57 protein-coding genes and 1 tRNA gene (1 of these 58 cut by a window edge) are annotated in these 56667 nt (G+C 61.3%); 23 read left to right on the forward strand and 35 right to left on the reverse strand.

What is annotated here, in order from left to right:
- Positions 1 to 139 precede the first annotated feature (139 nt).
- The 4 genes from PB2503_RS01355 (at position 140) to PB2503_RS01370 (ending at position 4639) form a co-directional block, all read left to right on the forward strand.
- Entirely contained in the window at positions 140 to 1291 is a 1152-nt protein-coding gene (locus PB2503_RS01355; RefSeq protein WP_148235150.1) for a phosphoserine transaminase, read from the forward strand.
- Between the two features lie 117 nt (positions 1292 to 1408).
- On the forward strand, positions 1409 to 2992 hold the full coding sequence (serA, locus tag PB2503_RS01360) for a phosphoglycerate dehydrogenase (protein ID WP_013299418.1): 1584 nt from the start codon (positions 1409 to 1411) through the stop codon (positions 2990 to 2992).
- 2 nt (positions 2993 to 2994) lie between these two features.
- Entirely contained in the window at positions 2995 to 3858 is an 864-nt protein-coding gene (gene serB / locus PB2503_RS01365) for a phosphoserine phosphatase SerB (RefSeq protein WP_013299419.1), read from the forward strand.
- 199 nt (positions 3859 to 4057) lie between these two features.
- Positions 4058 to 4639: a hypothetical protein gene (locus PB2503_RS01370; protein WP_013299420.1), complete on the forward strand. Its 582-nt coding sequence runs from the start codon at positions 4058 to 4060 to the stop codon at positions 4637 to 4639.
- Between the two features lie 101 nt (positions 4640 to 4740).
- Here PB2503_RS01370 and nuoG read toward each other — a convergent pair whose 3' ends face one another.
- Positions 4741 to 6858 carry an NADH-quinone oxidoreductase subunit NuoG gene (gene nuoG, locus PB2503_RS01375; protein ID WP_013299421.1) on the reverse strand — a complete coding sequence of 706 codons (2118 nt, stop codon included), beginning with the start codon at positions 6856 to 6858 and terminating at the stop codon, positions 4741 to 4743.
- 284 nt (positions 6859 to 7142) lie between these two features.
- Here nuoG and PB2503_RS01380 point away from each other — a divergent pair, with 284 nt between their 5' ends.
- Positions 7143 to 8807 carry an FAD-dependent oxidoreductase gene (locus tag PB2503_RS01380; protein WP_013299422.1) on the forward strand — a complete coding sequence of 555 codons (1665 nt, stop codon included), beginning with the start codon at positions 7143 to 7145 and terminating at the stop codon, positions 8805 to 8807.
- A gap of 36 nt (positions 8808 to 8843) precedes the next feature.
- Here PB2503_RS01380 and PB2503_RS01385 read toward each other — a convergent pair whose 3' ends face one another.
- The 8 genes from PB2503_RS01385 to PB2503_RS01420 form a co-directional block, all read right to left on the reverse strand.
- Entirely contained in the window at positions 8844 to 9188 is a 345-nt protein-coding gene (locus PB2503_RS01385; RefSeq protein WP_013299423.1) for an Mpo1-like protein, read from the reverse strand.
- Between the two features lie 16 nt (positions 9189 to 9204).
- Positions 9205 to 10044 carry a tRNA 2-thiocytidine(32) synthetase TtcA gene (gene ttcA / locus PB2503_RS01390; protein WP_041535105.1) on the reverse strand — a complete coding sequence of 280 codons (840 nt, stop codon included), beginning with the start codon at positions 10042 to 10044 and terminating at the stop codon, positions 9205 to 9207.
- A gap of 36 nt (positions 10045 to 10080) precedes the next feature.
- Positions 10081 to 10629: a GNAT family N-acetyltransferase gene (locus PB2503_RS01395; RefSeq protein WP_013299425.1), complete on the reverse strand. Its 549-nt coding sequence runs from the start codon at positions 10627 to 10629 to the stop codon at positions 10081 to 10083.
- A gap of 43 nt (positions 10630 to 10672) precedes the next feature.
- Positions 10673 to 11971: an NADH-quinone oxidoreductase subunit NuoF gene (gene nuoF / locus PB2503_RS01400; RefSeq protein WP_041535107.1), complete on the reverse strand. Its 1299-nt coding sequence runs from the start codon at positions 11969 to 11971 to the stop codon at positions 10673 to 10675.
- A gap of 93 nt (positions 11972 to 12064) precedes the next feature.
- Entirely contained in the window at positions 12065 to 12268 is a 204-nt protein-coding gene (locus PB2503_RS01405; RefSeq protein ID WP_013299427.1) for a hypothetical protein, read from the reverse strand.
- A gap of 68 nt (positions 12269 to 12336) precedes the next feature.
- Positions 12337 to 12570 carry a hypothetical protein gene (locus tag PB2503_RS01410; RefSeq protein ID WP_013299428.1) on the reverse strand — a complete coding sequence of 78 codons (234 nt, stop codon included), beginning with the start codon at positions 12568 to 12570 and terminating at the stop codon, positions 12337 to 12339.
- Positions 12571 to 12577: 7 nt separating this feature from the next.
- Positions 12578 to 13243 carry an NADH-quinone oxidoreductase subunit NuoE gene (gene nuoE, locus PB2503_RS01415; RefSeq protein ID WP_013299429.1) on the reverse strand — a complete coding sequence of 222 codons (666 nt, stop codon included), beginning with the start codon at positions 13241 to 13243 and terminating at the stop codon, positions 12578 to 12580.
- Positions 13244 to 13392: 149 nt separating this feature from the next.
- Entirely contained in the window at positions 13393 to 13704 is a 312-nt protein-coding gene (locus PB2503_RS01420) for a cupredoxin domain-containing protein (protein ID WP_013299430.1), read from the reverse strand.
- A 77-nt stretch (positions 13705 to 13781) separates the two neighbouring features.
- Between PB2503_RS01420 and PB2503_RS01425 the strand changes: the two genes are divergently transcribed.
- From PB2503_RS01425 to PB2503_RS01460, 8 genes are all read left to right on the forward strand, one after another.
- On the forward strand, positions 13782 to 15572 hold the full coding sequence (locus PB2503_RS01425) for a sensor histidine kinase (protein WP_083810925.1): 1791 nt from the start codon (positions 13782 to 13784) through the stop codon (positions 15570 to 15572).
- Positions 15569 to 16429, forward strand: a complete 861-nt coding sequence (locus PB2503_RS01430; RefSeq protein WP_013299432.1) for a DUF3034 family protein — start codon at positions 15569 to 15571, stop codon at positions 16427 to 16429. Before PB2503_RS01425 ends, PB2503_RS01430 begins: the two co-directional genes overlap by 4 nt.
- The gene (locus PB2503_RS01435) at positions 16429 to 16863 is read left to right on the forward strand and encodes a group I truncated hemoglobin (RefSeq protein ID WP_013299433.1); all 435 of its coding nucleotides are present in this window, start codon (positions 16429 to 16431) and stop codon (positions 16861 to 16863) included. The genes PB2503_RS01430 and PB2503_RS01435 overlap by 1 nt, the downstream gene beginning before the upstream one ends.
- Before the next feature lie 42 nt (positions 16864 to 16905).
- The gene (gene ubiA / locus PB2503_RS01440) at positions 16906 to 17835 is read left to right on the forward strand and encodes a 4-hydroxybenzoate octaprenyltransferase (RefSeq protein WP_013299434.1); all 930 of its coding nucleotides are present in this window, start codon (positions 16906 to 16908) and stop codon (positions 17833 to 17835) included.
- A gap of 66 nt (positions 17836 to 17901) precedes the next feature.
- Positions 17902 to 18252, forward strand: a complete 351-nt coding sequence (locus tag PB2503_RS01445) for a DUF423 domain-containing protein (RefSeq protein WP_013299435.1) — start codon at positions 17902 to 17904, stop codon at positions 18250 to 18252.
- A 14-nt stretch (positions 18253 to 18266) separates the two neighbouring features.
- Positions 18267 to 18806, forward strand: a complete 540-nt coding sequence (gene msrB, locus PB2503_RS01450; protein WP_013299436.1) for a peptide-methionine (R)-S-oxide reductase MsrB — start codon at positions 18267 to 18269, stop codon at positions 18804 to 18806.
- Positions 18807 to 18810: 4 nt separating this feature from the next.
- Positions 18811 to 19827 carry a ligase-associated DNA damage response exonuclease gene (locus PB2503_RS01455; protein WP_013299437.1) on the forward strand — a complete coding sequence of 339 codons (1017 nt, stop codon included), beginning with the start codon at positions 18811 to 18813 and terminating at the stop codon, positions 19825 to 19827.
- A gap of 36 nt (positions 19828 to 19863) precedes the next feature.
- The gene (locus tag PB2503_RS01460; protein WP_013299438.1) at positions 19864 to 21477 is read left to right on the forward strand and encodes a cisplatin damage response ATP-dependent DNA ligase; all 1614 of its coding nucleotides are present in this window, start codon (positions 19864 to 19866) and stop codon (positions 21475 to 21477) included.
- On the opposite strand, the gene PB2503_RS01465 is transcribed toward PB2503_RS01460, so the two are convergent.
- From PB2503_RS01465 to PB2503_RS01485, 5 genes are all read right to left on the reverse strand, one after another.
- Positions 21478 to 22422 carry an AEC family transporter gene (locus PB2503_RS01465; protein WP_013299439.1) on the reverse strand — a complete coding sequence of 315 codons (945 nt, stop codon included), beginning with the start codon at positions 22420 to 22422 and terminating at the stop codon, positions 21478 to 21480.
- Positions 22423 to 22544: 122 nt separating this feature from the next.
- Positions 22545 to 23726, reverse strand: coding sequence for a hypothetical protein (locus PB2503_RS01470; protein WP_148235152.1), 1182 nt, complete (start codon positions 23724 to 23726; stop codon positions 22545 to 22547).
- A 143-nt stretch (positions 23727 to 23869) separates the two neighbouring features.
- On the reverse strand, positions 23870 to 25981 hold the full coding sequence (gene uvrB, locus PB2503_RS01475) for an excinuclease ABC subunit UvrB (protein WP_420798266.1): 2112 nt from the start codon (positions 25979 to 25981) through the stop codon (positions 23870 to 23872).
- Between the two features lie 180 nt (positions 25982 to 26161).
- Positions 26162 to 26704 (reverse strand): RNA polymerase sigma factor, encoded by a 543-nt coding sequence (locus tag PB2503_RS01480; protein ID WP_013299442.1) that lies wholly within the window; start codon positions 26702 to 26704, stop codon positions 26162 to 26164.
- Between the two features lie 251 nt (positions 26705 to 26955).
- On the reverse strand, positions 26956 to 27162 hold the full coding sequence (locus PB2503_RS01485) for a hypothetical protein (RefSeq protein WP_013299443.1): 207 nt from the start codon (positions 27160 to 27162) through the stop codon (positions 26956 to 26958).
- Positions 27163 to 27436: 274 nt separating this feature from the next.
- Here PB2503_RS01485 and cysD point away from each other — a divergent pair, with 274 nt between their 5' ends.
- Entirely contained in the window at positions 27437 to 28333 is an 897-nt protein-coding gene (cysD, locus tag PB2503_RS01490; RefSeq protein ID WP_013299444.1) for a sulfate adenylyltransferase subunit CysD, read from the forward strand.
- Complete coding sequence (cysN, locus tag PB2503_RS01495; RefSeq protein ID WP_013299445.1) at positions 28333 to 30246, forward strand: sulfate adenylyltransferase subunit CysN; 1914 nt, start codon at positions 28333 to 28335, stop codon at positions 30244 to 30246. The genes cysD and cysN overlap by 1 nt, the downstream gene beginning before the upstream one ends.
- Before the next feature lie 163 nt (positions 30247 to 30409).
- Here cysN and PB2503_RS01500 read toward each other — a convergent pair whose 3' ends face one another.
- From PB2503_RS01500 to hisG, 14 genes are all read right to left on the reverse strand, one after another.
- Positions 30410 to 31849, reverse strand: a complete 1440-nt coding sequence (locus PB2503_RS01500; protein WP_013299446.1) for a sensor histidine kinase — start codon at positions 31847 to 31849, stop codon at positions 30410 to 30412.
- Positions 31846 to 32562 (reverse strand): response regulator, encoded by a 717-nt coding sequence (locus tag PB2503_RS01505; protein WP_013299447.1) that lies wholly within the window; start codon positions 32560 to 32562, stop codon positions 31846 to 31848. The genes PB2503_RS01500 and PB2503_RS01505 overlap by 4 nt, the downstream gene beginning before the upstream one ends.
- Positions 32559 to 32726: a DNA gyrase inhibitor YacG gene (locus PB2503_RS14215; protein WP_083810928.1), complete on the reverse strand. Its 168-nt coding sequence runs from the start codon at positions 32724 to 32726 to the stop codon at positions 32559 to 32561. The genes PB2503_RS01505 and PB2503_RS14215 overlap by 4 nt, the downstream gene beginning before the upstream one ends.
- On the reverse strand, positions 32713 to 33906 hold the full coding sequence (locus tag PB2503_RS01510; RefSeq protein ID WP_158305811.1) for a hypothetical protein: 1194 nt from the start codon (positions 33904 to 33906) through the stop codon (positions 32713 to 32715). Before PB2503_RS01510 ends, PB2503_RS14215 begins: the two co-directional genes overlap by 14 nt.
- 53 nt (positions 33907 to 33959) lie before the next feature.
- Positions 33960 to 34592, reverse strand: a complete 633-nt coding sequence (locus PB2503_RS01515; protein WP_013299449.1) for a Maf family protein — start codon at positions 34590 to 34592, stop codon at positions 33960 to 33962.
- 23 nt (positions 34593 to 34615) lie between these two features.
- Positions 34616 to 34834 carry a translation initiation factor IF-1 gene (infA, locus tag PB2503_RS01520; protein ID WP_013299450.1) on the reverse strand — a complete coding sequence of 73 codons (219 nt, stop codon included), beginning with the start codon at positions 34832 to 34834 and terminating at the stop codon, positions 34616 to 34618.
- A 52-nt stretch (positions 34835 to 34886) separates the two neighbouring features.
- Complete coding sequence (locus PB2503_RS01525) at positions 34887 to 35324, reverse strand: arsenate-mycothiol transferase ArsC (RefSeq protein WP_013299451.1); 438 nt, start codon at positions 35322 to 35324, stop codon at positions 34887 to 34889.
- A 2-nt stretch (positions 35325 to 35326) separates the two neighbouring features.
- A complete protein-coding gene (locus PB2503_RS01530; RefSeq protein ID WP_013299452.1) occupies positions 35327 to 35815 on the reverse strand; it encodes a UPF0262 family protein in 489 nt (162 codons plus the stop codon).
- Positions 35816 to 35892: 77 nt separating this feature from the next.
- Positions 35893 to 37191 carry a histidinol dehydrogenase gene (gene hisD / locus PB2503_RS01535; protein ID WP_013299453.1) on the reverse strand — a complete coding sequence of 433 codons (1299 nt, stop codon included), beginning with the start codon at positions 37189 to 37191 and terminating at the stop codon, positions 35893 to 35895.
- Positions 37192 to 37641, reverse strand: coding sequence for a DUF2948 family protein (locus PB2503_RS01540; protein WP_013299454.1), 450 nt, complete (start codon positions 37639 to 37641; stop codon positions 37192 to 37194).
- A gap of 69 nt (positions 37642 to 37710) precedes the next feature.
- Positions 37711 to 38976 (reverse strand): UDP-N-acetylglucosamine 1-carboxyvinyltransferase, encoded by a 1266-nt coding sequence (gene murA / locus PB2503_RS01545; protein WP_013299455.1) that lies wholly within the window; start codon positions 38974 to 38976, stop codon positions 37711 to 37713.
- Positions 38977 to 39363: 387 nt separating this feature from the next.
- Positions 39364 to 39438: transfer RNA gene (locus tag PB2503_RS01555), tRNA-Thr, on the reverse strand.
- Positions 39439 to 39663: 225 nt separating this feature from the next.
- Positions 39664 to 40428: a DUF2306 domain-containing protein gene (locus PB2503_RS01560; protein WP_041534853.1), complete on the reverse strand. Its 765-nt coding sequence runs from the start codon at positions 40426 to 40428 to the stop codon at positions 39664 to 39666.
- Between the two features lie 134 nt (positions 40429 to 40562).
- The gene (gene hisG, locus PB2503_RS01565) at positions 40563 to 41474 is read right to left on the reverse strand and encodes an ATP phosphoribosyltransferase (protein WP_013299458.1); all 912 of its coding nucleotides are present in this window, start codon (positions 41472 to 41474) and stop codon (positions 40563 to 40565) included.
- Positions 41475 to 41584: 110 nt separating this feature from the next.
- On the opposite strand from hisG, the gene PB2503_RS01570 reads away from it, so the two are divergent.
- Positions 41585 to 43750: a M13 family metallopeptidase gene (locus tag PB2503_RS01570; RefSeq protein ID WP_013299459.1), complete on the forward strand. Its 2166-nt coding sequence runs from the start codon at positions 41585 to 41587 to the stop codon at positions 43748 to 43750.
- A 115-nt stretch (positions 43751 to 43865) separates the two neighbouring features.
- Positions 43866 to 44309, forward strand: coding sequence for a DUF2147 domain-containing protein (locus tag PB2503_RS01575; protein ID WP_013299460.1), 444 nt, complete (start codon positions 43866 to 43868; stop codon positions 44307 to 44309).
- A 113-nt stretch (positions 44310 to 44422) separates the two neighbouring features.
- On the opposite strand, the gene PB2503_RS01580 is transcribed toward PB2503_RS01575, so the two are convergent.
- The 4 genes from PB2503_RS01580 to PB2503_RS01595 form a co-directional block, all read right to left on the reverse strand.
- Positions 44423 to 45622, reverse strand: coding sequence for an acetyl-CoA C-acyltransferase (locus PB2503_RS01580; protein ID WP_013299461.1), 1200 nt, complete (start codon positions 45620 to 45622; stop codon positions 44423 to 44425).
- Between the two features lie 122 nt (positions 45623 to 45744).
- The gene (rcdA, locus tag PB2503_RS01585) at positions 45745 to 46287 is read right to left on the reverse strand and encodes a protease adaptor protein RcdA (RefSeq protein WP_013299462.1); all 543 of its coding nucleotides are present in this window, start codon (positions 46285 to 46287) and stop codon (positions 45745 to 45747) included.
- A 145-nt stretch (positions 46288 to 46432) separates the two neighbouring features.
- Positions 46433 to 47452 (reverse strand): PstS family phosphate ABC transporter substrate-binding protein, encoded by a 1020-nt coding sequence (locus PB2503_RS01590; RefSeq protein WP_013299463.1) that lies wholly within the window; start codon positions 47450 to 47452, stop codon positions 46433 to 46435.
- Positions 47449 to 49320: an ATP-binding protein gene (locus PB2503_RS01595; RefSeq protein ID WP_013299464.1), complete on the reverse strand. Its 1872-nt coding sequence runs from the start codon at positions 49318 to 49320 to the stop codon at positions 47449 to 47451. Before PB2503_RS01595 ends, PB2503_RS01590 begins: the two co-directional genes overlap by 4 nt.
- 132 nt (positions 49321 to 49452) lie before the next feature.
- On the opposite strand from PB2503_RS01595, the gene PB2503_RS01600 reads away from it, so the two are divergent.
- The 3 genes from PB2503_RS01600 to PB2503_RS01610 all read left to right on the forward strand — a co-directional run bounded on the left by PB2503_RS01600 (position 49453) and on the right by PB2503_RS01610 (position 52220).
- A complete protein-coding gene (locus tag PB2503_RS01600) occupies positions 49453 to 50436 on the forward strand; it encodes an NAD(P)H-quinone oxidoreductase (RefSeq protein WP_013299465.1) in 984 nt (327 codons plus the stop codon).
- 179 nt (positions 50437 to 50615) lie between these two features.
- Positions 50616 to 51302, forward strand: a complete 687-nt coding sequence (locus PB2503_RS01605; protein ID WP_013299466.1) for a DUF1013 domain-containing protein — start codon at positions 50616 to 50618, stop codon at positions 51300 to 51302.
- 99 nt (positions 51303 to 51401) lie between these two features.
- On the forward strand, positions 51402 to 52220 hold the full coding sequence (locus tag PB2503_RS01610) for a DUF547 domain-containing protein (RefSeq protein WP_013299467.1): 819 nt from the start codon (positions 51402 to 51404) through the stop codon (positions 52218 to 52220).
- Here PB2503_RS01610 and PB2503_RS01615 read toward each other — a convergent pair.
- Complete coding sequence (locus tag PB2503_RS01615) at positions 52171 to 52824, reverse strand: TIGR04282 family arsenosugar biosynthesis glycosyltransferase (RefSeq protein ID WP_238525796.1); 654 nt, start codon at positions 52822 to 52824, stop codon at positions 52171 to 52173. The genes PB2503_RS01610 and PB2503_RS01615 overlap by 50 nt on opposite strands.
- Entirely contained in the window at positions 52814 to 53578 is a 765-nt protein-coding gene (locus PB2503_RS01620) for a TIGR04283 family arsenosugar biosynthesis glycosyltransferase (RefSeq protein WP_083811098.1), read from the reverse strand. The genes PB2503_RS01615 and PB2503_RS01620 overlap by 11 nt, the downstream gene beginning before the upstream one ends.
- A gap of 93 nt (positions 53579 to 53671) precedes the next feature.
- Between PB2503_RS01620 and PB2503_RS01625 the strand changes: the two genes are divergently transcribed.
- From PB2503_RS01625 to PB2503_RS01635, 3 genes are all read left to right on the forward strand, one after another.
- The gene (locus tag PB2503_RS01625) at positions 53672 to 54769 is read left to right on the forward strand and encodes a PA0069 family radical SAM protein (protein WP_049782022.1); all 1098 of its coding nucleotides are present in this window, start codon (positions 53672 to 53674) and stop codon (positions 54767 to 54769) included.
- A 78-nt stretch (positions 54770 to 54847) separates the two neighbouring features.
- A complete protein-coding gene (locus tag PB2503_RS01630) occupies positions 54848 to 55477 on the forward strand; it encodes a ribonuclease HII (RefSeq protein WP_013299471.1) in 630 nt (209 codons plus the stop codon).
- Between the two features lie 69 nt (positions 55478 to 55546).
- Entirely contained in the window at positions 55547 to 56662 is a 1116-nt protein-coding gene (locus tag PB2503_RS01635; protein WP_041534854.1) for a site-specific DNA-methyltransferase, read from the forward strand.
- Here the strand turns inward: PB2503_RS01635 and PB2503_RS01640 are convergent.
- Positions 56657 to 56667: the 3' portion of an A/G-specific adenine glycosylase gene (locus PB2503_RS01640; RefSeq protein WP_013299473.1), read on the reverse strand. 1048 nt of this gene lie beyond the right edge of the window; 11 of the gene's 1059 nt are visible here — the last part of the coding sequence; the start codon falls outside the window, past its right edge — the gene reads right to left on this strand; its stop codon occupies positions 56657 to 56659. The genes PB2503_RS01635 and PB2503_RS01640 overlap by 6 nt on opposite strands.

Below are 56667 nucleotides of genomic sequence, written 5' to 3' on the forward strand. Positions count from 1 at the left end.
GGGGGAAGTGGGCACAATGCGCAATTTGCGACCACCCCGCCCTCTGCCATGAGCCTTTTCGGCCCGATCGACGCTTTGCCGGCCCCGATCTGATGAAACCCCCTCGCCAGATGGCGCGCTCGCGCCTATGGGGCCGCGCATGAGCATGCCTGATACCAAACCCGCCAACCCCTCCTTCTCCTCGGGACCTTGTGCCAAACGGCCCGGATGGGACATCGCCGCCCTGCGCACCGATGCGCTTGGTCGGTCGCACCGATCCTCGCTTGGAAAGGCGCGCCTGAAAGAAGCGATCGAGCTGACCCGCGACATCCTCGGCGTGCCGGACTCGCATCTGATCGGGATCGTCCCGGCCTCCGATACCGGCGCCTATGAGATGGCGATGTGGACGCTTCTTGGCGCCCGACCTGTGACCGCTCTCGCCTGGGAGAGCTTTGGCCAGGGCTGGGTCACCGATGCCGTCAAGCAGCTCAAGCTCGATGCTGAAATCGTGACCGCCGATTATGGATCCCTGCCGGACCTATCGCGGATCGATATGAAGACGGATATTTTATTCACCTGGAACGGCACGACCAGCGGTGTGCGCGTGCCCAATGGCGACTGGATCCGCGATGACCGCGAAGGGCTGACCCTCTGCGATGCGACCTCGGCGGCCTTCGCGCAGGACCTCCCCTTCGAAAAGCTCGATGTGGTCACCTATTCCTGGCAGAAAGTCCTCGGCGGTGAAGCGCAGCACGGGATCTTGATCCTCGGCCCACGGGCGGTCGAGCGGCTCGAAACGCATCAACCGTCCTGGCCTCTGCCGAAAATCTTTCGTCTGACGAAAGGCGGCAAATTGATCTCCGGGATCTTTCAGGGGGAGACGATCAACACCCCCTCCATGCTGTGCAATGAAGATTATATCGACGCCCTCAAATGGGGTCAGTCTCTCGGCGGCCTTGAGGGACTTAAAGCGCGGGCGAATGAAAATGCCGGCACGTTGAGCGCATGGGTGGATCGGACCGCTTGGGTCGACCACCTCGCCGCCGATCCCGCCAGCCGCTCCAACACCTCCGTCTGCCTTAAAATCGTCGACCCCAAGGTCACGGCGATGAGCGAGGACGATCAACGGGCGTTTCAAAAGAAACTTGAAAAGCGTCTCGCCGCAGAAGACGCCGCCTATGATATCGGCGCTTATCGTGACGCCCCTCCCGGTCTTCGCATCTGGTGCGGCGCAACGGTCGAAACCAAGGATATCAGTTTGCTGACCGAATGGCTCGACTGGGCCTTCGGCGAGGAAGTCGCTTCTCTCTAACCTTTCTTGCGGCTGCGCCCGGCGCGGCCCCCACCCCCTTCGCCGCCCCCCCTCAAGCAGGGCTTTCGGGCGGCGGAGGCCCAGCCAGAGCGCCCCTTGGCGCAAAAAAGCTCGCCCATGAAACGCGTACTCATCTCCGACAAACTCTCCGAAGACGCCGTTGAGGTCCTCAAAACCCGCGGCATTGAGGTCACCTTCGAGCCCGGTCTTGGGAAAGACCCCGAAAAGCTGAAGGCCGCCCTCCCCGGCCACCACGGGATCGCCATCCGGTCGGCCACCAAAATGACGGCCGAGATGATCGAGGCCGGCACCGACCTGAAAGTGATCGGTCGGGCCGGGATCGGCGTCGACAATGTCGATATCGACGCCGCAACGGCAACCGGCATTGCGGTGATGAACACCCCCTTCGGCAATGCCACCACCACCGCCGAGCACGCCATCGCCATGATGCTGTCCCTCGCCCGGCAAATTCCGCAGGCAAATGAAAGCACCCATCAGGGAAAATGGGAAAAGTCGCGGTTCATGGGCCGCGAGATTACCGGCAAGACCCTCGGCCTCATCGGGTGCGGGAATATTGGATCGATCGTCGCCGATCGCGCCCAAGGCTTGCATATGAAGGTCGTGGCGTTTGATCCGTTTCTGACCGAAGCGCGGGCCATCGACCTGGGGGTCGAGCGGGTTGAGCTCGACGACCTGCTCAAGCGCGCCGATTTCATCACCTTGCACACGCCGTTGACGGATCAAACCCGCAACATTCTGAGCAAGCAAGCACTTGCCAAGACGAAAAAGGGCGTGCGGATCATCAATTGCGCCCGCGGCGGTCTGGTCGACGAAGAGGCCCTCTATGACGGTCTTGAGAGCGGGCATATCGCCGGTGCCGCCCTCGATGTGTTCGAGAAAGAGCCCGCAACCGAGCACAAATTGTTCGGCCGCGACGATGTCATCTGTACCCCTCATTTGGGCGCAGCGACCACCGAGGCCCAGGAGAATGTGGCGATCCAGATCGCCGAGCAAATCGCTGACTACCTGCTGACCGGGGCCGTCACCAACGCCCTGAACATGCCGTCGGTCAGTGCCGAGGAAGCCCCCAAATTGCGTCCCTATATCGACCTTGCGGGGCGCCTTGGCGGACTTGCCGGGCAATTGGCGCCCGGCGCCGTCACAGGGGTTGAGATGGCGTTTGCAGGGACCGCGGCGAGCCTGAACCCTGCGCCGATGACGGCGGCCGCGCTGACGGCTGTCCTTCGCCCGGCCATGCGAGAGGCGGTGAACAGCGTCAATGCGGGGCAATTGGCCAAGCAGCGGGGCATTCAGGTATCGGAGACCCGTACCGAGACCTCACCGAATTTTGGCTCGACCGTGAGCGTAAAGCTGACCACCGACAAAGGCGAGTTGAGCGTCACCGGTGCCCTGTTCGGTGGCGAGCCGCGCGCGGTGCGGATCGGTAATGTCCGGCTCGAATCGAACTTTGCGCCGCATATGCTCTACGTTCAGAACAAGGACAAACCGGGCTTTATCGGCAATCTCGGCAAACTGCTGTCGAGCAAGGACATCAATATCGCGACGTTCAATCTGGGCCGTGCCGCGCCGGGGGGAACCGCCTACGCCCTTTTGGCGGTTGATCAGCCCTTGGACGATGACACCCTTAAGGCCCTGAGTGATCTGCCCCAGATCGACGAAGCCCGTATGCTGAGCTTTTAAGCGTGGCGTCCCCTGCGGTTTGCTTTATCGGCGTTGGGGCCCTCGACCGCGCTGAGGCCCTGTCGGCCGTCGGCCCCAATGCGCCTGTAACAGACCTTGGCGGGGCCGCGCTGGTCAACATGCCGGTCGGCGAAGCGGTGAAAGACGCCATGGCCGCAGCGCGGGCCGACGGCCTCGATGCGGCGTATCTGCCCCATGGGGCCCGCCCGGTCCGACTTCTCCTGGCGGACATGGACTCAACGGTGATCGGCCAGGAGTGCCTTGACGAGCTGGCCGACAAGGCCGGCCATGGGGAGGCGGTGAAGGCGATCACCGAGCAGGCCATGCGTGGCGAGCTCAATTTCGAAGAGGCCCTCAGGGACCGTGTTGCGACCCTCAAAGACCTGCCGGCGAGCGTTGTCGATGAGGTGTTGGCCGAGCGAATTACCCTCGACCCGGGGGTCCAGATCCTGACCGCCACCCTGCGGCGATTAGGGGCCAAAACCGTCCTGGTCTCAGGGGGCTTCACGGTCTTTACAGGCCCGATTGCCGCGCGGGCGGGATTCGACGCCCATTTCAGTAACCGCCTCGAGATCGAGGACGATCGCTTCACCGGTGAGGTCCTGCCGCCGATTCTCGGGCGGGAGGCCAAAAAAGAACGGCTCATGGCGGAACTCTCCGCCCTCGGTCTGTCCACCGCGGATGCCCTATGCGTCGGGGATGGCGCGAATGATCTCGCCATGGTGACGGCGGTGCCCCACGGCGTCGCCTACCATGCCAAACCGGTTGTCGCCGAAGCCGCGCCGGTCAGGATCGACCACCACGATCTCTCCGCCCTCCTCTACCTCCAGGGCATTGCGCGATCCGACTGGGCCGATCCTCGCTAGAGGCTGCCTCTTCCCCCAATTGCAGGCGGGTCTCATCGAACGGGATGGCGGTGCCCCCATCCGAAGACGGATTGCCCCCAAAATGCCCCGCCCCTCTCCAATCACGCCCCCAATGACGAAGCGGTAAGGTCATGGTTTCGCCCGGTTCTCGCCCGATTTGGCGCGTTCAGTACGGTTAACGAGAACAAAGGATAGTGCCATGTCCGTCCCCCTCAATATCTGTGCAGTCCTTGCTGCGGGGCTCTTCACCGCCTCAGCCGGATTGAGTGCCGTCCAGGCCCAACCCGCCAAGCCAGGTGCCCAAGCCGTCGGCTATTTGAAAGGCGTTGCGGCGGCCAAGGGCCACCCCGTTCCCCGTCCCTTTGCCAATGCCCGCTATCCTGGGGCGCAGGCTGTGGGATATGCCAAGGGATTCGCCGCGGCCAAGGGGTACCGCCCCGCCCCGGCACCGCGCATCGTCTATGCCCCGCCCCGCGCCTATAGCCCGTCCTATGTGCCGCCGCGGCCGGTTCACCCCGGGGCCCGGGCCATCGGCTACGCCAAGGGCTATGCCGATGCCAGCCGCGCCGCGCAGCCCCCTGCGGCCTATCCCGCCCCCCCGGCCTATGCCGCTCCGGTCTATGCGCCGGCGCCGGCCTATGGGGCGCCCGCTTACGGCTATGCGCCTTATGCGGCGGCACCGCAGCCCTATGCGTATACGGATAAACCGTTCAAGGCCGCCGCGGCAGACGCCCTGCGTCAGGTCGTCCAAGCAGAGATCTATCAGGCATATTACGATTGATCAGGCGGCCGCCCGACCTGTTGGGACAATGCGCTCTCTCCGGCGTTGGGCGAGAGAAAAGGGCACCCGAAGAGGGGGGCGGCGTGGACGCCCCCCCTTTTTTATTCCGCTGCCAGGAGCCCTTGGGGGGCCACAAAGGTCTGGTGACATTCCCGCATGGTCTCACTCGCCCGGGCAATCGGATTGGTCAGCCAATAGCTCGTGAAAGGGGGGACAAAGGCGGCGTCCCCATCCGCCGCCCCTTGGTAGAGGGTCTGGTCGAGCGCCGCGACCGGGGATACCGTCCCGATGGCGCCGAACACCTCATTGTCCTCAATCATCGCCTGCCGCACTGCAAAGAGGTCGTCATAGGGCAAGGTCTGTCCCAGGACCTGGCTCAATGCCCGCAGGATCGCCCAATTGGCCTTGGCCTCACCGAAGGGGTGATAGGCCTGGTTGGTGAGTTGCACACGGCCTTCTGTATTCACAAAGGTGCCGGATTCTTCTGTATACGCCGCCCCGGGCAGGATGACATCGGCGACCCGCGCGCCCGCATCCCCATGGTGGCCCTGATAGATGACAAAGGCGTTCTTCAGCAGATCGGTATCGAACTCGTCCGCCCCCAAATTGTAGACGACATCGATATCGCCGGACTCTGCCCCTGAAATGATATCGGAGAAGCCTTTGCCGCCTTCGCCCGGCAAAAAGCCGATATCGAGGCCGCCCACACGGGCCGCCGCGCTGTGCAACACATTGAGCCCGTTCCAGTCGCCTTGCTCTGCGCCGAGGGCCCCGATCTGCGCGGCGAGGGTGAGGAGACTGTTCATCGTCCCCGCCCCGCCGCGGACAAAGGCCCCTGCCCCGGCAATGATCATCGGTTTTTTCGCCTTGCTCAGACGATCAAGGAACGCCGGCTCTATATCGCCGATGACCGACGGATCGTGCCCCAGATGACGAGTCTCATAACTCAGATCGACCTTCGGTCCGATCACCCCGATCTCGACCGACAGATCTTGCAGATACCGCTTACGAATACGCGCATTCAGGACCGGCGCCTCGATTCGGGGGTTGGTCCCCACAAGGAGGATCATATCCGCCTCGTCGATGGCCGCGATTGAGGCGCCGAAGATATAGGAACCGCGCGGCGCCCGCTCCCCATTCGGGAGGACGCCGAGCATGCTCCCCTCCTGGCGGCAATCCCGGTGCGGCGTGCCCCATTTATCGGTCAGGTCCTTGAGGGCCTTCAGGGCCTCCACCGGCACCAAATCCCCGGCAATCGCCGCGATTTTCTCCGAAGGAACAGCTTTGACCTTGGCGGCGATAGCATCGAACGCCTCCGGCCAGCTCACCGGCTGAAGCTTACCGTCTTTACGCACATAGGGACGGTCGAGGCGGCGCTTGCGCAGTCCGTCCCAGATGAAGCGGGACTTATCGCCGATCCATTCCTCATTGATGCCATTATGGATCCGCGGCAGGATTCGCAGCACCTCCCGTCCACGGGCGTCCACCCGGATGGCACTGCCCAGCGCATCCATCACGTCGACCGTCTCCGTCTTGATCAATTCCCACGGCCGCGCGGTGAAGGCATAGGGTTTGGAGGTGAGCGCCCCCACGGGACAGATGTCGATCAGGTTCCCCGACAACTCCGTATCGACGGCCTTTTCGAGATAGGGGGTGATTTCCGCATTCTCGCCGCGATTGACGAGGCCGAGATCATTGACCCCCGCCACCTCCGTCGCGAAGCGCACACAACGGGTACACTGAATGCACCGCGTCATGACGGTTTTGATCAGCGGCCCCATATGCTTCTCTTCGACCGCACGCTTGTTCTCAAGGAAGCGGCTTTCGCCCGCGCCATAGGCGATCGCCTGATCCTGAAGGTCACATTCCCCGCCCTGGTCGCAGATCGGGCAGTCGAGGGGGTGATTGATGAGCAAGAATTCCATCACCCCTTCACGCGCCTTTTTCACCATCGGGGTATTTGTGAACAGCTCCGGCGGCGCGCCTTCAGGGCCGGGACGCAGATCGCGAACATTCTGGGCGCAGGAGGCCACGGGCTTAGGCGGGCCGCCTTTGACCTCGATCAGGCACATCCGGCAGTTCCCCGCCACCGACAGCCGCTCATGGTAGCAAAACCGCGGAATTTCCTCTCCGGCGAGTTCGCAAGCCTGGAGAAGGGTCAGATTGGGATCGACGTCGATTTCTTCGCCATTGACCTTGATCGTGCGGGTATCGGCCATTTGCGGGGGTCTCCTTGATGCATCAGGGCAGCGCAGCCGGGGACAAGACGCCGCCTCATAAAGCGTTCCCCCCCTTTACGCCAAACCGCGCCCGACGAAAGGGGCGAAGCGTCCCCTTCCCCCCATGGCGCGGGCGCCAAGCCAGGACCGGCGGGCGGCCAGACAGAACGACGGCCCCCGCCGGCAACCCCGCTTTCATGCGCCGCGCGCCCGGCTTCAGTCACCTATTCCCCATCGGTGCGGCGATGGCGTAGCGTATTCCCGACCGTTTCAGGATCCAGCCCATGTCCAGCACCCCTCAAGACGTCAATCACACCTTTGACGATGACGACCTGTCCATTCTCACGACCTATGGCACCGTCAAAGCCCATGAGGCGGGCGAGATTCTCGTCCCCTCGGGCACATCGAAGGCCGATTGTCTCGTGACTCTTTCGGGGCAGACCCACATTTTCGTGATCTCGGGCCAAGAGGAAAGCCGGGTCGGCTATATGGAACGGGGCCAGTTCGCCGGCGACCTCTCCGTGCTGACCGGCGGGGTGACCTTCGCCCGGACGGTGATGGGCGAAGCGGGGGAGGTCCTGCACATTCCCCATGATCGTTTCAAACGGCTTCTGGTGGAACGCTCCGCCCTGTCGGATGTCTTCGTCAGGGTTTTGACCGCGCGGCGGGAATTCGGGAAAAGTCGCGCCAACCGCTCGATCATCCTCATCGGGCCCGGACGCCAGAGGGAGACCTTTGCCCTGCGCCGCCTGCTTGAACGGCAGAGCGTCCCCCACACCCTTGTCGACCCCACCCTCGATGAAGAAGCCGGCGAAGGCGTGATGCGAGTCCACGGCCTCGGCCCAGAGGATCTCCCCGCCGTCCTCCTCGGTGAGAAGGAGCCGATGCGGGCGCCGACCCCGTCGGCCTTGGCGGAGGCCCTGGGCCTTGACCTCGTCGCCGATGGCACCACCACCGATGTGCTCGTCATCGGTGCAGGACCGGCTGGCCTCGCCGCGTCAGTCTATGCCGGGTCGGAAGGGCTATCGGTCTTGACCCTCGACGGGGACGCCCCCGGCGGACAGGCGGGGACCTCCTCCAAGATCGAAAACTATCTGGGATTCCCGACAGGCATCTCAGGTCAGGAACTGGCCGACCGCGCCTCAGTCCAGGCTCAAAAGTTCGGTGTGCAGATGGCCGCGCCTGCCGAAGTGGCCTCATTGCAGGTCGAGGATAAACTCTACCGGGTGGCCCTTGAAGACGGACGCGAAGTTGCTGCCCGTTCGGTGGTCATCGCAACGGGGGCCCGATACCGCCGCCTCGATATCGATCACCTCGAGGACTTCGAAGGGCGCGGCATCTATTACGGGGCCACCCCCATGGAAGCGCAGCTTTGTGGCGGCCGAGAGGTGGCGATCGTCGGGGCGGGGAACTCCGCCGGCCAGGGGGCGGTCTTCTTGTCGCACACCGCAAAGGCCGTTCACGTCGTCTATCGCCGCGCCGATATCCGAGAGACGATGTCGGAATACCTCGTTCGGCGCCTGGAAGAGACCCCGAATATCATTCTCCACCCTGAACGAGAGGTCGTTGCCCTCTACGGTGACAATGATGGCCTCCTGGAAAAGGTGGATTTCATCAACCACGCCACCGGCTCTACCGAAACCTGTGACTGCGGCTTCCTGTTTTTGTTCATTGGGGCGCGTCCGTGCACCGATTGGTTGCAGGGCAGACTTGCCACAGACGATCGGGGCTTTTTGAAAACCGGCGCGGATCTGACGAATATGGAACTGGTCAAGGCGCAATGGTCTATGGACCGCATGCCGACGAAATACGAGACAAGCCTGCCGCGGGTCTACGCCGTCGGCGACGTGCGGACGGGGTCGATCAAGCGGGTGGCCAGCGCCGTCGGCGAAGGTTCGGTCGTGGTCAGCGATATCCACCGCGCCCTGGGGGAGCTGGCGGCGTCGTAAAGCGCGCCACCGAAGCGGCGGAGAATTGTTTCTCTCTTACGGAGAGGAAAGCGAGGGGCCGACCCCGGCCCGCTCCAGCTCCGCATCCAGTCGTCCGCTGACCCAAAGGACGGACATCCAGATATCGCCGCGGAGTGACCAGAGGGGATAGGTAAGGGTGGCGGGTTTATTGCGCTCGATAAACGCATGGGAGATCCAGGCAGGTCCATAGCCCGCAAGGGGGGCGGCCAGCAGCAACCAAGGCAAATCCAACACCAACACCGTCAAAAACGTCAGCACCGTCAGCCCAACACCGGCAATGTGGAAGAAGCGCGTTCGCGGCCGCGCATGCTGTCGCAAATAGAAGGGAAAAAATTCTGCGAAGGTCTGATACTCTCTCATAATGTGTCCCTATCTTTTATTTATTGCTCTTCGGTTCACAACTAAAACTAGAAAAGTCGAAATGACTGTCGTCCAGCAAATGGCTAGGCCTGATCGTGCCCAATGCCCTTAGGATCGTGTCGGATCGACCAGGATGCGCCAAGTCCCAAGAGGCGATCATCGCCTTCATGGTTTGCCGCGCCATCCCGTCCTGGCTGCCGCACAGCGTGCAGGGGATAATCGGATAGGCCATGTCCTCGGCAAATCGGACGATGTCCGCCTCCCGCACGAGGGTGAGGGGGCGGACGACCTGCACATCGCCCTCATCGTTCATCAGATTGGGCGACATTGCCTCCAACCGACCGCCGTGAAAAAGGTTGAGGAAGAAGGTCTCTAGAATATCGTCAGCATGGTGACCAAGGGCGATGGCATCGCACCCTTCCTCCCGCGCCATGCGATAAAGATGCCCCCGGCGCAGACGGGAGCAGAGGGTACACAAGGTCTGGCCCGGCGCGGTTTTCTCGATAACGGTGCTATAGGTGTCGCGTCGGTCGATACGGTGGGCGAGCCCAAGGCCCTCAAGATAGTGCGGCAGAACCTCGGTGGGAAAGCCTGGCTGCGCCTGGTCGAGATTGGCGGCGACGAGGTCAACATCGAGTCGCCCTTGCGCCTTCAGATCCATCAGCAGGGTCAAGAGAGTGTAGCTATCCTTGCCGCCGGAAAGACAAACGAGCCACCGGGCACCGGGTTTTGAGACCATCGCATAGCGGCTGATCGCCTCCTCGGTCAGGCGGACAAGTCGCTTACGCCGCTTGCGAAACGCGGTCGTATCGGGGGCCGTGTCATAAAGGCGGGAGAGATCGGTCGTCGCCATCATACCTTCTCCCCCCACCATGACCGCCCCTTTGCGACGTCAGGCGCTTTTTTCTTTCTGGCGGGGCACGCCAACGCCAAACGGCGCAGGAAATTCGACGTGCCCCCCGGTGATCTCACACAGGACGCCGGCTGGATCGGAGAGCATAAACGCGTCCCCCGCCTCGGGAAATGGCGAGATGAGATGCCGCTCGGCCAAGGACGCCGAAAAGCCCAAGCGCCGATAGAAGGGGGGATGACCAAGAACGATCACGGCCCCATTGCCGTTCTCCTGCCAGGCTGAAATCAGCGTTTGGGCGAGGGCAAACCCAATCCCCTCCCGCTGAACGCTTGGGCTGACCGCGAGGGGGGCAAGGGCCGCAATAGCCACCTCTTTATTGTCCCCATAGCGTATAATGGCCCGGCTGAGGGCGCCATATCCGACGACCCCCCGCGCCTGAAGGACAACTCGCTCATCGAGCATATACGCCCCATCACGCAGGTCATGGGTCAGCTGTGCTTCGACCATATGGCCGAAAGCGGCCTTCATCACGTCGTCGGCGCCGGAAATCGTTTCGTCGCTGACCTCAACAATGTCACCTACTGGCATAGGAACCTCCCTGTTATGATCTCAGGGGTCCTGTTGCCCCCGTTTATTCCGCGGCCATGACCGGTATGTGGGGCTTATTGGCGCGGTAAGCCGTAATCTTTTCCTCAATTTCATGGCGGAAATGCTGAATAAGACCTTGCACCGGCCAGGCTGCCGCATCGCCAAGGGCGCAGATCGTATGACCTTCGACTTGACCGGCGACGTCCAGCAATTTGTCGATTTCCCACATTTCCGCTTCGCCGCGGCTCATCCGAACGAGGACCCGCCACATCCAGCCTGTTCCCTCCCTGCAGGGGGTACACTGGCCACAACTCTCATGTTTGTAGAAATGCGCGATACGCGCAATCGCTTTGACCATGTCGGTGGACTTGTCCATGACGATCACCGCCGCCGTCCCAAGCCCTGATTTGTGTTCCCGCAAGGCGTCGAAATCCATCAAGACATCGTCGCAGATCGACTTTGGCAGGCATCGGACGGAGGAGCCGCCCGGGATAACGGCCTTGAGATTGTCCCAGCCGCCCCGGACCCCGCCGCAATGGGTATCGATCAAGGTCTTGAGCGGGATCGACATCTCCTCCTCGACATTGCACGGCTTGTTCACATGGCCGGAAATGCAGAACACTTTCGTGCCGTGATTGTTCTCGCGCCCAAAGCGCTTGAACCAATCCGCCCCGCGCCGAATGATCGTCGGCACGACGGCGATTGATTCCACATTGTTCACCGTGGTCGGACAGCCATAGAGCCCCGCGCCCGCCGGGAAAGGCGGCTTCAAGCGGGGCTGACCCTTTTTGCCCTCAAGGCTTTCAAGGAGGGCGGTTTCCTCACCGCAAATATACGCCCCGGCGCCGTGGGAGAGATAAAGGTCGAAATCGTAGCCGTGAACATTGTCCTTGCCGATCAGCTTGGCGGCATAGGCCTCGTCGATGGCCTTTTGCAGCTGCTCGCGCTCGAAAATGTACTCCCCCCGAATATAGATGTAGCAGGCATGGGCGCGCATCGCGAAGCTGGCGATCAGACATCCCTCGATCAGGGTATGCGGGTCGTGCCGCATGATCTCGCGATCCTTACAGGTTCCCGGCTCGGACTCATCGGCATTGACCACGAGGTAATGGGGCCGTTCCCCCACCTCCTTCGGCATGAAGGACCATTTAAGACCGGTGGGAAAGCCCGCCCCCCCGCGGCCCCGCAAGCCGCTATCCTTCACCTGCTGGATCACCCAATCGATCCCCATATCGAGGATGTCCTTTGTGCCGTTCCAGGCGCCCCGGTCCTTGGCCCCCTCGAGGAAGGGGTCCTTTAATCCATAGAGATTGGTGAAGATGCGGTCTTTATCTTGGAGCATGAGGGAAAAGCTGTCCCATTCGATTTCTGATGTGGTGGTAAGGCTTTCGGCGCAGCCTGCCAAGGCGGCATGATGCCCAAAGCCCTTCTCCTATTATGGCGATGAGCGCCCTTTGCGCCGGAGAACGGAAAATCCAATCACGGCGCCGACGATGACGGCAAAGATCAAGACCCCTCCCAACGCCACTTGGAAGCCCGCCGCCTCGCCGATCAGCCAAAAGACAAAGGCAAAAGGCAACGCCGACACGGCGACGATCTGCAACAGTGCACGGGTGCGGGAGGGGGATGAGTTGGCCATGGACGGTTCCTAAAGCGGCGGTTGCTGATGCGTTCAGGGCACCTCGCCCGTCTGGTCTTCCTGCGATCCTATTCCTGTGATCGCCGCGCGGAGAGAATACGCGGGAGGAGAAAGGTCGAACTGACGAGGGAGATCACCACGATCGAGCCGATCAACAGCGGCACACTCTCATGCATCAAGAAATAGGCCGCCACAGCGAGGATCAAAAAGCTCCCCTCCAAAAGGGCGAAGATGACATAGAAGCGGGACTCACCGCTCCCTGACGCCTTCGCCGCCGCCCCTTCTTGATCGCGCCGATCCATAGGACGCTCAGCCTTGCTCCGCCGGCGCTGAATTGGGCAGGCGGTCGATCGGCTTCGCCGCCGATCCGTCATAGAGGCTCTCATCGGTAAGGGTCGTGTTGTCCCCCTCAGGGTCTGATGTGTGCCGCGCGGGATTAAAGACCCCCGGCGCGACCGCCTCGCCCTTATCCAAGGTCAAGAGGATCTCCTCGAACTTCTCAGGGGTCAGATCTTGGTAATAATAGTCGTTGATCTGCGCCATTGGCGCGTTGCAACAGGCGCCGAGACATTCGACCTCGAGCCAGGACAGATGGCCGCTCTCGGTGATCGCTCCTTGCGGCCCGATCACCCGCTCGCAAACCTCGATCAGGGATTCAGACCCCCGCAGCATGCACGGCGTCGTGCCGCACACCTGAACGAAATAGGTGCCGACGGGCTTGAGGTTGAACATGGTGTAGAAGGTCGCAACCTCATAGACGCGAATATAGGGCATGCCGAGCTGCGTCGCGATCGCCTCCATCGCGGGGATCGACACCCACCCTTCCTGCTTTTGCGCGCGCCACAGGAAAGGGATCACCGCAGAGGCCTGACGCCCCTCGGGAAACTTGGTGATTTCCTTCTCACACCAGGCCTTATTGTCCTCGGTCCATTGAAAGCTGTCGGGCTGCTGTCGAGCGGGGGAGCGATCGGCCATGGGTCCTCTCCTCAGAAGGCGGAAATAGGGCGCTCTTCGTCCCGCTCCCCACGGATGTCCAGCCGTCGCGGCGGGGGCGCCGAGGCAATGCTCTAAGCCACCGAGCCGCGATCCTCAAGCGGCGCGCCCCCCAATCAAGGGCCGACTGTTTAGTCCACCGCCACCTTAAGGGACATTTTCGGATGGATCGCACAGGTCAGCTCGTAAATACCCTGTTTGGCAAAGGCGATCTCGATATACTCACCCGGCCTCTGAATACCCGAATCGACCTTCAGATTGCGATGCTTGGACTGAACGTGATGCACGAAGCGATCGTCGTTTATCACCTTCACGGTCTGCCCCGCCGAAATCGACAGCGCCCCCGGAGCGAAGGACCGATCCATTTGCGAGACCGTCAGCGCATCGTCTTGCCCATGCGTAAACATCAAGACCGACGAGATCAGGAGAAATGAGCTTTTCATAAGAAAAACATGCCCAGAAGACGTTTCGGAATACTCAAAATAACATTCAATTGACGAGTTTTTCGTAAGCCAGCCCCATGCTAGGCTTCCGTCTGAAACGACTGACACGCGCGCCGTTGAGCAGCGCCATGCATGCAGGCTTCGGGCTGATGACGCTCCTGACCGTGAGCTATGCGGTATGGTCGATCCATGCCCTCGACCGGTCAAGCCGCATTGTGCGTCAGACCTATGACCATTCCTTGATGGCCATTAACTATGCGCGAGCGGCGGAGGCCAATACGGCCCGCTTCCTCCTCAGCGATCGACATGATGACGAGATGCTGATGACGGTGGTCTCTGATCTCGCCATCGTGGTCGACCGCAGCGAGGGCCCGTCACGGGACGAAGCGTCAGCGATCCGCGATACCATTGCCGGTTGGCGGGAAGGGAACACCCCCGACAATGCCGCCGATTGGAGCGAACAGGCGTTCGATCTGTTAACCGAACTTCTGGCAGCGGACAGCTTCATCGAACGGGAAAAGGCGATCGCCGCCGCGGATCGATCGACCCGGCTCGCCATGATCGGCATGGTTCTGGTCGCCCTTCTCTCCCTCCTCCTCGCAGCAGGGCTAAACCGCCTGATCGTCACCCCGCTTAAAGCGCTGGAAGTCGCCGCCCGAAAGATTGCCGCCGGCGCATACGATTCGTCTCTGCCCAAGGTGGTCGGCATCGAGCTGATCGCGCTGGTCACCTCCATGCGGGTGATGCAGCGCAAGATTGCTCGCCGTATCGCCGAGGAACTCGAAGGGCGTCAGCGCGCCGAAACCCGCCTTGAGGCGATCATCCGAGAAGCGGCGGATGCCATCTTGATCCTCGATAAGGCCGGACGGATCCAGATGGTCAACGATGCCGCACAGGCACTGTTACCGGAGGCGTCAATGGGCCGGGGCGAGCGCCTGACGGATCTGCTTGCCGCGACAAGTATCGACCCGAATATTATTCTTACCCTGAACGAAGGAGGGGAAACCCGTTTGCCCAACGGGGTCTGGGTCAATGCCGCAGCCCCCCACACCAATGATGAGGGACGCATTCTGGTCTGGTCCGACATCACGGCCATCAAAGCGCGCGAAGAGGATTTGAGCGCCGCCAATGAGGCCAAGACCCGGTTCATGGCGGTGACGACCCACGAACTCCGCACCCCGCTCAATGCCGTCATCGGCTTTTCCCAATTGATGCGAGACGAAGCCTTTGGGCCCTTAGGGGACGAGAGTTATCAACAGTTCGCCCGCGAAATTTTTGAAGCAGGAAACACGCTGCTTGGCCTTGTCGACGACATTCTCAGATTTTCCGACGCTCAAAATACGGATTACTATGCCGACCTTGAGCTGGTCGCGCCGGCCCCGCTGTTCCATGCCCTGTGCGAGGGCGTCAGATACGACGAACATTACACCTCCCTGACCCTTGAAACGATCATTGACGACACGCTGCAAGAGATCCGCGCGAAGCCTTCTCATCTCACCTCGGCGTTACGCCATCTCCTGATCAATGCGGGCCAATTCTCCGACGAAGGCGGACTTGTCTCGTTCATCGCGAAGGATTGCGGTGACACCGTCGTCGTGACGATCAAAGATCGGGGCAAGGGGATGAGCGCCGAGGCCTTGGAGCGCGCGCTCGAACTGTTCGGGCAGGCGGATAACAGCCGTACCCGTCACCATGAGGGAATGGGCCTTGGCCTGCCTCTGGCGCGGACAATCGTCCTCTCCCATCGCGGGACCTTCGATATCGAAAGTCTCGCCGGAGAAGGGACCACAATCACCATCATCCTGCCCTATGCCGAGGGCGAGATGGCGGAAGACACACCTCTCACCAGGAGCCTCGCCAGCGCATGATCCGCTTCATGTTCATGGCCGCTTTGGCCACAATGATCGTCAGTCCCCCCGCCGCCGCTCAATGGGCCCCCGATCGGGGACGCCTGTTGATGACGGGCGGGGTGAGCCAGATTGAAGGCCAGGGGGGGAGCGGTCTTGTCCCTTGGGCGCTCATCACCGGCTACGGGTCGGAGCTGAGCTGGGGCGCCTCAGCCTTTGTCACCGATGTTCAACTCTCCGATTTCTCCATCTCCAGCCATGGTCTGGCCGTGGGCGTGAGGAACCGGCTTGAGCTGAGTTATGCGCGCCAGGCCTTCGACACCGAGGAACTCGGCGGCGCTCTCGGGCTGGGGGAAGGGTTTGAATTCGACCAAGAGGTCTTCGGCGCCAAGCTGCGGCTCGCGGGCGATGTCGTCACCGACCAGGATACGTGGCTGCCCCAGATCAGCGTCGGCATTCAGGTGAAGAAGAATAAGGACGGCGATATCGTCCGTGCCGTCGGGGCGGATGACGACGAGGGCGTGGATTATTATCTGTCCGCCACGAAACTATTGCTCGCCCAGAGCCTCCTCCTTGGGGGAACCATTCGGTCGACAGAGGCCAATCAACTCGGCTTTTTGGGCTTCAGCTCGACACGGACGATCCAGGTCGAAGCCACCGCTGCGGCTCTTTTGACGAAACGCTTAGCCCTGGGGGGCGAGGTCCGAACCAAGCCCGACAACCTGGCCTTCGCCGAGGAGGAGGATGCGGCCACCGCCTATCTCGCCTATTTCCCGAGCAAATATCTGTCGCTCACCGCCGCCTATGCCGATCTTGGAACCATTGCGGGGCTTGACGATCAGACCGGCTCATACCTATCAGTTCAAGGATCATTCTGATGCGCGCCCTGATTGCTTGCCTTTCGCTTGTCGTCGCCACAGCCATGGCCCCGCAACCGGCTGCGGCCTTAAGCGACGATGCCCTTTATCGTGCCTTGGGCGAAAAAGCGGGGATCGAGCGGGTGATCGAAACCCTCCTCCACCGCAGCCTTGCCGATCCGCGTATCGCCGACACCTTCGAAGGCGCGAATTTCGAGCGCCTTGAGGAGAAGCTGGTCCTTCAGATCTGTGAGCTGGCAGGGGGCCCATGCGTTTATGACGGCCTGTCGATGGCCGACAGCCATATGGGGCAGGAGCTGACCACGGCGCATTTCAATGCGCTCGTTGAGAATTTGCGCGCCGCGATGGCGGCCGAAGGCGTGGGGTTCCGTGCCCAGAACCGCCTTCTCGCCCTTCTCGCCCCGATGCATCGCGATGTCGTGACCAAGCCCTAAGGCCCCCTTCCGCCTGCGGGTCCGGGGGTGTACCGGCGGGGCATGTCCTCGCCCTCCCCTTCCGCCGGTGCCGATCGCAAAACCCCCGACGCCGCCCCCCGTAGTTTCGTCGACCGCCTGCCTGCGGGAATGCGTCCCTATTTCCGGCTGATGCGGGCCGATCGGCCGGTGGGACTCTGGCTGTTATTCTGGCCGTGCCTGTGGGGCACGCTGATCGGGCGCCCCGACGACATGACAGCGCCGGAGATCTATCGCCTTTGGGCCCTGTTCCTGATCGGATCGGTGGCGATGCGGTCGGCGGGATGCATTTATAACGATATTGTCGACCGGGACATCGACGCCCAGGTCGCCCGCACGGCGAGCCGCCCCTTGCCCAGCGGCCAGGTCCGGGTAAGCGAGGCCTGGGTCCTGCTCGTCGCCCTGTGTCTGGTGGGGCTGACGGTTCTTCTCTCCCTCCCCCTTCCGGCGATCCTGATCGGATTGTGCGCGCTTGTTCTGGTGGCAGCCTATCCCTTTATGAAGCGCATTACCTGGTGGCCCCAGGCCTGGCTTGGCCTGACCTTCAATTGGGGCGTCCTGGTCGGCGGGGCGGCGGTGGCCGGGGGTCTGTCGGGGCCGATCCTTTGTGCGTATGCGGCGGGGCTGTTCTGGACCCTCGGCTATGACACGATCTACGCCCTCCAGGATGTGGAAGACGATGCCCTGATCGGGGTCAAATCAAGCGCCCGAGCCTTAGGTGACAGTGCCGTAACCGGCGTTGCGGTCTTTTATGGCCTTTGCGTGATCCTCATGGCCTTTGCCCTGTTGAGCCAAAGCGCCCTTTGGGGCCTTTTGCTCCTGCTGCCCGCCGCGGGGCACCTGACGTGGCAGGTCAGAAGTCTCGACCTCAGCGACGGCGACCGCGCCTTACGCCTCTTTAAGGCCAATGTGTGGACCGGGCTTCTCCTGGCCCTGCCGGGCCTTGCGGCCTAATTCTCCCCCAAGGGCTGCGGGAGCCTTCATAAGGGCCCGAATAACCGAATAAGGAAAGTGAGCTCGATGGATAAGTTGATCGTCGCCGCCGCGGCCTTGCTAGGTTTTGCAGGGGTCGGTCTCGGCGCTTTCGGGGCCCACGGCCTTGCCGACAGACTCACCGGCCCCGCCCTTGGCTGGTGGGAGACGGCGACCCTCTATTTGCTGTTGCACGCGGTGGCGGCCCTCTGTGTCGGTGCCACCGGTCTGTCGTCGATTGGCGGCGGCTGTTTCGTCGCCGGGGCGCTGATCTTCTCCGGCACCCTCTACGCCATGGCCTTGGGCGCGCCGACTTTTCTGGGCGCGGTCACGCCGATCGGCGGCCTATTGCTCCTTGGCGGATGGGCCGCAACCTTTTTGGCGGTCATCACGAAGTAACTCCCTAAATAGGGATGATGATCATGAACCAACTCACACGACGGTCGGTCCTCCTTGGGGGCAGCGCCGCCCTGACGGTGGCCTGTACCGGACGCGACAGCAAAGCACAGGAGGCCGCAATGAGCCCATCCTCACCCTCAGAGATCAACGACGACACCGATTGGGCCGAGCTCAGCGAAGCGGCCTGGAAAGATCGGCTGACCGCCGAGGAATTCCGTGTCCTCCGCAAAGAAGGGACGGAGCGGGCCGGCACCTCCCCGCTGAACGCGGAAAAGCGCGAAGGCACCTATGTGTGCGCGGGCTGCGCCCTGCCGCTCTTCCTCTCCTCCCATAAATTCGAAAGCGGCACCGGCTGGCCCTCCTTTTTCGATGTCATTGACGGCGCCGTCGACACCAAGACCGATTTCAAATTGATCGTGCCGCGGACCGAATATCATTGCAGCCGGTGCGGCGGCCATCAGGGCCATGTCTTCAAGGACGGGCCGCAGCCGACGGGCCTACGCTATTGCAATAACGGTGTTGCCCTTGATTTCGTCCCGGCGGAGTCGGCCTAACGCCGTGACCCCCGAGGCCCTGCTGCACCCGACCCCGGCGGGCCTCTATTGTGCGCCGGGAGATTTTTACATCGATCCCGTGGCGCCCGTCGATCGGGCGGTGATTACCCACGGTCATGCCGATCACGCCCGTTCAGGCCACGGATCGGTCATCGCGACCGAAGAGACCCTGGCGATCATGGCCGTTCGCTATGGCGAGGAATTCACCGCTCGGCGCACAGCCCTCGCCTATGGCGAGACGACGAACGTCAATGGGGTTGGTCTTTGGCTGGCCCCCGCCGGCCATGTGCTCGGCTCCGCCCAGGCGGTGATCGAATTCGGCGGCCTGCGGATGGTGGTAACCGGCGATTATAAGCGACGACGCGACCCGACCTGTCCGGCCTTCGAGGTGGTGTCGTGTCACATCTTCATTTCCGAGGCGACCTTTGCCCTGCCGGTGTTCCACCATCCGGATACAGGCGGAGAAGTGCGCAAGCTTCTGGCGTCGCAGCAGCAATTTCCCGAGCGGACCCACCTGGTCGGCGCCTACGCCCTTGGGAAAGCGCAGCGGGTGATCCGCCATTTGCGTGAAGAAGGATATGATCGCCCGATCTTTATCCATGGCGCCCTGGACCGTCTTTGTACGCTCTATGAATCCTTCGGGGTCAATCTTAGTCCCCTTCTCCCGGCGACCTTGAAGGATTCATCTGGAGAGAAGACAGATTTTTCCGGCGAAATCGTCATCTGTCCTCCGGCGGCGATCCAGTCGACCTGGGCCCGCCGGTTCCCCGATCCTGTTCCGTGCTTTGCCAGTGGCTGGATGCGGATCCGCCAACGCGCCAAGCAGCGCGGGGTCGAATTGCCGCTGATCATCTCAGATCATGCCGATTGGGGGGAGCTGACCGACACCGTCGAGGCGGTGGACCCAGATGAACTGTGGGTTACCCATGGGCGTGAGGACGCCCTCATCCGGTGGGCGGAATTACGCGGACGGGTCGCGCGTCCCCTGCACCTGATCGGCTATGAGGATGACCATGATTAAGATCATTCAACGGGCGGGGGCGAAGGGGGCGGCAACGTGAATCGCTTTGCCGCCCTGCTTGAGAGTTTGATTTATACGCCGTCGCGGAACGGCAAAATCCGTCTTTTGACGGAATATTTCGCATCGACCCCCGATCCCGATCGGGGCTGGGCGGTGGCGGCCATGACCCGCGACCTCGATATCAAATCGGTGAAGCCGGCCATGATCAAAACCTTGGTCGAGGAGCGGGTGGACCCGGTCCTGTTCGGTCTCTCCTACGATTATGTCGGTGATCTGGCGGAGACCGTGTCGCTGATCTGGCCCGGGCAGGAACAGCGAAACTACATCCCCACCCTGACCGATATTGTTGAGACCCTGGGCGAGATTTCCCGTCAAGAGGCCCCAAGCGTTGTTGCCGACTGGTTCGATGCCCTCTCGCCGCCGGCACGCTGGGCACTGATCAAATTGATTACCGGCGGACTGCGAATCGGCGTGGCCGCACGGCTCGTCAAGTTGGCCCTGGCTGAGTTCGGCGGCCAACCGGTGCAGGACATAGAGGAGCTGTGGCACGGGCTTGAGGCCCCCTATAGGGACCTTTTCGCCTGGCTTGAGGGGCGCAGCCCCCGTCCCGCCCAGGCCGCAAAGGCACCGTTCAGGCCGGTGATGTTGGCCCATCCGGTGGAAGAGAAAGACCAGCCGAAAATCGACCTCACAGAGATGATGGCCGAATGGAAATGGGACGGCATCCGGGTGCAGACGGTCGTGGAGGACGGGGTCAAGCGGCTATATACCCGGACGGGGGACGATATTTCGGGGACCTTTCCCGACCTCCTGGCCAGCCTCAACGAGGAGGTCGCCATCGACGGTGAGCTCCTGATCTTCGACCCTGCTATAACCGACCGGTTTGTGGTCAGACCGTTCAACGACCTCCAGCAACGCCTCAACCGAAAGGTCGTCTCCAAGAAGCTATTGGAGGAGAGCCCCGCCTTCATCCGCGCCTATGACCTCCTATGGGCGAGAGGGGAGGATCTCCGTCCCCTGCCCTTTAGCGCGCGGCGCGCCCATCTCGAAGAGATCAGTCAGCAGGGGGCGTTCCCGCGGCTGGATTTGTCGCCGGTGATTCCGCTGAGCAGCTGGGAGGCCCTTGCCGATTTGCGCGCAAACCCGCCGGAGGACGCCATTGAGGGCGTGATGTTAAAACGCGCCGATGCCCCCTATGTCCCCGGCCGGCCGAAAGGGCAGTGGTGGAAATGGAAGCGCGAGCCCTTCCTCGTCGACGCGGTCCTGATGTACGCGCAAAGGGGGCACGGCAAGCGCTCGAGCTTTTATTCCGACTATACCTTCGGTGTATGGCGGACGGGGAAGGACGGCGAAGAATTGGTCCCGGTGGGGAAAGCCTATCACGGCTTTACGGACCTGGAACTCAAGAAGATCGACAAATTCGTTCGGGATCATACGATTGACCGTTTCGGGCCGGTTCGGGCGGTGCGGGCCACACGGGAGGAAGGGCTCGTCTTCGAAGTGGCCTTTGAGGGGCTACAGCGGTCAAGCCGCCACAAATCGGGGATCGCCATGCGTTTTCCCCGCATCAATCGGCTGCGCTGGGACAAACCCACCGCCGAGGCAGATCGGCTGGAAACACTGGAGGCGATGCTTCCCGCGACGGCCTGATCAGCCCAAGACAGTATTGAGGAGCATGATCCATAAAGGGATCGTCAGAACGGAGAGCAAAGTCGCGAGGAAGACGGCGCTCGCCGCCGCCCCTGTGGCGCGCCCATAGAGCTGGGCAAAGATGAAGCCGTTCACGCCGGTGGGCATGGCCGCCGTCATCACCGCCGAAACGACCCCCGCCTTGTCGAGCCCGAATACGCCGACCCCCAATAGAAACGCGATGGCGGGATGAACCAGCAAAGACAGGCTAGCCACCATCGCCGCCGCCCCAAAGGAGCGTTTGATCGGGATGCGCGTCAGGACGCCGCCAAGGCTGAACAAGGCGGCGGGAAAGGCGGTGGCCGCCAGCATCTCTGTGGCGGCGCCGACGGGGCCCGTGGGGGCCAGCGACAATAAATTGGCCAGGATCCCCGCCGCGATCCCCACCATAATGGCGTTGCGAAACATCGCCCCCCCGACCTTTCGCGGCAATGACCGCATCCCGCTGCGCCCCGCAAGCACCATTTCCATTACGGTGAGGCCGACAAGATAGGTAAGGGGCGAATGAAACGCGATGATCGCGTAATTCCCCGCCACTGATTCCGGCCCGAAGGATTGGAAGGTGATGGGAATCCCCAATAGGAGCGAGTTGGAGAACAACGCCCCGAAACCGATGACCACCGCATCGGGCAGATCCCGCCCAATGACAAAGCGGGCAACAACGATACCGATCGTATAGGCCGTGAAGGCGGCAAGGTAGAAACTGAGCAAGAGGGCTGGCTGGAACACCAATGCCAAATCAAGCCGCGCCAGCTCCCTGAACAGGAGCACCGGGACAGCGATCTTGAGGACGAAGGACATCGTCCCGTCCACAGTCGCTTGGCTGATGACCCCCGTCCAGCACGCCGTCGCCCCGGCCCCCACAAGAATGAAGACCGGCGAAATGACCACCAACGTGTCTAACATCGGGGTTCGGTGCGCCCAACGGCGGATATCGTCAAGTCAGCAAAGGGCCCGCTCATTTCGGCGATGACGCCCCGCCTCGCGGGGGGCAAAGGAGCCCGACGGCCCCGCACCTCCCCCCTTCTTCAGCGAATGCGCCGGATCACCCGAGGGGCAGGGCGCGCGGCGGGGGGCGACCAGGCGACGGCCCCCGACGACTTGCCTGTTGGCGGGGAAAGATCATCGGCACGACCGCCGCGCTCCCCCGTGTCGACGTCAAGAGACTGACGGCTTCGTGCAATGAACTCGTAGGCATCTTTGAGCTTCTTGCCGACGATCGGCGCGGGGTCATAGCGGGCGATCACGGACATCCACTCTTCCTTTCCGCTCTTGCCGTCCCCGAAATAATATCCAAGACGCTCTTCGATCTCCGCCACGAAATGGCTCATCCGATCCCGCATCTGGTTTCGGATCACCATCGCCATCACCATGAACTGCGCCCATCCGAAAAAGGCGACGGTGCCCCCAGCGATGGCGGCCCGCAGGGTCGGCTGGCCTTCGTTATGCAGCGCCAGGGCAGCGATAATGCCGGCGAGGACATAAAGCGCGCTGTACCCAATCAGCGACACGATGAAAAAGGGACGAGTCCGTCGCCGCTCATTTTTCATCACGAAAGCGTATTTGAAAATCTTCCATTCCTTGTCGAGCAGATAGGGAATGAGCGAGATTTCCCGCCAGAGATTGGACACCTCCACAACGCATTGTTGCGGATCGGACCCATGACCGTCCCGCTTGGTAAAGCTGAGATGGTTGATATGACGATGAATCTCTTCGGCCCGACTGCGCAGGATGCGCTCCACCAATCCATCACTGATCGCGCTGCACGCCTGTTCGATGATCAGCTGGGCGCGATGCGTTTCATTCCACCGCAGTGTGAGGATCAGCATGGCGAGGCCGAAGCCCATCACCGCCACGCTAGCCGCCCGCCCGATCACCATCTGCGTCATAGAAAGGCCCGCCGTCAGATCGAACAGGGCGCCGAGAATAGTCGTGGCGAGCAAGCCGACCAAAAAGGCGCCGAACACCCGGCTGTTCAGTGTCCGTTGCATCAAGGCCTTGTGCAGATTCCCCTCGGGGTTTTTCCAAATTTCCCGGAACTCGTCGGCGAATTTCCGCGCTTGGCTATCGAAGGTGGCCTGTCCTTGCTTTCGGATTTCGGGCGCGCCGAGCTCTTCTTCGGCATCCGAAGGTCCCTCGTCGAGCGGGGCGGGGATCAACTCCTCCACTTCTTCGCCGTCGCTCCCCTCAATGGAATAGCTTGCCGCCATCAATGCCCCCAACGCCCTCATCCTATCATTTTTTAACCAAGAATTTACGACACTCGTCACCTCAGCGCAAAGGTGCATTCCCCCACGCTCCACACGCGCAAAGCGCGCCTTCGCTTCGCGGGATCGCGAGAGGGCGATAGAGCTCAGCGGGTTTCGAGATCGAGGGCTTCGAGCTTCCGGATTTCGTCGCGTAGGGTCGCGGCTTCCTCGAATTCCAAATTGGCGGCAGCCTCTCGCATCCGCTTTTCGAGGGCGCCAAGATGGGAGCGCATATTCGCACCGGGGATATAGGCCTCACGTTCTTCGCGCATGGCGCCCATGCCCGTCGCCCCCTTCGTCAACCGCTCCGACGTAAAGCTCGTTCCCGCAGCGGCCTTGGTGGCCTCATCATCGCTATCGGTGATCTCGGCGATCTTGGCCTTGACGGTCTTGGGCGTGATCCCGTGTGCCGCATTGTGCGCAAGCTGCTTTTCGCGGCGACGTTCGGTTTCCTGCAACGCCCGCTCCATCGACCCCGTCATTCCATCCGCATAGAGAATGACACGTCCGTCGACATTCCTCGCCGCCCGTCCGATCGTCTGGATAAGAGAGGTTTCGGAGCGCAAGAATCCCTCCTTATCCGCATCGAGAATACCGACGAATTGGCATTCGGGAATATCGAGACCTTCGCGGAGAAGATTGATCCCGATCAAAACATCGAATACCCCAAGTCGCAGATCACGGATAATCTCGATCCGTTCGATCGTATCCACATCGCTGTGCATGTAACGGACGCGGACTCCCTGTTCGTGCATATATTCGGTGAGGTCTTCGGCCATTTTTTTCGTGAGGGTGGTCACGAGAGAGCGTCCCCCCTGCGCCGCCACTTTTTTGCATTCGTCTATGACATCATCGACCTGGTTCACCTGTCCGGTCGTTACCGGTCGAATCTCAACCGGTGGGTCGATCAGGCCCGTGGGCCTGATCACCTGCTCGACAAAGACCCCTCCGGTGCGATCGAGTTCCCAAGGGCCAGGGGTCGCCGAGACATGTACGGTTTGCGGGCGCATCGCGTCCCATTCCTCGAATTTGAGGGGGCGATTATCCATGCAGGAGGGCAGGCGGAAGCCATATTCCGCAAGCGTTCTTTTACGGGCGAAGTCGCCGCGAAACATGGCCCCGATTTGCGGCACCGTCACATGGCTTTCATCGCAGAACACCAAGGCGTTCTCAGGCAGATACTCAAACAGGGTCGGTGGTGGATGTCCCGGCTTTCGCCCTGTCAGATAGCGGGAATAGTTCTCGATCCCCTGACACGACCCGGTGGCTTCCATCATCTCAATGTCGAATTGCACCCGCTGTTCGAGCCGCTGGGCCTCAATCAGTTTTCCCTCCTGGTGGAGAATGGGGAGCGTTGCGGCCAGCTCTTTCTTGATCCCCTCAATAGCCCGGCGCAGGGTCGGCCGCGGCGTGACATAGTGGCTGTTCGCATACATTTTGATCCGCGGCAGATCCGCGATCTTTTGCCCGGTCAGTGGATCGAACTCGGTGATGGCTTCGATTTCGTCCCCGAACAGACTGATCCGCCAGGCCACATCCTCAAGGTGCGCGGGAAAGATCTCGACGATATCCCCCCGCGCCCGGAACGCACCGCGGGCGAAGGCCACATCGTTGCGCTTATATTGAAGCGCGACGAGGTCGGCCAAAAGCTGCTTGCGCTCGACTGTTTCCCCAACCTCAAGCGTAAAGGTCATTTCGGTATAGGTTTCGACCGACCCGATCCCGTAAATACACGATACCGAAGCGATGATGATGACATCGTCCCGTTCAAGAAGCGCCCGGGTCGCCGAATGGCGCATCCGGTCGATCTGCTCATTGATCGTCGACTCTTTTTCGATATAGGTATCAGTACGCGGAACATAAGCTTCCGGCTGATAGTAATCGTAATAGGAAACGAAATACTCGACCGCGTTGTCAGGAAAGAAGCTCTTGAATTCGCCGTAAAGCTGCGCCGCGAGGGTCTTATTATGCGCCAGGATGAGCGCCGGCCGCTGGGTCGCCTCAATGATCTTCGCCATGGTGAAGGTCTTGCCTGAACCGGTGACCCCCAACAGCACCTGATCCTGCTCCTGGGCCGCAATGCCCGCCACCAATTCGGCGATGGCCGCAGGTTGGTCGCCGGCCGGCTCGTAATCCGAGCTGACCCGGAAAGCCCTCCCCCCCTCCATCTTTTCCGGGCGGGAGGGGCGATGGGGGCTCCAGGTCGCTGGCTCCATGCGGCCGTGATAGGTGGCGACGGCTTCGGAGAAGGCGAGAGTGTCAGGGATGGGATCGGCCATGCCGCAGAGATAGCTCCCGCGGTCGGCCTGTTCAACGCAACGGAGCGGGGAGCAAAGATCTGGGGGCAAGGGATCAGGCGGAGCGCCCCTTACCTGGCCCCTCTTGGCCCCTCTTGGTCAGACGACGGCGTCCAATGAGTCCTTGAGTTTCGTTCTGGCGCGCGACAACCGGGACCTGACCGTCCCGACCGGGACATCGAGCGCTTCGGCGACATCCTCGTAGCGGAGACCGTCGACGGCGATCATCGACAACATTGTCCGATCATCCGACGACAAATTCTCCATTGAGGTACATAGATCGCGGAACGCCATAAAGCTGTCCTGATTGCCCTCAACCGACAGCGCCAAGAGGGGCGCGTCGTCGAGCTCAAGGGCAATGCCGCGGCTTTGCTCCCGGCGGATTTGGTTCAGGAACACCCGCCGACAGACAGTGAACATCCATGACCGCAAATTCCGCCCATCAAAGAGATATTGCTTGCGGAGGCACCGCTCCAGGCAGTCCTGAACCAGATCAGCGGCCCGATCTTCGTTGCGGGTCAGACTGAACGCAAATCGGCGCAACGCGCATAAGGCCTCGGCGGCGTCCGGGTGATCCAGCAGATCCCCGTCACGCTGCTTCAGTCGGTCCGCACGGGCCCGAGCGAGATATTGTGATCCCATGGGTCTGCCCTCTCTCATTCGACATCGTCGCCGTAACAGAGCCGCCGGACCCAAAGAAATGCTTTTTACATCAATTGCTTATGGCGAAAGAGTGACATAACGCACCGTGTCATTATGGGGGATAGTAGTGACTCACTCATGTCGAAACCCGCACAGCGTGTGGGGTCCGCATCGCCACCGCCCGGAAACGGGCGCAGGGCAAGTCGGGAAAGCGGCATGTGAATAATACGACAGGCCGTCCGGCGGGACAGTCAGGAAGAGAGCTTACGGAGGGAGGTGAGGACTTGATCGGCCTGTTCCGGAGAGGATTCGGCCAATTTGAGCCCCAGCGCGATCAGTTCCCGCACCGCGGAAGACCGGCTATCCGCCCGATTGGCGAAACGCCAATCGTCGATGGTCGCCAGCTCAGTTTCGGTGATGAGAACCTGAAGCTTTGATAATCGCTTCTCGGAAACCACGCCGCTTCGACCTTTCTAGGACGGTATTTTGCCACCTCGTCCGAAGGCGTCAACGAACCGATCCAAGCGTTCTCCCTCTTCGAGCCCACCGCTGCAAAGGTCAAGACCGACATGAAATAGCTCATCAAATGGCGTTTGGAGGGCGCGGCTGGAAGCGAGCGACGAGTGTTAACGATGAGGTGGCCCATCCCTTGCGTTTTCGCCCCCGTCGCGTAATCGTGCCGAAGAAAGCGCTCCGGGCGGGAGCGGTGTGTCTATCAGGGGGCCAACGTCAATGACTCTCACTCATCTCGATCGCCTTGAGGCGGAAAGCCTACATATCATTCGCGAGGTGGCCGCCGAGTGCGAAAACCCCGTAATGCTCTATTCGGTGGGCAAGGACAGCTCCGTCATGCTGCACCTTGCGCTGAAGGCTTTCTCCCCCTCGCTGCCTCCTTTTCCTTTCCTCCATGTCGACACGACATGGAAATTCCGGGAAATGATCAAATTCCGGGATGAAACGGCGGAAAAACTCGGCCTTGACCTGAAAGTTCACATCAATGCCGAAGGGGTGCGGGACAATGTCGGTCCCTTCTCCCACGGCAGCGCCTATCACACCGATGTGATGAAGACCCAGGCGTTGAAACAGGCCCTCGACAAATACGGGTTCGACGCCGCCTTTGGCGGGGCGCGCCGCGACGAGGAAAAATCTCGGGCGAAGGAACGCATCTTCTCCTTCCGGGCCCCCGGTCACCGCTGGGACCCCAAAAATCAGCGGCCGGAGCTTTGGAGCATCTACAATACTCGCATCCGCAAAGGGGAGAGTATCCGGGTGTTCCCGCTGTCCAATTGGACGGAGCTGGATATCTGGCAATATATTTACCGCGAGAATATCGAAATTCCCGATCTCTATTTCGCTGCCGAACGGCCGATCGTGGAAATCGATGGCACCCTGATTATGGTCGACGATGACCGCATCCCCCTCGAAGGGCGTGAGCCCCAGATGAAATCGGTCCGGTTCCGGACCTTGGGCTGCTATCCGTTGACGGGGGCGGTGGAGAGCACAGCCGCCACCCTGCCCGACATCATCCAGGAGACCTTGTTGGCCAAGGGGTCCGAGCGCGAGGGGCGCGTGATCGACCACGATCAGGCCGCGTCGATGGAGAAGAAAAAGCAAGAGGGATACTTCTAATGGCGACCTCACCCAAGGATCTTGCAGCCGTTGAAAGCGACGTGGTCGCCTATCTCGAAAAGCACGAGCAAAAATCCCTGCTTCGCTTCATCACCTGCGGCTCGGTGGACGATGGGAAGTCGACCCTTATCGGCCGCCTCCTCTATGATTCCCAAATGCTGTACGAGGACCAATTGTCGAGCCTCGAGCAGGACTCCAAGAAAATGGGGACCCAAGGGGATCAAATCGACTTTGCGCTGCTCGTGGACGGTCTCGCCGCGGAACGGGAACAGGGCATCACGATCGACGTGGCCTATCGGTTCTTCTCCACGGACCGTCGGAAATTCATCGTGGCGGATACGCCCGGCCACGAACAATATACCCGTAACATGGCCACCGGGGCCTCGACGGCGCAACTCGCCATCCTGCTGGTCGACGCCCGCGCCGGGCTCATGACCCAAACCCGGCGGCACAGCTTTATCTGCTCGCTCTTAGGCATTCGTCACATCGTCCTGGCCGTCAACAAAATGGATCTCGTCGATTACAGCGAAGACAAGTTCAAAGAGATCGAAGCGGATTATCGCGACTTCTCGAAGGGCCTCGGCTTTGAGGGCATTACCTGCATTCCGATCAGCGCCCTGGCCGGGGACAATATCACGGCGTCCTCTGAGAATACCCCGTATTATACCGGCCCCTCTCTGATGGATCATCTCGAGACGGTGAATGTTGAACGATCGGAACAGCGTCCCTTCCGGATGCCTGTCCAATGGGTCAATCGCCCCAATCTCGACTTCCGGGGCTTTTCGGGCACCGTTGCCAGCGGGTCGATCTCCCCTGGGGATGAGATCATCACCATTCCGTCAGGGCAACGATCCAAAGTGGCCCGGATCGTCACAATGGGCGGCGATCTCGACATGGCCGAAACCGATCAAGCGGTAACGATCACCCTTGAGGACGAGATCGATATCTCCCGCGGCGATATCATTTGCGGGGGCCAGGCCCCGGCGGATCAGACCGATCAATTCTCCGCCCACCTCATCTGGATGTCGGACGAGGAAATGTTGCCTGGACGGCAATATATCCTCAAAACCGCCAATAAATCCGTGACCGGCGTGGTCACCGATTTGCGGAACAAGATCGACGTCAATACCCTTGAGCAGCGGCCGGGGAAGACCCTTGGCCTGAACGAGATCGCGGTCTGTAAATTCAACTTGTCAGCGCCGATTGGCTACGATCCTTACAAGGAAAATCGGGCCACCGGCAGTTTTATCCTGATCGACCGTCAAACCCATTCGACGGTGGCGGCCGGGATGATCGACCACTCCCTGCGTCGGGCCTCCAACGTCGTCTGGCAGGACCTTGAGGTGGGAACGGCCGAACGGGCGGCCATCAAGATGCAGCGCCCTGCCCTGCTCTGGTTCACCGGCCTCTCTGGGGCGGGTAAATCGACGATTGCCAATTTGGTCGAAAAACGCCTCTACGACCGCGGACGCCACACCTATATTCTCGACGGGGACAATGTGCGGCACGGTCTGAACAAGGACCTCGGCTTCACTGACGCCGACCGGGTCGAGAATATTCGGCGCGTGGCTGAGACCGCGAAGCTGATGGTCGATGCCGGGTTGATCGTCCTGTCCGCCTTCATCTCACCGTTCCGCACCGAGCGACAAATGGCCCGCTCCCTCCTTGGCGAGGGGAAATTCATCGAGGTGTTTATCGATACCCCGCTGAATGTTGCGGAAGAACGCGATGTGAAGGGCCTCTACAAAAAGGCGCGGGCGGGGGAGATCACGAATTTCACCGGCATCGACTCTGAGTACGAGCCGCCGAAAGAGGCTGAGATCCATATCGACACCACCGCCCTCAGCTCTGTTGAGGCCGCGGAGAAGATCATCGCCTATCTCGAGGAAGGCGGATATCTCGACGCCGAATAAGGGCGTCGAGATGATTGTCGAAACCGGCGGATGGGACGCCAACGGGCCGTCGGAGAGGATGGCCCGTTGGATCATTTTGACGCGAAGTGGAAACCGGTTCGCGTCAAGAAAGTGCGATAAAATAATATCCTAGAGACGTTTTGCCACTCCGATCGATACGGGCTTAGGGCCGTTCGGTCTGTGTCTCTGCCCGATCATCCTGTGGCGGATCATTAGGGGCCAAATCTTCAGGAGCCGGAGAGACAGGAGCGGCGGGCAGGCAGATCGTGACCTGTGCGCCCCCACCGGTTGCGCGGCCAATCGTCAGGGCGCCGCCATGGGCCGACGCGGCCGCCTCGGCAATAGCAAGACCAAGACCCGCCCCCCCCGTCACCCGGCTTCGCGATACTTCTCCCCTCTCGAACGGTTTGATCAGCCGGCTGGCCTCCTCGCCCTGCGCCGGAAATCCTTCGCCGCAATCCTCAACGCGGAGCAGAACGTCCCCCCCAGCACGGCGGATGTCGAGCCGTATCGGCGGCGCGCCATAGCGATCGGCGTTATCGAGAATATTCTCCATCGCGCGCTGTAAGAGCATCGGGAACCCCTGAACAATCAGGCCTCGCTCCCCGCCGACCTCCAAAGCGGGATGGGTGGCCGCCAGTTCGGCGCAAAGCTTATCAAGGGCAATGGCTTGGCGCTCCCCGGAACCGCGCCCGGTTTTCGCCACCGCCAGAATATCGGTCAACAGAAGAGCCATGGCGTCGAGGCTCGCAATCATCTGCTCTCTGAGCTCGTCATCGGCGATACGCTCAGCGCGGAGCCTGAGGGAGGTAAGGGGCGTCCTGAGATCGTGACCAATCGCCCCCAGCATCGCATCTTTCTCCGTGAACACCGTTTCGAGTCGAGCATGCATATCGGCAAAGGCGGCCGACAAATCGGTGATATCGCTCGGCCCCCGGCGCGGCAAATCGGGGGGCGGACCGGGAACGGTCAATTGACGCGCCGTGAGGGTCAGACGCGCCAGGGGTCGGGAAAGCTGGCGGGTGACGATCAAGGTCGCCGCCAGCAAGCCAAGATAGATCAGAATCGTCTGCACAATGAGGGGTCTGATACGCACCTGGTCGCGGAACGGCTCAGGCACGACGCTATTGACGAAGCCGCCCGAAGGGATGGGCGCGGACAGAACAAGATGACGGGGGGCTGTTTCCGCTTGCGCCAGCTGTTCATTCGCCTCACTCGGCCGGCGGCGCAGCGCCCCTGGCAATTGCGGCGCCAGGCCCACCGAAGCCCCCTCGGACGGTAATCCCTCCGCCGTCAGCGACCGGATGAGCCGCTCGGTGAGGTCTTCCTCCAGGGGGAAAGCTGCGGCAATTGGCGTTCCGGTCTCCACCGGGATGGAGAGCCCCCCAGGCCGGAGGCGGCGGCGCAGCATCGCGCCGATCGGACGCGCCTCATCGCGGGCCACGGCATCAACGAAACGATCAATCGTCGCTTGCGCTCTTACATCGGCAAGCCGGGCCCGGCTCTCAAGCAACAGTGCCAGGCTGACCCCCTGGGCCAGTAACAGGGACAGCGCAAGGACAAGGGCCATGCGCGCGGCCAGCGAGAGGCCCGACCACCTCATCGACGGCTCACGGGGACGCTGAGAACATAGCCGCCATTCCGCACGGTCTTGATGATTTGCGGCTGCTTGGGATCGAGCTCGATTTTCTTGCGTATACGGCTGATCTGATTGTCGATGGAACGGTCGAAAAGGTGCGCTTCTCGGCCCTGGGTCGCATCCAAGAGCTGATCGCGGCTCAGCACCCGCCCCGCCGAGTCGAGCAAGACATGGAGGAGCGCGAATTCACCGCCGGTGAGGGGGATTGAGGGATGATCCGGCCCTGTGAGATGACGGCGCCCAATATCCAGATGAAAACCGGCAAAGGAGTAGCCCTCGCACGCATCGGGAGGAGGGTTTGCCCCCTCACCTCCGGCACGCCGCAGGACGGCCTTGATCCGCGCGACCAACTCCCTGGGGTTGAACGGCTTGGTCACATAATCGTCCGCCCCCAGCTCAAGCCCGACAATGCGGTCGGTATCATCCGCCATGGCCGTCAGGAGAATAACGGGCGGCCCGCCTGTGGCCTGCCACTCACGAAGAAGAGACAATCCGTCCTCCCCCGGCATCATGATGTCGAGGAGGACGAGATCGGGCTGAGCGGTTCGGCAAACCTCTCTGGCCTCAAGACCATCCTTCGCCCGCAGAATATCGTAATGATGACCGGCAAGATAATCGGCCAGTGGTTCGCGAATAGACGCCTCATCATCGACGATCAGTATTTTCTCTCCGCTCATTGCTCGGGGTCCGGCTGCTCACTTTCGTCCTCCTGAGCGGGCAGGCGATACCCCTCCGTAAGCCATCGATGAAGATCGACATGGCGGCAGCGATCCGAGCAGAATGGGCGCTCCGCCGGCACGGTCGGCGCCCCGCAGATCGGGCATCGCTCACTCTTCGACACGATACGCCTCCCCTCCTTGCGTCACGGCCTTCTCCTCAAAGGTCCTATCGACAAGGATCTCGAATCTCGGCCCATACCGTTCCCTCATAAGGTGCGCCGCGGGCCCTTCTCCGACAAGCCCCTCGGCAAGGCGGGGCGCAACGACGAGGCGACGCTGGGCGGTGGGATTTCGCTCAAGCGCCGCCGCGAGGGCGCGATAGGCCGAGGCCCGCGCCACAGGGGCGCTCATCCGTCGCCCCTGCACAACCCCCTGCCCAAACGGTTCGGTCAGCTTCATAAGGGTTGAGGGCCGCGGCCGCGGGGCCACCACCAGGGCGCACCCCTCCGGCGTCACGGCGGGGACACTGACCCGGCCAAGGGGCTTCAGGGCTCTCGTGAGTTGGTCCCGAAAGATCTTCGGGGCGGCGATGGCACCGCGCGGGGCATCGATCAAGATCTGGCCCCCTGCCCCAGCGAGGGATAACAGTCGGCCGAGCGGCCGCATCGCCTCAGCCAAAAGACGACTGCCCGCGCCCGCCTTGGACTGGCCGGCCCCCTGGGCCAGATCGAGATCGACGGTGAAAGCGGCCTCGGTTTCCTCAATCGTCAGCGCCCCCCCTCCTGGGATTATATGCCGATGACGGAGCGCTTCTTCCTCTGCAAGATCAATCTGTTCCCCTATCTGTTTCATCGGCAAGGTCTCCGCCACCCCTCCCAAAAAGGGCGCAAGTCGCGCCGCCGCCTCACCGGTGGTGACGATAACCCGATCTTCGGCCTGTAGTCCCAACGTCATCAGAAGACGGATTTCCACCGGACAGATATCGATCCGCCCCGGCTCCCCCTCCCGGCTTAACTGGGGGCCGATCCGGTCAGCGAGTAACTGATCCTCCCCCAGCGGACCGGGGGTCGCCCGCTGGGCCGTGAGCCGTAACAGAGGAAGGGCCGCCGACCATTTGTCCGTGACGTCAGGGCCCTTTGCGCCCATTGCCTCCCGCTTGATTTCAACGATCAGGGTCGCGCCGACCGGGGGCAATTTCCCGGGGCGGCGCAAGAACCCCTCTCCCCCCGTGCCCAAATCGACAAAGGCCGCGCCGAGCCGAGGGTCGTGACCCAGAACTTTCGCCCTGTAGAGATCACCCAGCAGGGCCTCCCTCTTATCCCCTGTGGCATGGGCGATTTTTACCGGCCCATCCTCGTCCATCCTCAGGACACGAATCATTAGAGGAGAGGTTTCGAGAAAAAGGCGTGCGCCCATCAGTCTGCCGGAAAGGCGGGCGCACGGCCGAGGGCATCACGCAACAGGTTGGCGGTTTCGTAGAGCGGAAGCCCGACAACCCCGGAATAGCTTCCGACGATCTGGATAATGAAGGCGGCAAAGGCACCCTGAATGGCATATCCCCCCGCCTTTCCCGACCATTGATGACTGTCGAGATAAAGGTCGATTTCTGTGTGGCTGAGGGTTTTGACCTTGACCCGCGTTTCTACGATCCGGGTTCTGATCTTTTCGCGGTTGGCCCCTGCACAGGCCATCCCCGTATAAACACGGTGCGATCGGCCGGAGAGGAGCGACAAACACGTGGCCGCCTCGTCGCGGGTTTCGGCCTTCGGTAAGATCCGCCTTCCCGCCGCCACGACGGTGTCACCACTGACCACCACATCCCCGGGATAGCGGTCGGCCACCACCATCGCCTTTTCCTCGGCCAGCCGCCCCGCCAAGAGCCGCGGCAACTCATCCTCCCGCGGGGTTTCATCGATATCGGCGGGATGGATCTCGTCGGGAGGATACCCAATTTGCGTCAGCAACGCCCGACGCCGTGCCGACCCGCTCGCCAAGATCAGGCGCGGACCCGCCTTACTTTGCGTGTCGTTCGACCCCGTTTCTGACATGGGCTCTCCGCTCCCCGCGGCCCCTACTTAAAGCGGTAGGTGATACGCCCCTTGGATAGATCATAGGGGCTCATCTCAACTAGCACCTTATCGCCAGCGAGAACGCGGATTCGATTCTTCCGCATTTTTCCCGCCGTGTGAGCAATGATCTCATGGTCATTGTCGAGTTTCACGCGGAAATTCGCGTTCGGCAACAATTCCTCAACCGTGCCCTGAAACTCGAGAAGCTCTTCCTTCGCCATGCAGATCCTTTACCAAAATGAAGAAGGCATTTGCCCCTCCGCTCCGCAAAGGTCAAGAAGCAGGACTGATGGCGGTCGTCGATTGAAACTCAGAATTGATCCGCTCGGCCAAACAATCCCGGCAGAGGCGATAGGCCCGGCGCAACTCTTCGTCGCCGCCGCGTATATCGGTGGGGTTATCGATTTCCCAGTAGCTCACATTCCCTGACAACCGGCGTGCCTCCGCCGCCGCCTCGGGCGACAGCGCGATCACGCGGTCAAACTCGGCCAAGTCGACATCCGCAAAGGTCTGAGGGGGCCGTTGCGGGACGGGGAGATCATTTTCGAGCAGCACTTCGGCGACGAAGGGGTCCAGCATCCCTTCATACACGCCGCAGCTTTCGACCCGCGTCCCGGGGCCAAGCAGCCGCCGGGCCAGGGCCTCTGCGATCGGCGAGCGGACCGAATTCATATTACACGCAAACAGGATCGAACGCGTCGCTTTCCCCATCTTCAGCGGTCTCCCCTGCTCGACGCCCGAAGCGAGATACTGCAGATCAGCGTAAACAGCCGGCGGGCCGTATCGAAATCCGTCGAGATCTTTCCTTCAAGGCGCTTTTGTAACAGCTCGGTGGCTTCATTGTGGACCGAGCGCCGCGCCATATCCACCGTTTCGAGCTTTTCGGGCATCGCGGCCCGGATCGCATCGTAATAGGTTTCACAGAGCATGAAATAGTCTTTGATCAACCGCCGAAAGGGGGTCATCGACAGATGGTGCTGGATCAGGGGGTCCCCCGCTTCGGTACTGACATCGAACACCAATCGGCCGTTCTGCTCAAACAATTTCAGGCGGTAAGGGCCTTTATCCTCCCCCCCGACCGGCGCGAAGCGATTCTCCTCAAGCAGATCATGCATGGCAACTTTGCGCTCATGATCGACCTCCGAAGAGCGTGCCCCGAGGGAACCTTCATCAATATCGATGGCGACGAGCCGTTCGGTCATCTTGATCCGTCGTTCAATTGAACCTGTCCTTGCGCCAGTTTCCCCCGCCTGTGAAGCCGGAGGGCCTGTCCATGGCGCTATTGGCCACGATCCTCAAGCCGTTGTCTCACGCTCTCACCATGGGCCCAGAGCCCTTCCTTCTCCGCAAGGGTCATGGCCAGCGGCCCGATCACCTCGAGGCTCTCCGCAGAACATCCGATCAGACTGGAACGCTTCAGAAAATCGGCCACCGACAGCCCAGAAGAAAAGCGCGCGGCCCGGGCCGTCGGCAGAACATGGTTCGGCCCGGCGACATAATCCCCCACCGCTTCTGGGGTATGCCTGCCGAGGAAAATGGCCCCGGCATGGCGGATCGAGGGGAGGAGGTCCTCCGGCTTGTCGACGGCCAGTTCAAGATGTTCCGGTGCCAGACGGTTGACCACCTCCATGCCGTCACCCCCAAGACGCCGTACCACGATCAAAGCGGAATTCTGTTCCCAGGCCCGGCGCGTGATCGCTTCCCGCGGAGAGACAGCGAGCAAGTCTTCCGCCGCCCCCTCCACAGCATCGGCAAAGGCCGCATCGTCGGTAATCAATATGCTCTGCGAGGAAGGGTCGTGCTCCGCCTGGCTGAGGAGGTCCGCTGCCACCCAAGGGGCGGGCGATCGATTATCGGAGACCACGACGATTTCGGAAGGACCGGCGATGGAATCGATCCCGACATGGCCGAACACCTCTCGCTTCGCTGCGGCAACATAGGCATTGCCGGGCCCGACGATTTTGTCCACCGACGCGATGGTCTCGGTCCCATAGGCGAGAGCCGCCACGGCCTGCGCGCCGCCAATCCGATAAATTTCCTCGATACCGCAAATCCGCGCCGCCGCCATGACGAGGGGATTGATCTGGCCGTCAGGGGTCGGCACCACCATGACCATCCGCGGCACAGCCGCCACCCTCGGCGGAATCGCGTTCATCAGAACACTTGAGGGATAGCTCGCAAGCCCCCCAGGCACATAAAGCCCCACGGCCTCGAGAGGCGTCCAGCGCCACCCGAGGGTGACACCTTCTTCATCCGTGTACAGTTCGTCATCGGGCATTTGCTTGCGATGATAGGTCTCGATCCGCGCGGCTGCCGCTTCGAGCGCCGCCACCGCCTCGGGAGAGGCACGATCGGCCGCCGCGTCCCGCTCGGCAACGGATATCGCAAGACTGTCCGCCTCGTGACTGTCAAACCGCCGGGTCAGGTCGCGTAACGCGCCGTCGCCCTCCTTGATCACCTGCTGGATAATCCCCCTCACCGCCTCGGCAACCGCTGGGGACGCCTCTTGCTTGCGGCTGAGAAGGGTCGTGAGTTGCCCGTCGAAATCGGCGGCGGCGGTGGTCAAACGCTGGACCATTCACCCCTCCTCATGGTTGGGTTTGTGCTTGGTCCGCCACGGGGCCGACAGGTCCTTCAGCGTGATATTGATCGCTTCGACATCGAGGGCGACGGTCCCGCCGCCGGCAAAATCCAAGGACACGGTGCCGCCATTCTCATCGCCGTCATAGCCGACGCGCAATAGGGCGAGAACGCCGGTCGCCCGATCCGCCGGCAGACCGCGGGTCCGCACCCTCACCACATCATCTATGTGAAGGCCGGTCCGGACACGATGAAAGGGGCCGCGGCGGCGGCGCACGCCCTCCTCCCATAAAAAGCGGTTCGCCACCCAGACGAACCGGCGCTCCGCCGGAAGATAGGCCGTATCCGCCAGGCGACCTGCGGCATCCTGAAGGATACTCGAGACCACCTCCAGATCCTCCCGGTCAGCGGCCATCAGGGCGAGAGGTGTATGGGAAACACGTGTCATAGAGCGCTCACATAGGGTGTCCTGGCCCAAGGGGAAATGGGGCCGCTTCGCAGGCGCGCGAATAGCCCGCTAGTCGGGAACAGCCACGCGCTCGACCAGGGCCCCGACGGCCCTCAATTTTTCGTCGAGGCGCTCAAATCCTCTGTCGAGATGATAGAGCCTGGACAAAAGGGTCTGTCCCTCCGCCGCGAGGCCCGCAACGATGAGGGACATCGACGCCCGCAGATCGGTGGCCATTACCGGCGCCCCCTTCAGAACCGGCTTGCCCCGCACGGTCGCCTGCTGCCCATCCACCCGGATATCGGCGCCCAGGCGCATCAGCTCAGGGACGTGCATGAAGCGATTTTCGAACACTGTTTCGCGGATCACGCTGGTCCCGTCGGCGAGGGCCATTAACGCCATATACTGCGCCTGAAGATCGGTGGGGAAACCGGGAAAGGGTTCGGTGCGGATATCCGTTCCCACCGTCGGCCGGCCCCATTTTTTCACCCGAACGCCCCCCTCTTCCTCGCTGAGGGACAGTCCCGCATCCAACAGAACCCCTTTGGCCGCCCCGAGGAGATCAAGGCGCCCCCCTTCAAGCAGAAGCTCGCCGCCGACCGCGCCGACCGCCATCGCATAAGAGCCCATCTCCACCCGATCGGGCACGACGCGATGGGTGCCGCCCGAAAGGCGATCCACGCCGGTGATCTTGATCGTCGACGTACCATCGCCCTCGATCTTTGCCCCCATCATGCGCAGACATTCGGCGATATCGACGATCTCAGGCTCGCGCGCGGCATTCTCCAGAATGGTTTCGCCCTTTGCCAGGGTCGCCGTCATCATGGTGTGTTCGGTGGCACCGACCGATACGAAGGGAAACGTAATGCTTGCCCCCCGCAATCCTCGCTCGGCAGAGGCGAGCACATAGCCTTCGTCGAGGTCGATCTCCGCCCCAAGGGCCTCAAGGGCCTTCAAATGCTGGTCCACAGGGCGGGCGCCGATCGCGCACCCGCCGGGCAGCGACACTTTCGCCTTTCCCTCTCGCGCCAGGAGGGGACCGAGGACGTTAAAACTCGCCCGCATCTTCCTCACGATATCATAGGGCGCCAAGGTCGACCGCAGGGTCTCCGCCGTCAGATGAAGCGTCGTCCCCCCCCCCGAAATCGCAACACCGAGGTGATCGAGGAGCACCATCAATTGGCGGACATCCGCCAAAGAGGGCACATTCTCAAGCGTCAGGCACTCCTCGGTCAGAAGGCTCGCCACCATCACCTTGAGCGCAGAGTTCTTCGCGCCCGACACGGGCAGAACCCCATAGAGTTCCCGCCCTCCGATGATTGCGAGCTTGTCCATTAGCGATTTCCTTTACTGGTGATCTAGGCCTCGTCCTTCCGGGACTTGGCGGCGCTTTTCCGGCGACGGAGATTCTCCCGGAGGGCCTCAGCCAGACGCGCCTCGCGCGGGGTCTCTTTACGCGGAGCACGAGGGGATGTCGGATGCGCCGGATCGTCGGTCATGGGCGAGGCATGTAGTCGTTCCCGCCCGGGCTTGTACAGGGAGGTCGTGGGGCCATCCTGCGGCGAAAAAAGGGCCCCCCCTCCGCCTTGAGTCGATGAGGAGAAATGGTGCCCGGTGAGGCCGTTTGCTTGACCCCGGAGTCAAACGCGCGACTGCGCGTCGACCGGCCAGGCCGCCGATCGGCGGCGTGAGCGAAGCGAGCGGCCGAAAGAGCAAGAAAAATGGTGCTGCCGGAGAGATTTGAACTCTCGACCTCTCCCTTACCAAGGGAGTGCTCTACCCCTGAGCTACGGCAGCAAAACAAATGAAATCAAAAACTTATGATTCCGCTTTCATCCATGTCCGGCGCACATTCCGGGACATAGCCCAGCCCCAGCGCCGCAGTGAAGGGGCCGCATAGCGCCTGGCGAATAGCGTGCAAAGTGTTTTCTCGCTGGTCCCTGACCCGATCGCCCCCGGCATGGGGCTCCTTGCTGTGCGCCTATCTTGCCATAGCGACGGCCCTTCTCAAGTGAGACCAATCTAATGCGGCGCGGGAGAAGACGGCACCCCGGAAGCGACGGAGGACACCTCTTCGGTCAATAGGGTAGAGCCGGCCCTTATTGGCCGAACCAGGCGCAGGCGCCGCACGATGACCTCCGCGGCCACCAAATGCACAATGAAGGTCACCCCAATGATGATCCCATAGGCGAGGGGCCACTCAAACTGTGCCCAACGGTTAAGCCCAAATCCGATGGTGGCCCCGATGAGGGCTCGTGCCGTCACCACCATCATCAAATAAACATAACTCCGGATCACCCAGCGGGCATGGGCCATGACATCGCCCTTGACGATATAGGTGACGGCAAGAACCGCCGCCCCTCCCCAGGCCAATGCCCCAAGCGTATAAAGCAGGCTGGTCAGCCAGAAGGTGTAATAGAGGTGCCAGGCCAGAATGAAGGCCGTCGCCGCGCCCATCAGACAAGCGGCGATATATCCACGCCCCAATAAGGCGTGCCAGCGGCGGACCTGTCCCGTCCACAGCGCATAGATCTGGACGGCGCCGATGGTGACCGCCGCAACGCCGCACAGCCCATGGGTGTAGAGGATGAGATTAGGGTGCGTGGCCATCACGTCGAGGGCCTTTGCCGTGTCATTGATGAGTGGAAATGACGTCGGCGGCGTTGCCGCGCTATATCCGAGAATATAGAAGACGACCCGCCACACCTCATAAAGCCCTATGAGGAGCAGAGCCGAGAGCGCAGCCTTCGGCGCGATTCTGTACCTTGCCAACACTTGACCAGCCATCCTCATTGACTGGGCGCTTCCCCCGAGATCGGGTGTCCTAACGCCCCCCTAATCCCAGCAATAAGTGTGCTCAGCAGTCGCACCTCCTGCAAGCATTAACTACATTTTATCTATTTTTGTTTTCTGCGAGTGTGTCAGCTAAGCATCTTATCGATATCGAGAACGAGAATAGCGCTGGCACCGAGGCCCTTTAATTCCTCAAGCTGGTCCCAGAGCACTTCTTCTTTACAGACGACATGGATGGCGACCATTTCCTCCGACCCCGCAAGGGCCAGAATGGTTGGCGCGTCCTTGCCCGGCAGCACCTTGCGGATGTCGGCGATGGCCGAGCGCGGGGCGTTCATCATCACGTATTTGGCATCCCGCGAGGCCATAGCCGCCGCCATGCGCGCCGCAAGATCATCGATAAGGGCGCTTTTTTCCTGCGGCGCATCGGGGCGCGCAATCAGCAGGGCTTGCGACGAAAAGATGGTCTCGGCCACTTTCAGGCCATTTTGGTCAAGGGTCGTGCCGGTCTGAACGATATCGCAGATGGCATGGGCATGGCCGAGGCGCGGGGCGATTTCGTGCGCCCCGTGCATCATCACGATCTCGACGTCCTCAACGCCCTTTTTCCGCAACCAGTCCGCCGTGAGGTGAGGATAGGACGTCGCAATCCGCTTTCCCCGGAAGTAGCTCGGCCCTGGATAGGCCACGCCAGTCTCGACCGCGATGCAGAGGCGGCAGCGGGAAAATCCCAGCTCCTTTATCACGGCAGCCGACCGATCGGCCCGGTCGAGTTGATCCTCGCTATAGACATTGGCGCCAACGATCCCCGCATCCGCAGCCCCGCTGGCGACGAGTTCGGGAATGTCGTCGTCGCGGACCAACAACACATCGATCGGCAATTCTCTGATCCGGGCAAAGAGTTGGGATTTCCCAAACCGCACCTTGAGGCCACACTGGGCAAGAAGTTCGAAAGTGGAGTCGGCGAGGCGGCCCTTCTTTTGAACGGCCAGCCGAATCCTCGTCTCATCGATTGGGGGAGAAGTATCATCCATCATCATGCTCGGGCGCTTATGCGGGCCGTGCGATCACGGCAAGCTTCCTGCCTCTTCCCCTCCGCGTCCGAGCCGCTAGGGTCGAACAATTCGTCAAGTACCCAAGGAATACTGCCATGGTTCGCCGCCATTCGTCGCTGATGCTCTCCTCCCTTTTGGTTCTCGCCGCCTGTGGGGGGGAAAGCTCCCAAGAGCCGCAAGTGCCAATAGCGACGGATGAGGCCTTATCCATGACGCCCGAGGGGACCTCGGCCCCCGATATGGTCACCCCGTCCGCGGGCCAGCCTGACGGCCCCGAGTTGGGCGCGTGGGGCATCGACCTGACAGCGATGGATGTGAGCGTCGATCCCGGCGACGACTTCTTTCGCTACGTCAATGGCAGCTGGCTCGAAGGGTTCGAAATTCCTGCCGAATTTTCTAATTACGGCGCCTTTACGGTCCTGTTCGAACGGTCCGAGGCGCGGGTGCGCGATATCATTGAAAGCGCGGCTGCCACCGAGAGCGAAGCCGGATCGATCAGTCAAAAGATCGGCGATTACTTCGCAAGCTTCGTCGATCGCGACGGCATCGACGCCAAAGGTCTGGCCCCCATTGCGGGCCAAATCGAAACCTATGCCGCGTTAGAAGACCACGCCGACATCGCCGCTGCCTTCGCGGATATCGATGCCGGCAGCAATTCTCCCTTCGTCTTCTATGTGGATGTCGATAATAAGCAACCTGATCGATATATCGTCTATCTCACCCAATCGGGGTTAGGCCTTCCCAACAAGGACTATTACGTCAAGGACGAATTTGCCGAGCAACGCGAAGCCTATCAGGACTTCCTGGTGCAAATGGTCGCCACTGCTGACCGGGCCCTTGCAGAGAACGGCCTCGGTGTAACCGTGACGGAGGGCGACGTCGCCGACCGTGCGGCCGCCGTTTATGCCCTTGAGGAGAAGCTGGCCGACGCCCATTGGGACCCCGCCAAACGGCGGAACGCCGATCTTACCTACAACCTCTACACCCTCGCCGAGCTCGGCGACTACGCCCCGGGCTTTCCGTGGTCGGACAGCTTTGACATTGCGGGGATAGGCCAGCAAGACGAATTTGTTGTGCGAGAAAACGATGCCATCAAGGCCTCAGCCGCGATCTTCGCCGACACCCCTGTGGCCGTCTGGGCGGATTATCTCGCCGTACACGCCCTGATCGAGAATGCTGATGTTCTGCCCTCGGACGTCGACGCGCAAGTCTTCGATTTCTACGGTCGCACGCTGTCCGGAACGCCCGAACAGCGGGCCCGATGGAAGCGAGGGGTGCAAGCAGTGAACGGCGCGATGGGTGAAGCGGTAGGACAGATCTATGTCGAGCGCTATTTTCCCCCTGAGTCCAAAGCGCAGATGCAGCAGCTCGTCGAAAATCTGAAGACCGCCTTTTCACAGCGCCTCGACGCCCTCGACTGGATGGGCGAGGCCACCAAGGACGAAGCGCGAGCCAAGCTGGCCAGCTTCACAACGAAAATCGGTTATCCCGACAAGTGGACCGATTACGAAGCGCTCGAGATCAAGCCGGGGGATGCGTTTGGGAATGCCCGACGGGCACAGCGGTTTGAGTTCGAAGAGATGATCGGCAAGCTCGGTCAGCCGATCGACAAGACCGAATGGTTCATGACCCCGCAAACGGTCAATGCGTATTATTCCCGGAACCGTAATGAGATCGTCTTTCCTGCCGCCATCCTCCAGGCGCCGTTTTTCGATCCGCATGCTGATCCTGCGGTCAATTACGGCGGCATCGGCGCTGTGATCGGGCACGAGATCGGCCACGGGTTCGATGATCAGGGCCGCAAGGCCGATGGCACCGGCCTCCAGCGGGACTGGTGGACCGAAGAGGATGCCGCGCGTTTCGATGCCTTGGCCGAAAAGCTTGGCAAGCAATATGGCGGCTATTCCCCCCTCAATGGTCATTTCATCAATGCCGAATTGACCATGGGAGAGAATATCGGCGATTTGGGCGGGGTCACGATGGCCTATGACGCCTACCGATTGTCACTCAACGGCGAGGAGCCGGAGGTTCTTGACGGCTTCACAGGTGACCAGCGGTTCTTCATGGCGTGGGGACAGGTCTGGAAGCGGAAATATCGCGAGGACGAGTTGAAACGTCGCCTGGTGACTGATCCCCATTCGCCCTCCGAATATCGGACCAATGGCGTGGTGCGGAACATGACCCCTTGGTACGAGGCCTTCACCGTGACGGAAGAGGATGACCTCTTCCTGCCCGTCGATCAGCGCGTCGAGATCTGGTAACATTGCAGTGCGGTAAGTAACGGCTTTCCCATTACAATTTTGCCCATAGGGCATTTTTGTTGTCGCCGTCGTGACGAAAATTTGCCACCCTCCCCGTGCAGGAGGGTCGGGCATTATGAGTATCTCGGCAGGGATGGTGGTCGCCATGGCGATGACCGCGGGAACACCGCGTGCAGAATCTGCTCTCGACAATGTCTCGGGGCATTGGTTCACGCCGGACAAAGCCAGCATCATCAAGATCGAGGACTGCGGCGACGGAACCCCTTGCGGAAAGGTTGTCTGGATCGACACAGACGGCGACCACCTGCGACGCGACCGACACAACGCGGATCCGGGCCTCAAGGATACGCCCCTTGAGGGAAGGGTCCTGCTGCACGGGTTCGAAGCGAATGGGGAGAGATGGACCAATGGCGCCATCTACAATCCCGAAAACGGACATACCTACCGCGCTTTACTCGAACGGCTCGACGCGCAACGCCTTGAGGTCAAAGGATGTGTGGGCCCGATCTGCCGCGGCCTCATCTGGACCGCCGCCGATCGCGCCCTCCTTGGGGAGTGAGCATTTCGACTGCGAAGGGGAAACGGGTTCGCGTGAAGAAAATGCGCTGAAGCAAAGACTTAAGAGACGTATCCATCACACCGGTCGATCGATACGTCTCTAGCCGCTGAAGGTCAGTAGACCTCGAACAGGCCCGCCGCGCCCTGGCCCCCACCGACACACATGGTGGACACGATGTATTTGGCGCCGAGGCGTTTGCCGGCCAAGAGCGCGTGCCCGACCATTCGGGCCCCGGACATGCCATAGGGATGGCCCACCGAAATCGCGCCCCCATCGACGTTCAGGCGATCATTGGGGATCCCGAGTTTATCGCGACAATAGACGACCTGGCACGCAAAGGCCTCGTTCAACTCCCAAAGGCCAATATCGTCGATGCTGAGACCGTTTTTCTCAAGCAGCTTCGGAATCGCAAAGACGGGTCCGATCCCCATCTCATCGGGGTCCGTGCCGGCAACGGCCATGCCGCGATAGGCCCCCAAGGGCTCGAGTCCCGCCTGCTCCGCCGCCTTTCGCTCCATCAGGACCACCGCGGCCGCGCCATCCGAAAGCTGGGAGGCGTTCCCCGCGGTGATATAGCTCCCTTCCTTGACCCGTTGGCCCCCTTTGAACACGGGGGAGAGGCCGTTCAGCCCTTCCAGCGTGGTCTGCGGGCGATTGCCCTCGTCCTTCTCAAGGGTCACCTCCTGTTGGGAGGTTTCCCCGGTCTCCTTATCCTTGCGGATCATCACGGAGGACATGGGGACGATCTCGTCGTCGAAATATCCGGCCTCCTGGGCCGCGGCCGTCCGTTGCTGGGATTGATACCCGTATTCGTCCTGCAATTCGCGTTTGATATCGTAACGATCTGACACGATCTCCGCCGTCTCGATCATCGTCATATAGGTCTGGGGAATATGCTCTAGGAGCCAAGGGTTGGGCATCACCGTGGGCATTTTCGGCCCTTGGTTGGTCGAAATCGACTCAGCGCCCCCCGCGGCACAGACATCCATGTTATCGGCGATGATCTGTTTGGCGGCGGTGGCGATTGCCATCATACCCGATCCGCATTGCCGATCCATGGTCTGGCCCGGGACGCTCATGGGCAAACCCGCCCTCAGCGCGGCGTTGCGACCAAGATTGAACCCGCCGGTATTGTACTGCATCGCCTCGCCCATCACGACGTCTTCAATACGTTCGGGGTCAATTTTGGCGCGGTCCACGGCGTGTTTGAGGGCGTGGCCGGCAAGTTCGGTCGCACCCGTATTATTGAACGCGCCACGATAGGCCTTGCCAATTGGCGTCCGCGCAAAGGAAACGATTACGGCTTCTCTCATAGGTCACTCCTGTCTGCCCGCCTCTGATGAGGCCTTAAGATAGGAGTCGCGCCTAGCGAACTATGGACAACAATGTCACGGGGTGTCGAGAAATTGACCTGCCGAAAGGCAATGATGGAACCTTAGGACGGGGAATTCTCGCGATCGCCAAAGGCCTGCTGCAAGGCGGCGAGACGGGTCTGGGCATCCCCCGCATGGCTGTCCCGGCCGGCCGCATCGTCAAAGAGGTCGTGGTCGAGGCGCCGAATGCGGGTGTAGAGGGTATCGGTCTCCGCAATCAGCTCAAGCAATTCTTCGGGCAGCACATCCACATCCGTCGCGGACTTGCCGCCAGGCTCGGCGGGACCGACGCGATATTTCTCGTCCGCGGCCTCATCTTCGGACATTTCGCCGTCGCGAACCGCCCGAAGGACGAGAAGCCAGGAGGCGATTTGCATCAGCCGGGTCGTCAACCGCATCGAGACCCCAGCATATGTCATCTGTGCCTCTCGGCTGAGTTCCCGCGCCGCGGCCCGACCGGTATTGTCGAGATAGCCGGCGGTCTCCTCAACCAGTTCCATGCCTTGGGCGAAGAGATTGGTGAACACTTTCGATCGCACGAACGGCGCCAAACGCCCCTCCCCCGCCTCTTGGGTTGCGCGGTCCGCGCCGATCACTGTCATCATTCTCATCAATCCCCATCGGCTGCCACGGAAATAACAGCATAAACATGGCTGGCGAACCAGTACACCGCCTAAAATACCTTGGCTTGGACGAGCAACGCCCATGCCACGCGTTAGGGAATTTAACCGCGTTCGTGAAAACGCAGCTTTAGGGAGATAGAGCGGCAGATCGCTCGCCTGAGGCTACATTCACGAGATAAGAAAGCTCACTATCCCTCGGAGGGACAAAACCAATCTCAAACAGGCGGCCGCCGGGGCTCGTCTCGCCGAGATTGACGAAGGGCTCAACCACTCGTCTGACCGCACTCTCCTCACCCAGATGAGCTTCGGCGGTGTAGAGATAAAAATCCTGGGTCAGTGGGTACGTTCGATCGGCAATGGTCGAGGTCGTGGGATGGACACCATTGAGCGGCAGGATGGCAAGCTCATCCGTGCCGATAAGCGATGACCAACCGAACAGCGCCAATCCATGGGGCAGATGGCGCAACACCCCAGCGACCGCGCCCTCGTCGTCGCCGGCCACAACCCAATGCTGGTCGTTCCGCACCTTGACCGCCCGGTCGAAAATCTGCGGGGCCTTGACCTCAAGCGTCGCAAGGCAAGGAAAGCTCCGCGCGCCGTCCCTCAGGGCCAAATCGACGAAGTCATTGAAGCGATCCGTGCCCTGGGCGGGGCCGATCATCAGGATGGGGCGCGCCGGAAGCGAGGAACGAACCGCAGACCACGAGGTCCGATTGTTGGTCAGTAAAGTGCAATCTTGATCCGATAGGGGCGTCCGCGCGCCCAACGCCAAGAACAAATCCCGCGTCGTTAATTCGAGCGGAGACGTCGAGGCATTCTGGGCCAAGACGAGGCCGTATCGGGCCACCTTGATCTCTCGCAGCCAGTCAAAGCCATGGACGCGGCACCGGTCCAACGTCTCCGCCGTCACCCGATGGGAGGACAGCACAACGGTCGGTACGGATGCCTTTTCACATAACTGCCGCAGCCCCCTGGTGGACCCGCGTTGATTGAGGGTCACGAGGATGTCGTCATGCAGGATTTTCTGGACCACCTCAGCGAAGGGGGTCACCGAGGTGGCACCAGCAATCTCGACCCGTTCGAGCCCGGCCCCGAACCCGGCGGTCAGCGTCAGCGCCGCCAAACAAATCACCACGCGCTTGATCATGCGGAGATGGCCTCATCCACAGGCGCCTTCGTCCATTTATCCAGGCATTTCACGATCATATCGCGGCGAACCGGCTTATTGAGGATGTCGTCGAGCCCGGCGCGGCGGATCTCGTCCCACTCAGCCGTGCCCATATGAGCGGTGAGCGCCACGATCGGCGTTTGCGCATTGGGCCCGTCGGAGGCCCTGATCATCTTCGTTGCCGTCATCCCGTCCATCACCGGCATTGAGATGTCCATAAAGATGATATCGAAACGCTCCTTGCTCGCCATATCGACGGCTTGGCGGCCATCGGCCGCAGACTGCGTAGTGGCGCCAAGCGGTTTCACCAACGCCTCGGCGACCATTCGGTTCGCGAGATTATCATCGACGATCAATATATTCAGGGGGCGTCCGTTATTCTCGTGGATGTTACGGTCGCTCGCCGGATTTGCTGGGGCCGATTGATGCGGCTCATTACTCACCGGCATCGGAATGTGAACGGCAAAACTCGTCCCAAGACCGATATCGGATTTGACCTCGATCTCGCCTCCCATGGAGCGGACGATTTCCCGCGCCAGAGCAAGCCCGACCCCAAGGCCCCCATTCCGGGTCAACATCGACCCCTCCGTGGAGAACCGTTCAAAGATCTGCCGCAACCTCTCCTGCTCGATACCGATGCCGGTATCGACGATCTTCATGTAGATGTCGGCGAGCTTGTCCTTTTCCGCCGAAATGCCGGCGTCGAATTTGACTGATCCGTTTTCGGTGAATTTCACGGCATTGTCGAGAAGATTGGTCACCACCTGCTCGATACGGCGCGCATCCCCCACCACGCTGAGATCGGCGGGCAGTTTGTTCTCCACCTGAAAATCGATCCCCTTCGCAAGGGCGGCCGCCCGGGCACGGGCGAGAGGGCCGGCGATGGCCTCGCTTAAGCTGAAGTCACGATGCTCAAGCTTCAACTTCCCTTCCGACAGGCGGTGCGTGTCGAGAATATTATTGAGGATCGTCAGAAGATGATCCCCCGCCGCGATGATCTGTTCGAGCTCGACCTCGATCCCTTTGACCTTCTTGTCACGGATCGCGTCGGTCATGCCGAGGATGGCGTTGAGCGGGGTCTTCAACTCGTGCGAGGCCGCTTGCAGAAAGTCGCCGCGCGCTCGGTTGGCCTGGGTTGCCGCCTCTTCGGCGTGGCGCGCCGTTGCCTTGGCGCCTTCGAGATTGTCGACCGCCTTTTCGATGGAACTGGCCATCGGTCGGAAAATGAAAATCGTGACGAGGCACAGCGCCAGACACATTGAGACGAGCGCCCCAACATGCAGCAGTTTCTCGAACCTATTTTGTTGCCGCGCTTTCTCCTCAAGCACCAGAGCCATGAGATTATGCGTGCGAAGGATCGAATCGGCATCGTCGATAACCGCCACGGCGAGGGCACGTTGCGCATCGGATAGACCGCCCCCTTGAGCAATGGTTTCTGCGTTTTCGAAAAAGTCGCGAATCCGGCCTTCGAAACTCCCCCGGCCACTGCCGAAAATGTCATCGAGCGGCTCGATATAGCGGGCGATACGCTCTTTCCCCGCCCCCTTGCCGATCAACGTCTCGTGAACATCCCGCATACGGTCGATTGTGGTGCGCAGGGCCTCCCTCGTGGCGGCGATGTCTTCTGCGGCATTGGGGTCGATGAGGTTGGAGGCCAGATTCGCCACGCGCTGCGCTCCGGTTTCCTGCGCGGTCACCAGATTAAACACATGGGCGCGGTCGGTATCGAGGCTCGCCATGATATAGGACAGCGTGAAATTCGCCACCGCGGCAGCCGTCAACAGCGCGATCGCCAGCAAATAGCGGCGATCAAACGATGCCCGTAACTGCGTCGACGCCTCAGCCATTGAATCCTATATGCCCAGATCAGAACTCAATTATTAGCGAAGTGTCGTCATCAACCGGTTAAAATACATCGTTGTTTACATGATAAGATTTGAATGATTTCGGCATTTTCTCCAAATTTACAAAGGTTTTGAATGCGTTGCATTGCGATTACCTCCCCTGGAGGACCTGAGGCCTTGGTCCCAGCCGATAGACCCGCCCCCCTGCCCGGACCTGGGCAAATTCTGGTCGCGGTCGCCGCCGCCGGGGTCAATCGACCCGATGCCCTTCAGCGCCAGGGCCTCTATCCCCCGCCAAAGGGGGCAAGCCCCCTGCCCGGCCTCGAAATCGCCGGCACGGTCAGCGGCCATGGAGAAGGGGTCACCTCGCCGCCTCTCGGCACAAGGGTGATGGCCCTCCTGCCCGGCGGCGGCTACGCCGAGACCGTTGCCGTCGATGCGCGACACATTCTTCCGCTGCCCGATGACCTCTCTTTCGTCGAGGCCGCGGCGATGCCGGAGACCCTTTTCACCGTCTTCGCGAATTTAATCGAAGCGGGGCAGTTGGTTGAGGGCGCGCGGGTCCTCGTCCATGGCCTGACCTCCGGCATTGGGACGATGGCGATCCGGCTCGCGACCGCCTATGGAGCGTTTATTTGGGGGACAGCGGGCACCGCCGATCGCTGTCGCGCGGCCGAAGCCCTTGGGGCCGTTCGCTGCTATGATTATCGACAAGAAGACTGGGCGGCGGCGTTGAGCACCGAACCGCCCATGGACATCGTCCTCGACATGATCGGCGGCGATTACGTTGCCAAGAATCTCGGCCTGCTGGCGATTGGGGGGCGCCATGTCTCGATTGCGTTTCTCGGCGGCGCAAAAGCTACCATTCCGATCCCCTTAGTGATGACCCGGCGGCTTCACCTCACCGGGTCGACCCTGCGCAGCCGCTCGGACGAAGAGAAAGCGCGGCTGACAGCCGCGATCGCCCAGCACGTTCTCCCGATGATCGCCGAGGGGACGGTGCGACCGGTCATCGACAGCGTCTTTCCCCTGGCTGAGGCGGCCGATGCCCATCGTCGCCTCGACGATCACCATATCGGTAAAATCGTCTTGAGCGTTGACGGCGCTGCCGCGCCCTAACCCTACCGCTGGGGGGCTGATAAGCTCACTCTTGCCCCCTCGGTGAAGCGGGCCTAAGGGCGTGAGATAGGTTTCGCGCCTTCTCCCTTACATTGAGGTCGTCGCGGTGCCGGCTCTGACCACGGAGCCAGCTCGCGGCTCCACGTCGATAGGGAAAGGCGGATAAGGGAGAAAGACTGATGGCTGACAAACCTCTTATGCCCAAAGCGACGGCCGTCTGGCTGATCGACAATACCGGGCTGACATTCGAGCAGATTGCCGATTTCTGCGGCCTTCACACCCTTGAGGTGAAAGGGATCGCCGATGGAGACGTGGCGTCCGGTGTGCGCGGGATCGATCCGATTACCCAGCACCAACTGACCCGCGAAGAAATCGAAAAGGCCGAAGCGGACGAAGACTATCGGATGAAGCTGTCCAAGCCCAAAACCATCGTCGCTCCGCCAAAGAAGAAAGCCCCCCGCTACACCCCGCTGTCTCGTCGGCAGGAGCGGCCAAATGCGATCGCCTGGATTGTGCGCCACCATCCTGAGGTGCCGGACGCCCAGATCGTGAAATTGCTCGGCACCACCAAGACGACGATTCAAGCGATCCGCAACAAGACGCATTGGAACTCAAGCAATCTCGAACCCCAGGACCCTGTGGCCCTCGGCCTGTGTTCGCAGTTCGACCTCGACATGGCGGTCAGCAAAGCCGCCGAGAAACGAGCCGCCATGCAGGAGGCAGGACGGTTGAGCGAGGGGGATAGCCTTGCCCCCGCCGCCGAAACCGAACGCGGAGAAGAAGAAGCGCCCGAGGCGCCAGAGGCGGCACCGGATATCGACAAGATCTTCGCAAATTTCAGCGACAAGGACGAGGAAGACAGCTGATATCCTCCCCCGGGGCACGCTACGGATCTCAACGGGCGACGTAACCCGGCGCCCCCTGCGCCCGAAGAGGTGAGTGTTCACCGCGAAAGGGATATCACTATGGTCGTTCGTCATCTCGCCCTCGCCGGGGTCAGCTTGGGTCTTGGTGCCTGGGCCGCCCAAGCGGTCAGTGCCCCCGCTGTGTCCTCCACCTCGCCATCCGCCGCGTCCGTCAGCGCGATGAGTGAGATCAACGCGCCCTATGCCTCCTTTCTATCCCGGTATATCAGCATGGAGGACGGGATCGCGCTTGTGGAATACGGGGCGGTAACGGCGGCGGACCATCAAGTCCTCAAGACCTATATTGCGGATTTGGCGGGCTTGTCCCCCAGCACCTTCAGTCGCGATGAGGCCCTCGCCTATTGGTTCAATCTCTATAACGCGAAAACCCTCGATATTGTCCTCGACCATTATCCGGTGACGTCGATCAAAGATATCGGCCGGTCGTTCACCAACCCGCTCGGCGGGCCGTGGAAACAGAAAGTCGTGACCGTCGAGGGCCGAAAGCTCAGCCTGGATAATATCGAGCACGATACCGTACGTGCGACCTATGACGAGCCGCGCGTTCACTACGCCTTCAACTGTGCGTCCATTGGCTGCCCAAATCTCAAATCCAGTCCGTGGACGGCAGAAACCCTCGATACCGATCTCGATAGTGCCGCCCGCGCCTATATCGCCCATCCCCGCGGCCTTCGGATCGAAGACGGTGAGGTGACCGCCTCCTCGATCTATAAATGGTTCCAGGAGGATTTCGGCGGTTCCGAAGACGGTGTTCTCGACCATGTGAGAGCTTACGCCACCGGCGCAAAGGCCGAAGCGCTCAGCGATGTCACCGATATCGACGACTACGCCTATGATTGGTCTTTGAACGACCGCTAAAGGCTGCTTTTTCTCCCCTCAGCCCGCGGCCCGCCTCCCTTGCTTGGGGGGGCATCGGACCGTGGCGAAGAGGGCCATATTGCTGGACGAGCTGTCGATAGCTGGCAGCGTCATCGACATCGACCAGCGTGGGGAGGGTGGCGATCCGTGCCTGCGCCCGAAAGGCGGCCAAACTGTCTTCGAGGGCCTTAGGGGTTGACCATCTGACCGCGGAAAGATCCGGCAGGGCCGCTCCGTGGTTGACGCCAATCGCCCAATAGCCGCCGTCTTCCGCTGGCCCGAAAACCGCGTCATGGCCGCCAAGGGCCGCAAAGGCGCGCTCGATCAGCCAGGGGTCGATCTGTGGGCTGTCTGTACCGATCACGACACAGGGCGCCGCACCGAATTGAGCGCAGACATGGCCAATCCGGTCGCCAAGATTCCCCCTCCCTTGCGCGCATCGCTCGACCGTCCCGGCGGGCCAGCATGCATATCGCCGAGCGGCGCGCTCATTCACCGCCAGGACCAACCGCCATTGACGGGGGCGGGCGAGCCGGGTCAGCAATCTGTGGACGGACCATCGATAAAAACCGACGGCCGACACCGCGCCGATATCACGGGCCAAGCGTGTCTTGACGCGCCCGATGAGCGGCGGCTTTGCCATAAGGATCAAGACGGGTCGGGGAAGGGGCATAGTAACGCTCCGCAAGGTCTGTGGGGGGGACGCCCCGACGATACGCTCTCCTAAGGGCCGCATTTCGTCCCACCCGCCGGAAATAACCCTCGGCCTCATAGCGATCGGCGGCTGTGATCGCCGTGATGGGCAGCCCCCTAAGGGCGCGACGGCCACCGCGCTCGACGAGCCGCTGAATGAAATCGACATCTTCGAACAGCGGCAGCGGCGCGAACCCGCCAATATCGTCATAATGCCGCCGCGCGATCAAAAGGCCCTGATCGCCATAGGGCCGCTTGAAAAGGGCCGTGCGTAAATTGGCCCCCATCGCCACAAGTGCCGGTCGCAGCCCCGGCCGGTCGAACCGTAAACGGAACACCCCAGCGACCCGTTCGTAACTCTCTTGCATATGACGCTCGGCCACCCGCTCCCACCCCGGCGCAAGCTGGGTGTCAGCGTGAAGGAAAAGCAACCAGGCCCCCCGGGCCACCGCCGCCCCCCTGGCCAATTGCGCGCCGCGTCCCGCAGCCCCGACCACAAGCCGAGCCCCGACCCCCTCGGCAATATCGCTCGTACCATCGTCCGACCCCCCGTCACTGACGATCACCTCCTTGATAAGGCCCTGGCACATCCCCTCGACCAGCGAGCATAGGGGGCCGGCCAGGTGAGGCGCCGCGTTCAGCGTAGGGATAACAACGGAAATCATGGACATGTCTTCGGGTTCTCTAGCACGAAGGTGACAGCGCGGTGGGAATAAAATGTTCTTGATTTGTTCTGGCTCGCCGGGCATCGTCGAAAGATGACCGATCGTGCCATATCCCCCCCTTTTTCACCCCACCGGCCGGCAAGCGGTCGAGGTCGCGGCGCCCGTTCGAATGTCAGTGGACGGTATGAGAAAGAAAGCCGCGAGACGGTTGACGATGGCTGGCACGACACCCCGCCCGATCGCCCCAAAACGATTGTGCAGATGGAGCCCGCCCGGCGCATTATAACGTATAATGACAGCCCCTATGTCGGGTTTGATCGGTCGATCAATCCCTATCGCGGTTGTGAGCATGGCTGCATCTACTGTTTCGCCCGCCCGTCCCATGCCTATATGGGATTGTCGCCGGGGATCGATTTTGAAAGCCGCCTATTTGCGAAGCCGGAGGCCGCCACCCTCCTGAAAAAGGAGCTCTCATCCAAGCGATATCAGATCCGGCCGATCGCCATCGGCACCAATACCGATCCTTATCAGCCAACCGAGCGCCGATTGCTGATCATGCGCGAGGTCTTGAAGGTGTTGTCCTCGTACAATCATCCAGTATCTATACTCACAAAGTCGGATCTGATCCTGCGCGACCTCGACATCCTCGGGCCTATGGCGAAGAAAGGGTTGGTGCGGGCCATGCTGTCGATCACGACGCAAGACGCGCGGCTCGCCCGCACGATGGAACCTCGATGCCCGCGCCCCGACAAGCGCTTCGCCGCTTTAGAGGGCCTCGCCCAAGCGGGCATTCCCACCGGGGTGATGCACGGCCCGCTCATTCCGGGGCTGTCCGATCATGAGCTCGAAGCGTTGATGGAAAAGGCGCGGGACAAGGGGGCCACCTTCGCCGCCTATACCCTCATCCGCCTGCCGATCGAAGTGGCGGACCTGTTTCAGGAATGGCTGAAGGCCTATACGCCTCATCGCTATGACCGGGTGATCGGACACATCAAATCGATGAATGGGGGGCGGCTTTATGATGTGAATTGGTCGCGAGGTGATGGTCCCAAAAATCCAGTAGCGCTTTTGGTCGCCCAGCGATTTGCCGCCGCCTATCGACGTCTTGGCTTTCAGAACTTTCCGCCGCTTCGAACCGATTTGTTCTGCCCGCCGAAGCCGCCAAGAGCGCAAGCCGATCTCTTCGCCTAGACAAGCGCCGAATGGCGCTGGGAACGCGTTTTATCCACAGCCGACGCATTGCGCGACCAAGCGCGCTAGGATGCTGGAATGAACGCAAGCGCCGATACGGAATTAGCCTTCGCCGACGAAATCGGCGGTCCCATCTGTGGGATCGACGAGGCGGGACGCGGCGCCTGGGCGGGCCCTGTGGTGGCGGCGGCGGTCATCTGCGGTGACGTGAAGGCCTATCCCGAGGACCTTGCGGATTCGAAAACCCTCCGCGAAGCCCGGCGGGAGCACCTCTTCGACCTCTTGTCGGCCCGTCAGGATTTGCGCGTCGGCGTAGGGGTGGCAAGCGTTGCGGAGATCGACCGGATGGGGGTGGGAAAGGCGAACTGGCTGGCCATGGCTCGAGCGGTCAAGGCCCTGCCTTCCCCCCCCCTCGGCGCACTCGTCGACGGCAATTACGCCCCCGCCCTGCCATGCCCAGACATTCGACCGATCGTCAAAGGGGATGGCTCCTGCCTGGTCATCGCCGCCGCATCGATTGTTGCGAAGGTCACGCGCGACCGCATCATGCGATCCCTTTGCCCTGAGCACCCGGCCTATCGTTGGTCTGCGAACAAGGGCTACCCCGCCCCTGTTCACCGCGCCGCCCTCGAAGAAATCGGCCCCTCCGCGCATCATCGGCATTCCTTCGCGCCGATTGCGGCCCTTGACGACCGGCATGCATCGTAACGCTTCTTTTATGTTCGTTAACAGATGATTTGCGCGGCATTTACGTGCCCTTAGGGTTAAACCTCGCTTATGGCGCCACGCCCTTGTCGCAGGAGGTCGCGCGTGCGTCAGTTGAAGGACACCATTCTCCAAGGCGATTGCCTTACACGGATGAAAATGATCCCCGATGGATCGGTCGATTTGATCTTCGCTGATCCGCCCTACAACCTCCAGCTTGGGGACGGCTTGACGCGCCCCGATCAGAGCACGGTCGACGGGGTCAACGATGCCTGGGATCAATTTGGATCCTTCGCGGCATACGATGCCTTTTGCCGGGCATGGCTGTCCGAGGCGCGGCGCCTTCTTAAACCCGATGGCGCAATATGGGTCATCGGGACTTATCATAATATCTTCCGCCTAGGCTCGATCATCCAGGATCTTGAATATTGGATCCAGAACGATGTGGTCTGGGTCAAAACCAATCCGATGCCGAATTTCCGCGGCACCCGTCTTCAGAATGCGCATGAGACGCTGATCTGGGCAGCGCGAGGCAAGGAGTCACGGCCCACTTTCAACTATCACAGCCTGAAGACGGCGAATGATGACCTCCAGATGCGGAGCGATTGGACATTTCCGCTTTGCACCGGGCAAGAGCGGTTGAAGAATGGCGGGAAAAAGCTGCACCCAACCCAAAAGCCGGAGGCGCTCCTTCATCGCATCCTGTTGGGCACAACCAATCCAGGCGACCTGGTCCTCGATCCGTTTTTCGGCACCGGCACGACCGGGGCGGTGGCAAAGCGCCTAGGCCGTCATTATATCGGCATTGAGCGGGAGGCGGCCTATATCGACGCCGCGGCTGAGCGCATTGCGGCCATTGAGCCGGAGGCGGCGGAAATGGTGACCCCCATGCCTTCCCCCCGGCGCGAGGCCCGCATCCCCTTCGGCCGCCTGGTCGAAGACGGCCTTCTTTCTCCGGGTACGGTTCTTTATTGCGCAAAGCGCCGATATCGGGCCAAGGTGAAAGCCGATGGTTCTCTTGCGACCCCCGGCGCGACGGGATCGATCCACAAAATCGGGGCCCATTTGCAAAATGCCCCCTCCTGCAATGGCTGGACGTTCTGGCATGTCGAACGCCAGGGGCGCTTATTGCCGATCGACACGCTCCGCCAGACCGTCAGGGCACAAATGGCCTCTATGGCCTCATAGCTCCC

It is taken from the genome of Parvularcula bermudensis HTCC2503, assembly GCF_000152825.2.
Lineage (GTDB): Bacteria > Pseudomonadota > Alphaproteobacteria > Caulobacterales > Parvularculaceae > Parvularcula > Parvularcula bermudensis.

Bases quoted from the DNA above. Each gene is read 5' to 3' on its own strand.
- PB2503_RS01355 (WP_148235150.1), top strand. From the start codon at position 140: ATGAGCATGCCTGATACCAAACCCGCCAACCCCTCCTTCTCCTCGGGA.
- serA (WP_013299418.1), top strand. From the start codon at position 1,409: ATGAAACGCGTACTCATCTCCGACAAACTCTCCGAAGACGCCGTTGAG.
- PB2503_RS01370 (WP_013299420.1), top strand. From the start codon at position 4,058: ATGTCCGTCCCCCTCAATATCTGTGCAGTCCTTGCTGCGGGGCTCTTC.
- nuoG (WP_013299421.1), bottom strand. From the start codon at position 6,858: ATGGCCGATACCCGCACGATCAAGGTCAATGGCGAAGAAATCGACGTC.
- PB2503_RS01380 (WP_013299422.1), top strand. From the start codon at position 7,143: ATGTCCAGCACCCCTCAAGACGTCAATCACACCTTTGACGATGACGAC.
- PB2503_RS01385 (WP_013299423.1), bottom strand. From the start codon at position 9,188: ATGAGAGAGTATCAGACCTTCGCAGAATTTTTTCCCTTCTATTTGCGA.
- ttcA (WP_041535105.1), bottom strand. From the start codon at position 10,044: ATGATGGCGACGACCGATCTCTCCCGCCTTTATGACACGGCCCCCGAT.
- PB2503_RS01395 (WP_013299425.1), bottom strand. From the start codon at position 10,629: ATGCCAGTAGGTGACATTGTTGAGGTCAGCGACGAAACGATTTCCGGC.
- nuoF (WP_041535107.1), bottom strand. From the start codon at position 11,971: ATGCTCCAAGATAAAGACCGCATCTTCACCAATCTCTATGGATTAAAG.
- PB2503_RS01405 (WP_013299427.1), bottom strand. From the start codon at position 12,268: ATGGCCAACTCATCCCCCTCCCGCACCCGTGCACTGTTGCAGATCGTC.
- PB2503_RS01410 (WP_013299428.1), bottom strand. From the start codon at position 12,570: ATGGATCGGCGCGATCAAGAAGGGGCGGCGGCGAAGGCGTCAGGGAGC.
- nuoE (WP_013299429.1), bottom strand. From the start codon at position 13,243: ATGGCCGATCGCTCCCCCGCTCGACAGCAGCCCGACAGCTTTCAATGG.
- PB2503_RS01420 (WP_013299430.1), bottom strand. From the start codon at position 13,704: ATGAAAAGCTCATTTCTCCTGATCTCGTCGGTCTTGATGTTTACGCAT.
- PB2503_RS01425 (WP_083810925.1), top strand. From the start codon at position 13,782: ATGCTAGGCTTCCGTCTGAAACGACTGACACGCGCGCCGTTGAGCAGC.
- PB2503_RS01430 (WP_013299432.1), top strand. From the start codon at position 15,569: ATGATCCGCTTCATGTTCATGGCCGCTTTGGCCACAATGATCGTCAGT.
- PB2503_RS01435 (WP_013299433.1), top strand. From the start codon at position 16,429: ATGCGCGCCCTGATTGCTTGCCTTTCGCTTGTCGTCGCCACAGCCATG.
- ubiA (WP_013299434.1), top strand. From the start codon at position 16,906: ATGTCCTCGCCCTCCCCTTCCGCCGGTGCCGATCGCAAAACCCCCGAC.
- PB2503_RS01445 (WP_013299435.1), top strand. From the start codon at position 17,902: ATGGATAAGTTGATCGTCGCCGCCGCGGCCTTGCTAGGTTTTGCAGGG.
- msrB (WP_013299436.1), top strand. From the start codon at position 18,267: ATGATGATCATGAACCAACTCACACGACGGTCGGTCCTCCTTGGGGGC.
- PB2503_RS01465 (WP_013299439.1), bottom strand. From the start codon at position 22,422: ATGTTAGACACGTTGGTGGTCATTTCGCCGGTCTTCATTCTTGTGGGG.
- PB2503_RS01470 (WP_148235152.1), bottom strand. From the start codon at position 23,726: ATGGCGGCAAGCTATTCCATTGAGGGGAGCGACGGCGAAGAAGTGGAG.
- uvrB (WP_420798266.1), bottom strand. From the start codon at position 25,981: ATGGAGCCAGCGACCTGGAGCCCCCATCGCCCCTCCCGCCCGGAAAAG.
- PB2503_RS01480 (WP_013299442.1), bottom strand. From the start codon at position 26,704: ATGGGATCACAATATCTCGCTCGGGCCCGTGCGGACCGACTGAAGCAG.
- cysD (WP_013299444.1), top strand. From the start codon at position 27,437: ATGACTCTCACTCATCTCGATCGCCTTGAGGCGGAAAGCCTACATATC.
- cysN (WP_013299445.1), top strand. From the start codon at position 28,333: ATGGCGACCTCACCCAAGGATCTTGCAGCCGTTGAAAGCGACGTGGTC.
- PB2503_RS01500 (WP_013299446.1), bottom strand. From the start codon at position 31,849: ATGAGGTGGTCGGGCCTCTCGCTGGCCGCGCGCATGGCCCTTGTCCTT.
- PB2503_RS01505 (WP_013299447.1), bottom strand. From the start codon at position 32,562: ATGAGCGGAGAGAAAATACTGATCGTCGATGATGAGGCGTCTATTCGC.
- PB2503_RS01510 (WP_158305811.1), bottom strand. From the start codon at position 33,906: ATGGACGAGGATGGGCCGGTAAAAATCGCCCATGCCACAGGGGATAAG.
- PB2503_RS01515 (WP_013299449.1), bottom strand. From the start codon at position 34,592: ATGTCAGAAACGGGGTCGAACGACACGCAAAGTAAGGCGGGTCCGCGC.
- infA (WP_013299450.1), bottom strand. From the start codon at position 34,834: ATGGCGAAGGAAGAGCTTCTCGAGTTTCAGGGCACGGTTGAGGAATTG.
- PB2503_RS01525 (WP_013299451.1), bottom strand. From the start codon at position 35,324: ATGGGGAAAGCGACGCGTTCGATCCTGTTTGCGTGTAATATGAATTCG.
- PB2503_RS01530 (WP_013299452.1), bottom strand. From the start codon at position 35,815: ATGACCGAACGGCTCGTCGCCATCGATATTGATGAAGGTTCCCTCGGG.
- hisD (WP_013299453.1), bottom strand. From the start codon at position 37,191: ATGGTCCAGCGTTTGACCACCGCCGCCGCCGATTTCGACGGGCAACTC.
- PB2503_RS01540 (WP_013299454.1), bottom strand. From the start codon at position 37,641: ATGACACGTGTTTCCCATACACCTCTCGCCCTGATGGCCGCTGACCGG.
- murA (WP_013299455.1), bottom strand. From the start codon at position 38,976: ATGGACAAGCTCGCAATCATCGGAGGGCGGGAACTCTATGGGGTTCTG.
- PB2503_RS01560 (WP_041534853.1), bottom strand. From the start codon at position 40,428: ATGGCTGGTCAAGTGTTGGCAAGGTACAGAATCGCGCCGAAGGCTGCG.
- hisG (WP_013299458.1), bottom strand. From the start codon at position 41,474: ATGATGATGGATGATACTTCTCCCCCAATCGATGAGACGAGGATTCGG.
- PB2503_RS01570 (WP_013299459.1), top strand. From the start codon at position 41,585: ATGGTTCGCCGCCATTCGTCGCTGATGCTCTCCTCCCTTTTGGTTCTC.
- PB2503_RS01575 (WP_013299460.1), top strand. From the start codon at position 43,866: ATGAGTATCTCGGCAGGGATGGTGGTCGCCATGGCGATGACCGCGGGA.
- PB2503_RS01580 (WP_013299461.1), bottom strand. From the start codon at position 45,622: ATGAGAGAAGCCGTAATCGTTTCCTTTGCGCGGACGCCAATTGGCAAG.
- rcdA (WP_013299462.1), bottom strand. From the start codon at position 46,287: ATGATGACAGTGATCGGCGCGGACCGCGCAACCCAAGAGGCGGGGGAG.
- PB2503_RS01590 (WP_013299463.1), bottom strand. From the start codon at position 47,452: ATGATCAAGCGCGTGGTGATTTGTTTGGCGGCGCTGACGCTGACCGCC.
- PB2503_RS01595 (WP_013299464.1), bottom strand. From the start codon at position 49,320: ATGGCTGAGGCGTCGACGCAGTTACGGGCATCGTTTGATCGCCGCTAT.
- PB2503_RS01600 (WP_013299465.1), top strand. From the start codon at position 49,453: ATGCGTTGCATTGCGATTACCTCCCCTGGAGGACCTGAGGCCTTGGTC.
- PB2503_RS01605 (WP_013299466.1), top strand. From the start codon at position 50,616: ATGGCTGACAAACCTCTTATGCCCAAAGCGACGGCCGTCTGGCTGATC.
- PB2503_RS01610 (WP_013299467.1), top strand. From the start codon at position 51,402: ATGGTCGTTCGTCATCTCGCCCTCGCCGGGGTCAGCTTGGGTCTTGGT.
- PB2503_RS01620 (WP_083811098.1), bottom strand. From the start codon at position 53,578: ATGATTTCCGTTGTTATCCCTACGCTGAACGCGGCGCCTCACCTGGCC.
- PB2503_RS01625 (WP_049782022.1), top strand. From the start codon at position 53,672: ATGACCGATCGTGCCATATCCCCCCCTTTTTCACCCCACCGGCCGGCA.
- PB2503_RS01630 (WP_013299471.1), top strand. From the start codon at position 54,848: ATGAACGCAAGCGCCGATACGGAATTAGCCTTCGCCGACGAAATCGGC.
- PB2503_RS01635 (WP_041534854.1), top strand. From the start codon at position 55,547: ATGGCGCCACGCCCTTGTCGCAGGAGGTCGCGCGTGCGTCAGTTGAAG.